General features: G+C 71.3%; 38 protein-coding genes (2 of these 38 cut by a window edge). 13 read left to right on the top strand and 25 right to left on the bottom strand.

Going from position 1 to position 57,671, the window contains the following annotated elements; all coding sequences use genetic code 11:
• Together HNR00_RS06540 and HNR00_RS06535 are read left to right on the top strand one after the other, a co-directional pair.
• Positions 1–726 carry the end of a TROVE domain-containing protein gene (locus tag HNR00_RS06540; RefSeq protein WP_183566741.1) on the top strand. Its footprint begins 870 nt before the window's first position, so only the last 726 of its 1,596 coding nucleotides appear in the window; the start codon falls outside the window, past its left edge; the stop codon is at positions 724–726.
• Positions 727–791: 65 nt separating this feature from the next.
• Positions 792–2,177, top strand: a complete 1,386-nt coding sequence (locus HNR00_RS06535; protein ID WP_183566740.1) for an RtcB family protein — start codon at positions 792–794, stop codon at positions 2,175–2,177.
• A 58-nt stretch (positions 2,178–2,235) separates the two neighbouring features.
• Here HNR00_RS06535 and HNR00_RS06530 read toward each other — a convergent pair whose 3' ends face one another.
• The 9 genes from HNR00_RS06530 to HNR00_RS06490 all read right to left on the bottom strand — a co-directional run bounded on the left by HNR00_RS06530 (position 2,236) and on the right by HNR00_RS06490 (position 10,064).
• The gene (locus HNR00_RS06530) at positions 2,236–2,697 is read right to left on the bottom strand and encodes a peptidylprolyl isomerase (protein WP_183566739.1); all 462 of its coding nucleotides are present in this window, start codon (positions 2,695–2,697) and stop codon (positions 2,236–2,238) included.
• A 3-nt stretch (positions 2,698–2,700) separates the two neighbouring features.
• Entirely contained in the window at positions 2,701–3,054 is a 354-nt protein-coding gene (locus HNR00_RS06525; RefSeq protein WP_512698591.1) for a UCP034077 family protein, read from the bottom strand.
• 151 nt (positions 3,055–3,205) lie between these two features.
• Positions 3,206–3,742 (bottom strand): peptidylprolyl isomerase, encoded by a 537-nt coding sequence (locus tag HNR00_RS06520; RefSeq protein ID WP_183566738.1) that lies wholly within the window; start codon positions 3,740–3,742, stop codon positions 3,206–3,208.
• Positions 3,743–3,763: 21 nt separating this feature from the next.
• Positions 3,764–4,267 (bottom strand): pantetheine-phosphate adenylyltransferase, encoded by a 504-nt coding sequence (coaD, locus tag HNR00_RS06515; RefSeq protein ID WP_183566737.1) that lies wholly within the window; start codon positions 4,265–4,267, stop codon positions 3,764–3,766.
• A 210-nt stretch (positions 4,268–4,477) separates the two neighbouring features.
• Positions 4,478–4,783, bottom strand: a complete 306-nt coding sequence (locus HNR00_RS06510; protein WP_376770359.1) for a GIY-YIG nuclease family protein — start codon at positions 4,781–4,783, stop codon at positions 4,478–4,480.
• Between the two features lie 123 nt (positions 4,784–4,906).
• Positions 4,907–7,630: a DNA gyrase subunit A gene (gyrA, locus tag HNR00_RS06505; protein ID WP_183566736.1), complete on the bottom strand. Its 2,724-nt coding sequence runs from the start codon at positions 7,628–7,630 to the stop codon at positions 4,907–4,909.
• A 334-nt stretch (positions 7,631–7,964) separates the two neighbouring features.
• Complete coding sequence (gene mobA, locus HNR00_RS06500) at positions 7,965–8,570, bottom strand: molybdenum cofactor guanylyltransferase MobA (protein WP_183566735.1); 606 nt, start codon at positions 8,568–8,570, stop codon at positions 7,965–7,967.
• Between the two features lie 17 nt (positions 8,571–8,587).
• Positions 8,588–9,706 carry an Mrp/NBP35 family ATP-binding protein gene (locus HNR00_RS06495; protein WP_183566734.1) on the bottom strand — a complete coding sequence of 373 codons (1,119 nt, stop codon included), beginning with the start codon at positions 9,704–9,706 and terminating at the stop codon, positions 8,588–8,590.
• Between the two features lie 82 nt (positions 9,707–9,788).
• Complete coding sequence (locus tag HNR00_RS06490) at positions 9,789–10,064, bottom strand: hypothetical protein (protein ID WP_183566732.1); 276 nt, start codon at positions 10,062–10,064, stop codon at positions 9,789–9,791.
• Positions 10,065–10,185: 121 nt separating this feature from the next.
• On the opposite strand from HNR00_RS06490, the gene HNR00_RS06485 reads away from it, so the two are divergent.
• Positions 10,186–10,689, top strand: a complete 504-nt coding sequence (locus HNR00_RS06485; protein WP_183566729.1) for a pyridoxamine 5'-phosphate oxidase family protein — start codon at positions 10,186–10,188, stop codon at positions 10,687–10,689.
• 310 nt (positions 10,690–10,999) lie between these two features.
• Positions 11,000–12,298 carry a nicotinate phosphoribosyltransferase gene (locus HNR00_RS06480; RefSeq protein WP_183566726.1) on the top strand — a complete coding sequence of 433 codons (1,299 nt, stop codon included), beginning with the start codon at positions 11,000–11,002 and terminating at the stop codon, positions 12,296–12,298.
• Between the two features lie 12 nt (positions 12,299–12,310).
• On the opposite strand, the gene HNR00_RS06475 is transcribed toward HNR00_RS06480, so the two are convergent.
• A complete protein-coding gene (locus tag HNR00_RS06475; RefSeq protein ID WP_183566723.1) occupies positions 12,311–12,718 on the bottom strand; it encodes a response regulator in 408 nt (135 codons plus the stop codon).
• Between the two features lie 568 nt (positions 12,719–13,286).
• Here HNR00_RS06475 and HNR00_RS06470 point away from each other — a divergent pair.
• From HNR00_RS06470 to HNR00_RS06460, 3 genes are all read left to right on the top strand, one after another.
• Positions 13,287–14,015 carry an ImuA family protein gene (locus HNR00_RS06470; RefSeq protein ID WP_183567350.1) on the top strand — a complete coding sequence of 243 codons (729 nt, stop codon included), beginning with the start codon at positions 13,287–13,289 and terminating at the stop codon, positions 14,013–14,015.
• On the top strand, positions 13,927–15,438 hold the full coding sequence (locus tag HNR00_RS06465) for a DUF6504 family protein (RefSeq protein WP_183566718.1): 1,512 nt from the start codon (positions 13,927–13,929) through the stop codon (positions 15,436–15,438). The genes HNR00_RS06470 and HNR00_RS06465 overlap by 89 nt, the downstream gene beginning before the upstream one ends.
• A 181-nt stretch (positions 15,439–15,619) precedes the next feature.
• Positions 15,620–18,781, top strand: a complete 3,162-nt coding sequence (locus HNR00_RS06460; RefSeq protein WP_183566715.1) for an error-prone DNA polymerase — start codon at positions 15,620–15,622, stop codon at positions 18,779–18,781.
• 108 nt (positions 18,782–18,889) lie between these two features.
• On the opposite strand, the gene HNR00_RS06455 is transcribed toward HNR00_RS06460, so the two are convergent.
• The 3 genes from HNR00_RS06455 to pedF form a co-directional block, all read right to left on the bottom strand.
• A complete protein-coding gene (locus HNR00_RS06455) occupies positions 18,890–20,677 on the bottom strand; it encodes a PQQ-dependent methanol/ethanol family dehydrogenase (RefSeq protein ID WP_183566712.1) in 1,788 nt (595 codons plus the stop codon).
• 370 nt (positions 20,678–21,047) lie between these two features.
• Positions 21,048–21,905: a substrate-binding periplasmic protein gene (locus HNR00_RS06450; RefSeq protein WP_183566709.1), complete on the bottom strand. Its 858-nt coding sequence runs from the start codon at positions 21,903–21,905 to the stop codon at positions 21,048–21,050.
• Between the two features lie 2 nt (positions 21,906–21,907).
• Entirely contained in the window at positions 21,908–22,282 is a 375-nt protein-coding gene (pedF, locus tag HNR00_RS06445) for a cytochrome c-550 PedF (RefSeq protein ID WP_312886008.1), read from the bottom strand.
• Positions 22,283–22,662: 380 nt separating this feature from the next.
• Between pedF and pedA1 the strand changes: the two genes are divergently transcribed.
• The 4 genes from pedA1 to HNR00_RS06425 all read left to right on the top strand — a co-directional run bounded on the left by pedA1 (position 22,663) and on the right by HNR00_RS06425 (position 28,170).
• Positions 22,663–23,910, top strand: a complete 1,248-nt coding sequence (gene pedA1, locus HNR00_RS06440) for a lanthanide ABC transporter ABC transporter substrate-binding protein PedA1 (RefSeq protein ID WP_183566704.1) — start codon at positions 22,663–22,665, stop codon at positions 23,908–23,910.
• Positions 23,907–24,920: a YVTN family beta-propeller repeat protein gene (locus tag HNR00_RS06435; protein WP_183566701.1), complete on the top strand. Its 1,014-nt coding sequence runs from the start codon at positions 23,907–23,909 to the stop codon at positions 24,918–24,920. Before pedA1 ends, HNR00_RS06435 begins: the two co-directional genes overlap by 4 nt.
• Positions 24,921–25,114: 194 nt before the next feature.
• Complete coding sequence (locus HNR00_RS06430; RefSeq protein ID WP_183566698.1) at positions 25,115–27,190, top strand: 4Fe-4S binding protein; 2,076 nt, start codon at positions 25,115–25,117, stop codon at positions 27,188–27,190.
• Positions 27,187–28,170: an FAD:protein FMN transferase gene (locus HNR00_RS06425; RefSeq protein WP_183566695.1), complete on the top strand. Its 984-nt coding sequence runs from the start codon at positions 27,187–27,189 to the stop codon at positions 28,168–28,170. The genes HNR00_RS06430 and HNR00_RS06425 overlap by 4 nt, the downstream gene beginning before the upstream one ends.
• 6 nt (positions 28,171–28,176) lie before the next feature.
• Here HNR00_RS06425 and HNR00_RS06420 read toward each other — a convergent pair whose 3' ends face one another.
• On the bottom strand, positions 28,177–30,285 hold the full coding sequence (locus HNR00_RS06420; RefSeq protein WP_183566692.1) for a GAF domain-containing hybrid sensor histidine kinase/response regulator: 2,109 nt from the start codon (positions 30,283–30,285) through the stop codon (positions 28,177–28,179).
• A 271-nt stretch (positions 30,286–30,556) separates the two neighbouring features.
• Here HNR00_RS06420 and HNR00_RS06415 point away from each other — a divergent pair, with 271 nt between their 5' ends.
• Complete coding sequence (locus tag HNR00_RS06415) at positions 30,557–30,820, top strand: hypothetical protein (RefSeq protein WP_183566688.1); 264 nt, start codon at positions 30,557–30,559, stop codon at positions 30,818–30,820.
• A gap of 205 nt (positions 30,821–31,025) precedes the next feature.
• Here the strand turns inward: HNR00_RS06415 and HNR00_RS06410 are convergent, their stop codons facing one another.
• The 10 genes from HNR00_RS06410 to HNR00_RS06365 form a co-directional block, all read right to left on the bottom strand.
• Positions 31,026–31,997 (bottom strand): tripartite tricarboxylate transporter substrate-binding protein, encoded by a 972-nt coding sequence (locus HNR00_RS06410; protein WP_183566685.1) that lies wholly within the window; start codon positions 31,995–31,997, stop codon positions 31,026–31,028.
• A 126-nt stretch (positions 31,998–32,123) separates the two neighbouring features.
• A complete protein-coding gene (locus HNR00_RS06405; protein WP_183566682.1) occupies positions 32,124–33,629 on the bottom strand; it encodes a tripartite tricarboxylate transporter permease in 1,506 nt (501 codons plus the stop codon).
• Positions 33,630–33,647: 18 nt separating this feature from the next.
• A complete protein-coding gene (locus HNR00_RS06400) occupies positions 33,648–34,313 on the bottom strand; it encodes a tripartite tricarboxylate transporter TctB family protein (protein WP_183566679.1) in 666 nt (221 codons plus the stop codon).
• Positions 34,314–34,466: 153 nt separating this feature from the next.
• Positions 34,467–35,456 (bottom strand): Bug family tripartite tricarboxylate transporter substrate binding protein, encoded by a 990-nt coding sequence (locus HNR00_RS06395; protein ID WP_183566676.1) that lies wholly within the window; start codon positions 35,454–35,456, stop codon positions 34,467–34,469.
• A gap of 166 nt (positions 35,457–35,622) precedes the next feature.
• Positions 35,623–36,669 carry a GNAT family N-acetyltransferase gene (locus HNR00_RS25925; RefSeq protein ID WP_210306336.1) on the bottom strand — a complete coding sequence of 349 codons (1,047 nt, stop codon included), beginning with the start codon at positions 36,667–36,669 and terminating at the stop codon, positions 35,623–35,625.
• The gene (locus HNR00_RS06385) at positions 36,663–38,981 is read right to left on the bottom strand and encodes a TonB-dependent siderophore receptor (RefSeq protein WP_183566673.1); all 2,319 of its coding nucleotides are present in this window, start codon (positions 38,979–38,981) and stop codon (positions 36,663–36,665) included. Before HNR00_RS06385 ends, HNR00_RS25925 begins: the two co-directional genes overlap by 7 nt.
• 268 nt (positions 38,982–39,249) lie before the next feature.
• The gene (locus HNR00_RS06380) at positions 39,250–40,545 is read right to left on the bottom strand and encodes a lysine N(6)-hydroxylase/L-ornithine N(5)-oxygenase family protein (protein WP_183566670.1); all 1,296 of its coding nucleotides are present in this window, start codon (positions 40,543–40,545) and stop codon (positions 39,250–39,252) included.
• 74 nt (positions 40,546–40,619) lie between these two features.
• Positions 40,620–45,269, bottom strand: a complete 4,650-nt coding sequence (locus tag HNR00_RS06375) for a non-ribosomal peptide synthetase (protein ID WP_183566667.1) — start codon at positions 45,267–45,269, stop codon at positions 40,620–40,622.
• The gene (locus HNR00_RS06370) at positions 45,269–53,428 is read right to left on the bottom strand and encodes a non-ribosomal peptide synthetase (protein ID WP_183566664.1); all 8,160 of its coding nucleotides are present in this window, start codon (positions 53,426–53,428) and stop codon (positions 45,269–45,271) included. The genes HNR00_RS06375 and HNR00_RS06370 overlap by 1 nt, the downstream gene beginning before the upstream one ends.
• A 2-nt stretch (positions 53,429–53,430) precedes the next feature.
• The gene (locus HNR00_RS06365) at positions 53,431–55,302 is read right to left on the bottom strand and encodes a non-ribosomal peptide synthetase (protein WP_183566661.1); all 1,872 of its coding nucleotides are present in this window, start codon (positions 55,300–55,302) and stop codon (positions 53,431–53,433) included.
• Between the two features lie 211 nt (positions 55,303–55,513).
• On the opposite strand from HNR00_RS06365, the gene HNR00_RS06360 reads away from it, so the two are divergent.
• Positions 55,514–57,163: a cyclic peptide export ABC transporter gene (locus tag HNR00_RS06360; RefSeq protein WP_183566658.1), complete on the top strand. Its 1,650-nt coding sequence runs from the start codon at positions 55,514–55,516 to the stop codon at positions 57,161–57,163.
• An 83-nt stretch (positions 57,164–57,246) separates the two neighbouring features.
• On the opposite strand, the gene HNR00_RS06355 is transcribed toward HNR00_RS06360, so the two are convergent.
• Positions 57,247–57,671, bottom strand: partial view of a sigma-70 family RNA polymerase sigma factor gene (locus HNR00_RS06355; protein WP_183566655.1) — the 3' portion only. 94 nt of this gene lie beyond the right edge of the window; the window shows 425 of its 519 coding nt (coding positions 95–519); the start codon falls outside the window, past its right edge — the gene reads right to left on this strand; it ends in the stop codon at positions 57,247–57,249.

Genomic DNA, 57,671 nt, shown 5'->3' with positions numbered 1-57,671 from the left:
GTGCTGTCCGTGCTGTCGGACCGGGAGCGCCTGTTGAAGGCGCGCCTGCACCCGATGGCGCTGCTGATCGCGCTCCGGACCTACGCGTCGGGGCACGGCCAGCGCGGCCGGCTCTCCTGGGAGCCGGTCGGGGCCATCGTCGAGGCGCTGAACGCCGCGTTCTACACCGCCTTCGCAGGCGTGGAGCCGACGGGCCAGCGCCTCGTGCTCGCGCTCGACGTGTCGGGCTCCATGGCGTGCGGCTCGGTCGCGGGGTCCGCGCTGACGCCGCGGGAGGCGGCCGCCGCGATGGCGCTCGTCACCGCGGCGACCGAGGAGCGGTGGCAGGTGGTCGGCTTCACCGGCGGCCGGCGCGTGGCCGACGGGCTGACCGCCCTGCCCCTCGGGCCGTCGATGCGGCTCGATCAGGCGGTGGCGGCGACCTCCGACCTGCCCTTCGGCGGGACGGACTGCTCGCTGCCGATGCGCTGGGCCCTGGAGCGGGGCATGCAGGCCGACGCGTTCGTGATCTACACGGACTCGGAGACCTGGGCCGGCCCGGTCCACCCGGTCGAGGCGCTGCGGGAATACCGGCAGAAGACCGGGATCGCGGCGAAGCTCGTGGTCGTGGGGCTCGTCTCCAACGGCTTCAGCATCGCCGACCCGGAGGATGCCGGCATGCTCGACGTGGTCGGCTTCGACACGGCGGCCCCCGCGCTGATCGCGGATTTTTTGTGCGGCGGATGAGCTGAGGGGCGGACGGCGCAAGCCGCCCGCCCCTTCCCTGAGAACGAGAAAAACGGAGCGGCACCATGACCGCGATCAACGGACGTGACCTCATCGCCTGGGGCTTCCAGCCCGGCGAGTGGTTCAAGCGGGCGGTCGCAACCGCCAACGCGATGCGCGCGGAGGGCGCGGACGACGCGGCGATCCTTGCGCACCTGCGCGCCATCGAGCCTTCGGCGAACCCGGTTCTCCTTCGCACCAACGCCCTCGACTTCGGCGTCTTCCTCGACGCGGAGACCGAGGCCGAGCGGGCGAACGCGGCCGCCGTCATCCGCCACATGGACGCGCTCATGCGGGTGCCGACCATCGTGAAGGGCGCGGTGATGCCGGATGCCTGCCCGTCGGGCTTTGCCGAGGGCACAATCCCCGTCGGCGGCGCGGTCGCCTGCGATGACGCGATCCATCCGGGCTTCCACTCGGCCGACATCTGCTGCTCGGTGGCGATCACGGTGTTTCGCCGGGCCGACGACCCGAAGCGCGTGCTCGACGCCATGCAGGCGGTGACGCATTTCGGGCCCGGCGGGCGCAACGGCGTGGTCAGGCCGCCGGACGCGGTGATGGCGGGGGTCGCGGGCAACCGCTTCCTCGCGGAGTTCGCGGGGCTGGCGGTCGGCCACTTCGCCAGCCAGGGTGACGGCAACCACTTCGCGTATGTGGGGCACCTCGCCTCGACGGGGCAGGTGGCGCTCGTCACCCATCACGGCTCGCGCGGGCTCGGCGCCCAGCTCTACAAGAAGGGCATGGCGGTAGCGAAGCGGCACACGTCGATCGTCGCCCCGCGGATCCCGGCGCACAACGTCTGGATCAAGGCGGAGTCCGACGACGGGCGAGCCTACTGGGAGGCGCTTCAGGTGGTCAGGGACTGGACCAAGGCCAGCCACTTCGCGCTCCACGACCTCGTGGCGCGTCAAATGGGCAACGCGGTCGCGGACCGGTTCTGGAACGAGCACAACTTCGTGTTCCGCCGCGACGACGGGCTCTACTACCACGGCAAGGGGGCGACCCCGTCGTGGCAGGGGTTCTCGGCCGACGACGACGGGCGCACCTTGATCCCGCTCAACATGGCCGAGCCGATCCTGATCGCCCGCCACCGCGACCATGCGGCCTCGCTCGGCTTCGCCCCGCACGGGGCAGGCCGCAACATGAGCCGCAAGGCGTATCTGCGGGAGAACGCGCCTGCGATGCCCGAAGGGATCGACGTGCGCTTCTTCTGCGGGCGGCCCGACCTGTCGGAGTTGCCGGGCGCCTACAAGGACGCGAGGTCGGTGCGCGCGCAGATCGCCAAGTACGATCTCGCGGAAGTCGTCGACACGGTGGAGCCCTACGGCTGCATCATGGCCGGCGACTGGGAGGCGGATGCGCCGTGGCGCAAGAAGGCGGAGGCCAAGCGTGCGGCGCAGGCCTCGGGCTGAAACAGAGGCGGCGCCAGGTGGTGAGACCCGGCGCCGCAAAATCCCAAAAGAAAAAGAATCAGGCCGCCGCGACGGTGGCCTTCACGATCCGGTCGGGCTCGCGCACGGGCTCGCCGCGCTTGATCGTGTCGACCACCTCCATGCCCTCGATCACCTTGCCCCACACCGTGTACTGGCGATCGAGGAAGCGCGCGTCCGAGAAGCAGATGAAGAACTGCGAGTTCGCCGAGTGCGGGAAGTTCGTGCGCGCCATCGAGCAGGTGCCGCGCACGTGCGGCTCGGCGTTGAACTCGGCGTTCAGGTCCGGCAGCTCCGAGCCGCCCGAGCCGGTGCCGGTCGGGTCGCCGGTCTGGGCCATGAAGCCGTCGATGACGCGGTGGAACGGCACGCCGTCGTAGAAGCCCTGGCCCGCCAGCGTCTTGATGCGCTCGACATGGTTCGGGGCGAGATCGGGGCGCAGCGCGATGACGACGCGGCCCTTGGTCGTCTCCAGGACGATGGTCTCGTTGGTGTCTGCCATGGGTTAGATTCCCTGTCCTCTGGGTCCGTCGTAGATGAAGCGCAGCGCCAGGGGGCGCCCCGCGATGGCACCGCCGAGGGCCGGCGTGAGCCGGACCGGCGTGCAGCGGGCGATCGCGTCGAGCGTCGCCCGGATCAGGATGTCCCGGGCCTTGTCGTCGCCCGGGGTCTGCGAGAAGGTGATCCGCGGCGTGCCGATCACCGAGCCGTCCCGGCGGAGCGCGAGGCGCGCCGTGATCTCGGTGCGCTCGAACTTCGCCAGCCCCTCGGGCGCCTCCCAGCAGGCGGCGAGCGCCGGAAACAGCGCCTTCAGGGTATCGACCGGCCCCGGCCCGGTCTCGCCGGCGAGCAGGGGCACCCGCAGCGTACCCCTCAGGGTTTGCGGCAGCGTGCGCCAGGGTTCAACCGGCCCGAACGCATCGGCGCCGCCCGGCCAGAGCAGGGCGAGCGCCAGCAGCGCCGCGCGGCGGCTATGGCCTCGGGCCGCTATCGCCCACCTCCGGTTGCCGTCATTTGGCCAGCGTCATCTTCACGATCTTGTCCGGGTCCTGCACCGAGCCGTTGTTGCCCTTGGAGCCCTTCTTGATCTTGTCGACCACGTCCATGCCGGAGGTGACGACGCCGACGACGGTGTAGTTGTTGTTCAGGTTCTCTGCGTCGGCGATACAGATGAAGAACTGCGAGTTGGCCGAGTTCGGATCACTCGAGCGGGCCATGCCGACGGTGCCGCGCTTGAACGGGGCCGAGGAGAACTCCGCCGGGATGTTGGGCAGGCTGGAGCCGCCGGTGCCGTTGCCCTTCGGGTCGCCGGTCTGGACCATGAAGCCGTCGATGACGCGGTGGAACTTCAGGCCGTCGTAGAAGCCCTGGCCGATCAGCGTCTTGAGCTGCTTGACGTGCTTCGGGGCGATCTCTGGGCGGAGCTCGATCGTGACCTTCCCGTCCTTGGTCTCCAGGTTGACGGTGTTCTCGCCGGCGAGTGCAGGTGCGGCGAAGGCGAGGGTCGCGCTGAGAGCGAGGCCGAGGACGGCGTGGCGGCGGTTCATGCGGGGCTGGGCTCCGTTGGTTCAGGCTTTGGAAAAGCGCGCCGAGAGCCGCGCGGCGACCGCCGGCGGCACGAAGGGGGTGACGTCGCCGCCCATCGCGGCGATCTGGCGCACCAGGGTGGCGGTGATCGGCCGCACGCCCGTGGAGGCCGGCAGGAACACGGTCTGGACCTCGGGCGCCATGGCGCCGTTCATGCCGGCGAGCTGCATCTCATAGTCGAGATCGGTGCCGTCGCGCAGGCCCCGGATGAACAGCTTGGCGCCGCAGCGGCGGGCCGCCGAGACGGCGAGATCGTCGAAGGTGACGACCTCCAGTTCGGCGCTCTCGGCGGAGGCGAGCGGCCCGCAGGTCTCGCGCAGGAGGCTCGCGCGCTCCTCGGCCGAGAACAGCGGCGCCTTGCCCGGATGCACGCCGATGGCGAGCACGAGGCGCGGCACCAGCCGGCAGGCTTGGCGCACCACATCGAGGTGGCCGTTGGTGACCGGATCGAACGATCCGGCGTAGAGCGCGGTGCGGGTCGTCACGGGAAGGGGCGTAGAGCATTTCGGGGGCGAACGGAACCCGACGCCTCCTCACGCTCCGTCATACCGGGGTCGCGCAGCGGAGCCCGGAATCCGCCCGTGATGCTCGGCTATGACAAGCGTCGCGGCCAGTCGTGGATTCCGGGTTCGCCTTCGGCGCCCCGGAATGACGGGTGTTGAGGGTTTGAGGATCGAACAAGCCGGCTCGATGGTTCAGGCATTCAGCCGATCGTAAAGGTCGTCCCAATCCGGATTCATCCCCTCGATCAGGGCGACCTTCCAAACCCGATGCCACTTCTTGATCGCTTTCTCGCGAGCGATGGCTTCGTCGATGCGGCTGTAGACCTCGTACCAGACAAGCCGGTCGACACCGTATTGGGCCGTAAAACCCGGCGCCGCCTTCGTCTTATGCTCCCAGATGCGGCGAGAGAGATTGCTTGTCACGCCAAGATAGAGGGTGCCGTCCCGTCTGCTTGCCAGAAGGTAGACGGCACAGATCAAGTCACCCTTCACCGTCATTCCAGGGCGCCGAAGGCGAACCCGGAATCCATGACTGGCCTCAACGCTATGCCTCGGCCACGCCTCACGGGTGGATCCCGGGTTCCGCTGCGCGGCCCCGGGATGACGGCGGACGAGTGTGGCTCAGCCCTCCTCGCCCCCCTCCTCCTCGCCCTCGATATGCTCGACCGACACCACCTTCTCGGCCTTGTCGGTGTTGAACACCGTCACGCCCTGCGAGGCGCGGCCGACGATGCGGATGTCGTCCACCGGCACGCGGATGAGCTGGCCGGCATTCGTCACCAGCATGATCTGGTCGGAGGCTTCCACGGGGAAGGAGGCGACGAGGTTGCCGTTGCGGGCGTTGACCCGCATCGCCGTGATGCCCTTTCCGCCCCGGCCCGAGGTCCGGTACTCGAAGGACGACGAGCGTTTGCCGTAGCCGCGCTCCGACAGCGTCAGCACGAATTGCTCGGCGGCGCTCATCTCGGTGTAGCGCTCCCCCGAGATCGCGGCCTCGGCCGTGGTCTCTTCGGCGTCGGCCGCCTCCTCGGCCTCGCCCTCGCCGCCGATGATGGCGCGGCGCATCTTCAGATAGCCGGCTCGCTCTTCCGGGCTCGCCTCGAAGGCGTTGAGGATCGCCATCGAGATGACCGTGTCGTCCTTGGCGAGGTTGATGCCGCGCACGCCGGTCGAGTCGCGGCCCTTGAACACGCGCACGTCCTCGACGGGGAAGCGGATGCACTGACCCAGAGCGGTCGTCAGCAGCACGTTCTGCTCCGGGCGGCAGATCTCGACATGGACGATGTGGTCGCCCGGATCGAGCTTCATCGCGATCTTGCCGTTGCGGTTCACCACCGTGAAGTCGGAGAGCTTGTTGCGCCGCACGTTGCCGGAGGCGGTGGCGAACATCACGTCGAGGCTGTCCCAGGACGTTTCGTCCTCCGGCAGCGGCATGATGGTCGAGATGCGCTCGCCCTCGTTCTGCAGGTGCAGGATGTTGACGAGCGCCTTGCCCCGCGCATTCGGCGCGGCGATGGGCAGGCGCCAGACCTTCTCCTTGTAGGCCTGACCCTGGTCGGAGAAGAACAGGACCGGCGTGTGGGTGGAAGCCACAAACAGGCGGGTGACGAAATCCTCGTCGCGGGTCGCCATGCCGGAGCGGCCCTTGCCGCCGCGCTTCTGCGCCCGGTAGGTCGAGAGCGGCACGCGCTTGACGTAGCCGGCGTGGGACACGGTGACCACCATGTCCTCGCGGGCGATCAGGTCCTCGTCCTCGACGCTCGAATCGTAATCGACGATCTCGGTCCGGCGCGGCGTGGCGAACAGCGCGCGCACCTCGGCCAGCTCGGTCTTGACGATCGTCTGGATGCGGGCGCGGGAGCGCAGGATGTCGAGATAGTCGGCGATCTCGTCGGCGAGTTTCTTCAACTCGTCGCCGACCTCGTCGCGGCCGAGAGCGGTCAGGCGCTGCAGGCGCAGGTCGAGGATGGCGCGGGCCTGGGTCTCCGAGAGCCGGTAGGTGCCGTCCTCGGCGACGCGGTAGCGCGGATCATCCACCAGCGCGATCAGCGGCGCGATGTCGTGGGCCGGCCAGTCGCGGGCCATCAGGGCCTCGCGGGCGGTGTTCGGGTCCGGCGAGGTGCGGATCAGGCGGATCACCTCGTCGATGTTGGCGACCGCGATGGCGAGGCCGCACAGCACGTGGGCGCGCTCTCTAGCCTTGTTGAGCAGGAACTTCGTGCGCCGGGAGACGACCTCCTCGCGGAAGTCGTTGAAGGCCAGCAACAGGTCCTTCAGGTTCATCAGTTCGGGCCGCCCGCCGTTCAGCGCCACCATGTTGCAGCCGAACGAGGACTGGAGCGGCGTGTAGCGGTAGAGCTGGTTCAGCACCACGTCGGCGATGGCGTCGCGCTTGATCTCGACGACGATGCGCATACCGTCGCGGTCGGATTCGTCGCGCAGGTCCGAGATGCCCTCGACGCGCTTCTCCTTTACGAGTTCGGCGATCTTCTCGACCAGCGTGGCCTTGTTCACCTGATACGGGATCTCGGTGAAGATCAGCGCCTCGCGCTCCTTGCGCAGTTCCTCGACGTGAGACTTCGCCCGCATGATGATCGAGCCGCGGCCGGTGGCGTAGGCCTGCCGCGTGCCGGCGCGCCCGAGGATCAGGCCGCCGGTCGGGAAGTCGGGGCCGGGGACGATCTCGTTCAATGCCTCGATGGTCAGGCTCGGATCGTCGATGAGCGCAATGCAGGCATCGATCAGCTCGCCGAGATTGTGCGGCGGGATGTTGGTGGCCATGCCCACCGCGATGCCGCCCGCACCGTTGACCAGCAGGTTCGGGAAGCGGGCCGGCAGGACGGTCGGCTCCTCGTGCTCCCCGTCGTAGTTCGCCTGGAAATCGACGGTGTTCTTGTCGATGTCCGAGAGGAGGGCGCTGGCGGGCTTGGCGAGACGCGATTCGGTGTAGCGCATGGCCGCGGCCGGATCGCCGTCGACCGAGCCGAAATTGCCCTGCCCGTCGATGAGCATCAGGCGCATCGAGAAGTCCTGGGCCATGCGGACCAAGGCGTCGTAGATCGATTGGTCGCCGTGCGGGTGGTACTTACCGATCACGTCGCCGACGATGCGGGCCGACTTGACGTAGCGGCGCTCGGGCAGGTGCCCGCTCTCGTGCGCCGCGAACAGGATGCGTCGGTGCACGGGCTTGAGGCCGTCGCGCGCATCCGGCAGCGCCCGGCTCACGATCACGCTCATGGCGTAATCGAGATAGGACCGGCGCATCTCGTCGGTGATGGAGACGGGCTTGATGTCGGTGGCCGGCGGCGGCGCGCCCGTGCCGGTCGGATCGTTGTCGTCTGCCAACGTCGCTCTCTCGATTCTTTGTCTTTTCCCATGCCCCCGGAACAGGACCGGCGGGCAGGAAAGACCGCTAGGATGCGAGGCCCAGCCCCAAGCCTATCCCACCCTCTCCCTCATCCTGAGGTGCCGGAGCGCAGCGGAGGCCTCGAAGGAGGGCTCCAGACATCTCGGCGATCCCTGGAGCCCTCCTTCGAGGCCGCTCACGCGGCACCTCAGGATGAGGGGGGAGTGGGGGATAGAACACACGACCAAAGGCCGTCGTTTCAGTTACTTAAATATGAAGTGCGCGGCTTTCGCACAACAGCGGAGCGCCCGCGATCCCCGCTTTGCGGATGGCTCAGGGCGCCGGCGCCAGCGCGGCTTCCGCCGCAGCCAGATCCTCCGGCGCGTTGAGGTTCAGGAACGGGTCGACCGGCTCCACCGGCCAGGAGACCACATCCGCTCCGTGCCGCTCGATGAAGCCGCCGACGCGGCGCTCGCCCGCCGTGAGCCACGCCCGCAGATCGTCGCGAAGCGCGACCTCCCAGAGCGCGGAGGTGAAGTGGCGCCGCTCGCCCGAGGCCGCGAGCGCGATCGGCTTGTCCCCGGCGGCGGTCAGGCGCGCGACGAAATCGGTCGGCAGGAACGGCGCGTCGCCCGGCACGCTGGCGACGTGGGTGACGCCCATCTCTGCGGCGGCGTCGAGCCCGGCGAGGAGGCCGGCGAGCGGGCCGGGATGGTCCGGCACGGTGTCGGGCAGGATCGGGCCGGCGAAGACGCCGCGGAACCGCTCCGGGTCGCCGTTGGCGCTGAGCGCGAGTCGGCCCCCGCATTGCGGCCCGAGCCGCTCGGCGACGCGCTCCAGCAGGGTGCGGCCGCCCAAGACCCTGAGCGGCTTGTCGCCGCCGCCCATGCGCCGCGACAGGCCGCCGGCCAGGATCAGTCCGAGAGGCGGCGAAGACATCACTCGATGACGATGGGTCATTCTATGACGATCTTGGGTGCGGCCCGGCCCGCGGGCGCACCGTGAAGGTTGCCCCAGAGTTTTTCGGCGATCGCCCGGTAGACCTTGGCCTGAGGCCCGTCCGGATCGGTCGCGACCACGGGACGACCGGCGTCCGAGGTCTCGCGGATAGCCATGGTGAGCGGGATCTCGCCGAGGAACGGCACCTCCAGCCGCTGCGCCTCCTGGCGGGCGCCGCCATGGCCGAAGATGTCGGAGGCGTGCCCGCAATTCGGACAGATGAAGGTCGCCATGTTCTCGATCACGCCGAGAATCGGCACCGAGACCTTGCGGAACATCGTCACGCCGCGCCGCGCGTCGATGAGCGCGAGATCCTGCGGCGTCGAGACGATCACGGCGCCGGACAAAGGCGTCGCCTGGGCCATGGTGAGCTGGGCGTCGCCCGTGCCCGGCGGCATGTCGACGATCAGCACGTCGAGATCGCCCCAGGCCACGTCGCGCAGCATCTGGGTGATGGCGGACTGCACCATCGGCCCGCGCCAGATCATCGCCGATTCCGGCTCGATCAGGAAACCGATCGACATCGCCTTCAGGCCGTAGGCCTCCATCGGCTCCAGCACCTTGCCCTCGATCACCCGCGGCTTGCCCGACAGCCCCAGGAGCTTCGGCACCGAGGGGCCGTAGATGTCGGCATCCAAGAGCCCGACCTTGAGGCCCTGCGCCCGCAAGGCGAGGGCGAGGTTGCAGGCGGTGGTGGACTTGCCGACGCCGCCTTTTCCGGAGGCCACCGCCACGATGTGGCGCACGCCCGGCAGCGCATTGCCCTGACGCGGCGGGGCCGGGGCGGCGCCCGATTGACGCGGCGCGCCGGGGCCCGGTGCGTTGGGCCGCTCGGAGGTGAGGCTCGCCAGCACGCTCGACACGCCGGGCAAGGCCAGTACCCGCCCCTCCGCCTCACGGCGGACCGGCTCGAACCGCTCGGCCTCGCTCGGATCGATCGAGATCGAGAACATCACCCGGCCGCCCGCATCGATCACCACCTGCGACAGGCGGCCGGAGCCGGGCAGCGTGGTGCCGCCGCGATCGACCGTGACGGTCGAGAGCGCCTTCAGCACGTCGTCGCGGGTGATGGCCAAGGGAGAAGCTCCATCGAGCGGTTTTTTCGGACCTTTCGTCCATCTAACCGCGCGGGCCGGAAACACCAGCCCGCAGGCCTTTTCAGCGCCGTTGTCCCGGCGGGATGGCGATCAGGTTGCATTCCTCCATCGGCCCGCGCACGACCGTGCCGTCGCCGCGCCGGTAGAAGCCGTGGCGGACATGCCGGCAGCCGAGGGGGCCGCGCAGCCGCTTCACCCGCTCGATATGGACGCCGCGATAGCGCCGGTTGGAAAAATCGTGCCCGCCGATCCGCACGCCGGGGCCGAACCGCACCTCGGCGCAGGCCGGCCCCGCCATCGCCAGAACGAGGGCGAGTGCCGCCGCCGCATGCCTCATCCGCGTCTTCCTCTCCTGAACCAAGACCGGCCTCGCTCGTTGTCGAGGCAATCGCCGGGACCGCGCGACGTGCGTGCCGTCCTGATGCGTATCCTATTGTCCGAGTTGGAGAAGACCCCCCATGCACCAGGGCAACCATCGCGACCACGAGGGCGCGAAGAAGCTCTTCGAGCTGACCAAAGACGTCAAGGTCGCGATGCTTACCACCGCCGACCAGGACGGGACGCTCAACAGCCGCCCGATGTGGAACAACGACATCGACGAGAACGGCGACATCTGGTTCTTCACCAAGCTGCACAGCCCCAAGACCGCCGAGATCGGCCGCGACAATCAGGTGAACCTCGCCTATTCCGACCCGTCGAGCCAGACCTACGTCTCGATCGCCGGCAAGGCCGAGGTAATCCGCGATCAGGCGCTCATCGACGAGAAGTGGAAGGAGAGCCTCAAGACGTGGTTCCCCAACGGCAAGAACGACCCCGAGGTCGGCCTGATCCGCATCCACCCGGAGCAGGGCGAATACTGGGACAGCCCGTCCTCGACGATGGTCCACCTCTACGGCTACGTCAAGGCCTCGCTCACCGGCGAGAGCCCCAAGACCGAGACCAAGAAGGTCAATCTGGCCTGATTCTTTTCGGGGTTTCCCGAAGCGCCTCCGCCCCTCGGCGGGGGCGTTTTCGTGGGTGGAGGCCACGGGCTCATGCGGGTTTCGCCGTTTCCCTGACACCTGCCGCCGCGTCATTCCGGGGCGCCGAAGGCGAACCCGGAATCCATGATCGGGCGCGACGGCGCAGCGTCAGCCGAGCATCGCGCATCACGGGTGGATTCCGGGTTCCGCTATGCGGCCCCGGAATGACGGCGCCGTTAAGCCGCCGTTGATCGCAACGGCGATCCGGCCCAAGCTCGACCGCTCGCACCGAAGGAAGCGCCGAAGGCCCATGCCCGACCTCGCGACACGGGTCTACAACCACAACTTCCGCATCGATCCGATCGTCCGCTCGCTGCTCGATACGGATTTCTACAAGCTCCTGATGGCGCAGATGATCTTCCGCCGTCACCGCGACGTGCGGGCGAGCTTCGCCATCCAGAACCGTTCGGTGCGGGTGCGCGTCGGCGACGAGATCGATCTCGGGGCCTTGCGCGAGCAGCTCGACCACGCCCGCACGCTCCGCCTCAGCCGCGGCGAATCCACTTGGCTGCGCGGCAACACCTTCTACGGCAAGCGCCAGATCCTCTCCTCGGAGTTCATGGCGTGGTTCGAGGAGTTCCGGCTGCCCGACTACGAGCTGGAGACCCGCGACGGACAGGTGGCGCTGACCTTCCACGGCCCCTGGGTCGAGACCACGCTCTGGGAGGTGCCGGCGCTGGCGATCCTCAACGAGCTGCGCTCGCGGGCGGTGCTGCGCGATCTGGGCAAGTTCGAGCTGCAGGTGCTCTACGCCCGCGCCATGACCCGCGTCTGGGAGAAGATCGAGCGGCTGAAGCGCCTGCCCGATCTCTCCATCGCGGATTTCGGCACGCGGCGGCGCCACGGCTTCCTGTGGCAGGATTGGTGCGTGCAGGCGATGAGCGAGGGCCTGGGGCCCAAAAGCTTCCTCGGCACGTCGAACTGCCTGATCGCCCAGCGCCGGGAGGTCGAAGCGGTCGGCACCAACGCCCACGAGCTGCCGATGGTCTACGCGGCGCTGGCGGGCGACGACGACGCGGCGCTGGCCGCCGCGCCCTACGCGGTGCTGGCCGACTGGCAGCAGGATTACGAGGGCAACCTGCTGGTCATCCTGCCCGACACCTACGGCACGACCGGATTCCTGAGACACGCCCCCGACTGGCTCACCGCCTGGACCGGCATCCGCATCGACTCGAAAGACCCGATCGAGGGCGGCGAGGAGGCGCTCGCGTTCTGGCGCGCCCGAGGCTGCGACCCGCGTGAAAAACTCGCGATCTTCTCCGACGGGCTCGATATCGCGGACATCGAGCGCATCCACGCCCATTTCCACGGCCGGATGCGGATCGGCTACGGCTGGGGCACGCGGCTGACCAACGACTTCCGCGGCCTCGTGCCGGACGGGCGGCTCGATCCGATCTCGGTGGTCTGCAAGGTCGTCTCGGCCGAGCGGCGCCCGACCGTGAAGCTCTCCGACAACCCGAGCAAGGCGCAGGGGCCGGCCGAGGAGGTGGCCCGCTACAAGCGGGTGTTCGGGGTCGGCGAGCAGGCGGCGCTGCCGGTCTCGGTCTGAGCCGGCAAGCTTCTACACCTCGCCCGAGCGCTCGCGCAGGCCCGCGGCCTCCTCCAGCCAGTTGAGGATTTCCGGCGCGCGCCAGGGTTTCGGCATGAAGGTCGCGGTGACGCGCAGGTCGCTCGGCTGGTCGCCGGCATCGCCCGAGGTCAGCAGCAGCCGGATGCGCGGCCACGTCACGCCGATGATGCGGGCGAGCTCGAAGCCGCCGATCGTGCCCGGCGTGCGCACGTCGGAAAACACCACGTCGATGCCTTCGCCGCGCTGGCGCAGGATCTCGAGCGCGCGCTCGGCCGTCTCGGCCTCGATCACCTCGAAGCCCTTCTCCTCGAGGAGCTCGGCCGCGAGGTAGCGCTCGTCGGGCTCATCCTCGACGACGAGAATGACGGGCTTGTGGCCCGTGGGTCGTGCGTCACTCATGGCCCTGGCACAATTCTGAGCCCGAGGGGGAGGCACGGGTCGACCCGCACGCATGGAACTCCCCGATCGGGTCTCCGGCACCGCTGCACGATAGATGGGCGGACGCGAACGTCTGTCATTCAACGGCAACAGCGGGCGGATTTGTTGCATGAGCACACGGCCCGCATGCGCTTTTCGCGGCCACCTGCGTCGATTGCCCGCGCCGCACGCAGGGCTTTCGCCGATTCGGAACGCCGGTCGGCAAGGTCAAGGCTGGGCTTGGAATAAAATCCGCATTTTCAACAGGGAGCGTGGAGCTTGAGCGGTTGACCGGAGGCGGCTCAGCCGTGTTCACTCTTTGTTCTATTCACGGTCCTTCAATCCGCCCCGGTCCATGCCCCCTGCCCCCCTCCCTGATCCGCCGGACCCGCAGGCTGCCGCGCCACGGCAGGGTTTGGCGCGTGTCCCCTCCCCGCAAGGGGAAGGAGAGGCGCTCCATCCTGTTCGCACGAAGGGATGCGAAGACGAAGGCCCTGATCCGACGGCTCCGACAGCGGGCCGACCTCCCCCGGCGCGCGCCAAGAACGTCCTGGCCGAGCTGCGCCGCCTCGCCGAGCCTGCCGCCACGGCGCGGACCGGCGGGGCCGTGCTGCCGTTCGGGGCCTCTGGTCTCGATGGCGCCCTGCCGGGAGGCGGGCTGGCGCTCGGCGCGCTGCACCAGATCCACGAGGGCGGCCCGCGCGGGCGCTACGCCGCCTCCGCCGTGCTGTTCGCGGGCGGCATTCTGGCCCGGCTCGACGGACCCGTGCTGTGGTGCCTGCACAGCCGCGACCTGTTCGCCCCGGCGCTCGCCCGCGTCGGGCTCCATCCCGACCGGGTGGTCTATTGCGAGACGTGGCGCGACGCCGAGGTGCTGCCCGCCATGGAAGAAGGCCTGCGCCACCGGGGGCTGGCCGGCGTCGTCGGCGAGCTGACCCGCATGGCGCTGACGCCGTCGCGCCGGCTCCAACTCGCCGCGGAAGGCTCGGGCGTGACCGCGCTGGTGCTGCACCGGGTCTGCGCGGGCGAGGCGGCCGAGCCCGAGCCGTCCGCCGCCCGTACCCGCTGGCGGGTGAGCCCGGCCCCGTCCGACACGGACAACCCCCGTCACCTCGGCCGCCCGCGCTGGCGGCTCGACCTGCAGCGCTGCCGCGGCGGGGCGCCGGGCTCGTGGATCGTGGAGGCCTGCGATGCGCAGGGTCGTCTCGCTGTGCCTGCCCTCCTGGCCGACCGACCGGCTGCGCCGGAGCGCGTCCCCCGCCGCGCCGCCGTCCGGTGAGCCGCTGGCGACCGTGCGCCAGGACGGCCCACGCCGGGTGCTGGCCGGGATCGACGCCGCCGCCCGGCGCGCGGGCTTGAAGCGCGGCATGCCCGCGGCCCAGGCCATGGCGATGGTGCCGGGCCTGCGCCTCGCCGCGGCCGAGCCCGAGGCCGACGCGGCGGCGCTGATGCGGCTCGGGCTCTGGTGCCTGCGCTACGCCCCCCTCGTCGCCCTCGATCCGCCCGACGGCCTGCTGATCGACATCGCGGGCGCCGCCCACTTGCACGGCGGCGAGGCGGCGCTGATGGCCGACCTTTTGGCACGGCTGGAGCGGACCGGCCTGTGCGCCCGCCTCTCGCTCGCCGACACGCCGGGCGGCGCCTGGGCGCTCGCCCGATTCGGGCCGGGCGGGATCGTGCTCCCGGGCGGCCTCGGCGATGCCCTGTCGCCGCTGCCGGTCGCGGCCCTGCGCCTGCCGCCGGAGACCGTCGCGGCGCTTCGCGAGGTCGGCCTCGCGCGAATCGGCGGGCTGATGCGGGCGCCCCGCGCGCCGCTGCGCCGCCGCTTCGGTCCGGAGCCGCTGCTTCGCCTCGACCGGGCGCTCGGCGCCGAGCCGGAGCCGCTGGCCTTCCTCACCGCGCCCGACATGCCGCAGGCCGCCGCGCGCTTCGCCGAGCCGGTCAGTAGCCCGGAGGTGCTGGCGAAAGTCGTGGCCGATCTCTGCGCCCGGCTGGCGCCCGATCTGGAGCGGACCGGGCTCGGGGCGCGCCGCCTCGATCTCGTCTTCCGCCGGGTCGACCGCCTCGATCAGGCGATCCGTGTCGGCACCGCGCGGGGCAGCCGCGACGCAGGCCATCTCGCCCGCCTCCTGACCGAGCGCCTGCCGCGGATCGATCCCGGCTTCGGCATCGAGGAGATGGTGCTGACCGCCTCCCGCACCGAGCCCCTGGCCGAGCGCCAGCTCTCGGGCGCGGTCCTCGGGCAGGGCCCGGAGATCGCCGACCTCGCCGCGCTCATCGACACGCTGCGCCTGCGCCTCGGGGCGGAGCGGGTCTACCGGCTGGCGCCGGTCGAGAGCGACCTGCCCGAGCGCGCGGTGCGCCGCGTCGCCCCGCTCAGTGCCCCCTCGGGCGCGCTCTGGCCCGCCGATCTGCCGCGCCCGGCCCGCCTCCTCGACGCCCCCGAGCCGGTCGCCGCGATGGCCGAGATTCCCGACGCGCCGCCCCTGTTCTTCGTCTGGCGCGGCGCCCGCCACCGCGTCGCCCGCGCCGACGGGCCGGAGCGCATCCTGGGCGAATGGTGGGTCGCGCCGGGCGAGACCGACATGACCCGCGACTATTACCGAGTCGAGACCGAGGCCGGTGAGCGCTTCTGGCTGTTTCGCGACGGCCCGATGGAGGCCGAGGGCCGCTGGTGGCTGCACGGGCTCGGCGAGGCGTGAGGGTTTTTGCTCGCGCTTTCCCCTCTCCCTTGCGGGGAGGGGTAGGGGTGGGGGTGGTTCAGGAGGAACCGCAGCGGTGCCTTCTGCCCGACCCCCACCTCCTACCTCCTCCCCGCAAGGGGGAGGAGAAGCCCGGCGGCGGCCGAGGCGATGACATCTTACGCCCCCAGCGGGGCGCCCGGTGAGCCTCCCCGAACTCCACGTCACCACCCACTTCTCCTTCCTGCGCGGCGCGTCGAGCCCGGAAGAGCTGTTCGCGGCAGCCGCCCTGCTCGGCATCCCGGCGCTCGGCGTGACCGATCACGGCTCGCTCGCCGGGATGGTCCGGGCGCATCAGGCGGCCAGGACGACGGGCGTGCGCCTCGTCGTCGGCTGCCGGCTCGATCTCGAGGATGCGCCGCCGCTCCTCGTCTATCCGACCGACCGGGCGGCCTATGGCCGGCTGTGCCGGCTGCTGAGCCTCGGCAAGGCGCGGGGCGGCAAGGGCCGCTGCGTGCTGGCGTGGCAGGACGTCGAGGCGTGGCAGGAGGGTCTGTTCGCCATCCTGCTGGTGGAGCACACCGATCCGCGCCTCGGCGACGAGTTGGCGCGCCTCAAAACCCTGTTCGGGGCGCGCGCCTCCTGCGCCCTGACCCGCCGCTTCCGGCCCGACGACGCGGCGCGGCTCGATGCCCTCGCCGGGGCCGCCCGGCGGGCGCGGGTGCCGGTCGTCGCCACCGGCGACATCCTCTACCACGTGGTCGGGCGGCGCCGGTTGCAGGACGTGGCGACCTGCATCCGCCGCGGCGTCACGATCGAGCGGGCGGGATTCCTGAAGGAGCGCCACGCCGACCGCTTCCTGAAGGCGCCCGAGGAGACCGCGCGCCTGTTCGCCCGCTTCCCGGAAGCGCTCGCGCGCGCGCAAGACATCGCGCAGGCCTGCCGCTTCTCGCTCGACGACCTCGCCTACGAATACCCCTCGGAATCCGGCCCCGACGGCCGGACCGCACGGGAGCGGCTGGACGTCCTGACCTGGGCCGGGGCCGAGCGGCGCTATCCGGAGGGCGTGCCGGAGGCGGTGGCGCGGCAACTCGTCCACGAACTCGGGCTGATCGCCCGGCTCGGCTACGCACCGTACTTCCTGACGGTCCATTCGATCGTCGAATACGCCGAAACCCAAAAAATCCTGTGCCAGGGTCGCGGCTCGGCGGCGAATTCCGCGGTCTGCTACTGCCTGGGCATCACCGCGATCGATCCGATCCAGCAGACCCTGCTGTTCGAGCGCTTCGTCTCCGAGGCCCGGCGCGAGCCGCCCGACATCGACGTCGATTTCGAGCACGAGCGCCGCGAGCAGGTGATCCAGTGGATTTTTGAAACTTACGGCCGCCACCGCGCCGCGCTGACCGCCGTCGTCAGCCGGTTTCGCGCCCGCGGGGCGCTCCGCGAGGTCGGCAAGGTGATGGGCCTGCCGGAGGAGGTGACCGGCGCCCTCAACCGGCTGACCTGGCCCTGGGGCGGCGAGGGGGCGGGCGAGCGGGAACTGAAGGCGCTGGGCCTCGACCCGGCCGACCGGCGCCTGCGGCTCACCCTGGAGATCGCCCGCGAGCTGATCGACACGCCGCGCCACCTGTCGCAGCATCCCGGCGGCTTCGTGCTCACCCTCGACCGCCTCGACGAACTCGTGCCGGTCGAGCCCGCCGCGATGGAGAACCGTCAGGTCATCGAGTGGGACAAGGACGACATCGACGCCCTCAAGTTCATGAAGGTCGACGTGCTGGGGCTCGGCATGCTCGGCTGCCTGCGCCGCGCCTTCGCGCTTCTGGACACGGCCAAGAGCCTCCCGCTCGACCTCGCCGCGATCCCGCAGGACGATCCCGCCACCTTCGCGATGATCCGGAAAGCGGACACGGTCGGCGTGTTCCAGATCGAGAGCCGCGCGCAGATGGCGATGCTGCCGCGGATGAAGCCGAGAAAGTTCTACGACCTCGTGATCGAGGTGGCGCTGGTGCGTCCCGGCCCGATCCAGGGCGACATGGTCCATCCCTATCTGCGCCGCCGGGAGGGGCGCGAGGAGGTGACCTATCCGACGCCCGCCTTGCGAAAGGTGCTCGAAAAGACGCTCGGCGTGCCGCTGTTCCAGGAGCAGGCGATGCAGGTCGCCATGGTCGGTGCGGGCTTCACCGCCGCGGAGGCCGACGAGCTGCGCCGCTCGATGGCGACCTTCAAGATGACGGGGGGCGTCCACCGCTTCGAGAGCCGGCTGATCGAGGGGATGGTCGCCAACGGCTACGCGCGCGACTTCGCCGAGCGCACCTTCCGCCAGCTCGAAGGCTTCGGCTCCTACGGCTTCCCGGAGAGCCACGCCGCCTCCTTCGCGCTGCTTGCCTACGCCTCGTCCTACCTGAAGTGTCACCACCCGGACGTTTTTTGCGCCGCCCTCCTGAACGCGCAGCCGATGGGCTTCTACGCCCCCGCCCAGATCGTGCGCGACGCCCGCGAGCACGGCGTCCCGATCCACCCCGTCGACGTGAATCTTTCGGAATGGGACTGCACCCTGGAGCCGACGGAGTCCGGGCGCCTGCTCGCGGTGCGGCTCGGCCTGCGCCTCGTCGGCGGCCTGCCTGAGCGCGACGGCGCCCGTCTGGTCGCCGCGCGAAAATCTCAAAAAGAATTCGCGACGCTGGCCGCGCTGTCGCGGCGCACCGGCCTGCCCACCGCCTCGCTGGCCTGCCTCGTGCGGGCGGATGCCTTCCGCTCGCTCGGCCTGAACCGGCGCGAGGCCGCCTGGGCGGTGCGCGCCCTGGTGCCGGCACCGCTGCCGCTCTTCGCCGCCGCGGCGCAGGAGGGCTCGGCCGAGCCCGCCATCGCCGAGCCGCCCGTGGCGCTGCCACCGCTGAGCGCGGGCGGCGAGGTCGTGGCCGATTACCGCGCCAAGGGCCTCAGCCTGCGGGCCCATCCGCTGAGCTTCCTGCGGGCCGAACTGACGGCGCTCGGCGACCGGCCCTGCGACCGGCTGGGCCAAGCCCGCGACGGGGCGCGGCTCACCGTCTGCGGCCTCGTGCTGATGCGCCAGCGGCCGGGCTCGGCCAAGGGCACCCTGTTCCTGACCCTGGAGGACGAGACCGGTATCGCCAACCTGATCGTGCGCCCGGACCTGTTCGAGCGCAGCCGCCGCACGGTGCTGGCCGCCCGGCTGATGGCCTGCCGCGGCCGGGTTCAAAAGGTCGGCGCAGTCGTCCACCTCATCGCCGCGGAGCTGTTCGACCGCTCCGCTCTCATCGCCCGGATCGGCGAGGAGGGCGCGCCGTCGGAGCCGGAGCCCGGCCGGGGACCGCTGCGCGTGCATGCCCGCAACTTCCGCTGAGACCCGCGACATCGAACGACGAAAGCCCCCGGAGCGGCGGACCGCTCCGGGGGCTTTCTTCACCCGTTCCACGAGAGCCGGCCCCGAGGGGACCGGCCCGACCTGATGTCAGCGCGCCGCCATCTTCTTGGGCAGCTTGAACGCCCAGAAGCTGCCGCCCTGGTTGATGCCGGCGGTGGACTTGGCCACCTCGCCGCCCCAGAGCGGGACCGCGCCGCCCCAGCCGGCCGCGACGCCGATCCATTGCTCGCCGTCCTGCTCCCAGGTGATCGGCGAGGAGACCACGCCGGTGCCGACCTGGAACTTCCACACCTCTTCGCCGGACTTGGCGTCGAAGGCCTTCAGGAAGCCCTCCGGCGTGCCGGTGAAGACGAGGTTGCCGCCGGTGGTGAGCACGCCGCCCCAGAGCGGGGCCTTGTTCTTGTAGTTCCACACCACCTTGCCGGTGGCCGGGTCGATGGCTTTGAGCGAACCGATATGGTCCTCGAAGATCGGCTTGATGGTGAAGCCGGCACCGAGATAGGCGGCGCCCTTCTTGTAGTTCACCGGCTCGTTCCAGATGTCCATGCCCCACTCGTTGGAGGGGACGTAGAACAGCTTGGTGTCGGGGCTGTAGGCGACCGGCATCCAGTTCTTGCCGCCGAGGAAGCTCGGCACCGCGAACACGGACTTGCCCTTTTTGCCGTCCTCGGACTTCGACGGGTCGCCGGGGCGGAACGCGTCGTCGTAGATCGGACGGCCGTCCTTACCGATGCCCTTGGCCCAGTTGATCTTTTCCACGAACGGCGAGGCCGAGATGAACTTGCCGTTGGTGCGATCCAGAACGTAGAAGAAGCCGTTGCGGTCGGCCGTGGCGCCGGCCTTGACGGTCTTGCCGTCCTTCTGGAGATCGAACGGCACGAACTCGTTCACGCCGTCGAAGTCCCAGCCGTCATGCGGCGTGGTCTGGAAGCCCCACACGATCTCGCCGTTGTCGGGGTTGAGCGCGATGCGCGAGGCCGACCACTTGTTGTCGCCGGGGCGCAGGGCCGAGTTCCACGGGCCCGGATTACCGGTGCCGAAGTACAGGAGGTTGGTCTCGGCGTCGTAGGTGCCCCCGAGCCAGGTGGCGCCGCCGCCGTACTTCCACAGGTCGCCCGGCCAGGTCTCGTTGACCTTGCCGGTCATCGTCGAGGGCTTGCCGTTCAGCTCGCCCATATGGCCTTCGATGACGGGGCGCTTCCAGATGACCTCGCCGGTCTCGGCGTCGCGCGCCTCGACCCGGCCGACGATGCCGAACTCGCCGCCCGACACGCCGGTGATGATCTTGCCGTTCACGATCAGCGGGGCGGCGGTGTAGCTGTAGCCGGCCTTGAAGTCGTCGATGTCCTTGCGCCACACCACCTTGCCGGTCTTGGCGTCGAGCGCGACCAGCTTGGCGTCGAGCGTGCCGAAATAGACCTTGTCCTTGTAGAGCGCCGCACCCCGGTTCACCACGTCGCAGCAGGGCAGGATGCCTTCGGGCAGGCGGGCGTTGTATTCCCACAGCTTCTCGCCGGTGCGGGAATCGACCGCGTACATCCGCGAATACGAGCCGGTGACGTAGATCACGCCGTCCTTGACCAGCGCCTGACTCTCCTGGCCGCGCTGCTTCTCGCCGCCGAACGAGAAGGAATAGGCCGGGACGAGGCCCTGGATCGTCTCCTTGTTGATGGCCTTCAGCGGCGAGTAGCGCTGCGCCTGGAGGCCGAGGCCGTAGGTGACGACGTCGTCGGGGGTCTTGGCGTCGTTGAGGATCGCCTCGTTGCTGACGCCGCCGGACGTCTTGCTGGCCTCGGGCGCCGCGAGCGCCTGGGACGCGCCCGCAAGCAGCGCCGCCGCCCCCACGGCCGCGAGGAACCGGTCACGCACCTTCATCGCACTTCCTCCTGATCTGAACGGGCGGCCGGCGGACCTTGTCTCGGTCGCTCGAACGGTCTCCCATGATCGGCAAGTTATCCACGCGCGGGCGGCGTGGTTATTGGCCATAAGTCGAAGATAAGGATTTTTGCGGCGCAGAAAATCGATAGAGGGCAGAATCTCAGCTGAATTCTGCAGTCGATCGTACAGAGGCGGACATCAAAAACCTCGGACCACGCATAAGGCGCGACCCAAGGCCTTTCGATGATTCAAAGCCTCACGACCGAGGCAATCTCATAAGCTTCCGAACGGGTCGCCGCGGAAGCCGAGTTCCCCCCTCTCCCCACGTGCGGGGAGAGGGGATGCGCGGTCAGCGTGGCAGCCGCTCTCAGAAGCCCTTCGGCGGCAAAAACGTCACCCCGTAGCGTTCGCAGATCGCCTTCAGCCGCCCGTCCTCCGTCATCGCCCCGAGCGCTTCGCCGACGGCGTAGCCGAGGTCGCGCGAATCGGAGCGCACCGCCCCGCCCAGTTCCCAGCTCGTCTTCACCAGCCCGCCGAGCGCGATCTCGACCACGGGGAAGCGGTCCGGACCGGCCTTGGCCGCGAACAACGCCGCCTCGATCGCCGGGCGCGTGCCGGCCAGGATCGCGGTCTCGCCGGAAAGAAACGCCTTGGCGGCCTCGTCGAAGTTGCGGAAGTGCTTGAGATTGTTCCGGTAGCGCCCGTTCTCGGCCATGAGGATCTGCAGGTCGGAGGCGCTGGCGCCCTCGACCGCGACCTGATTCTCCTCGATGTCGGGGAAGCTCGAAAATCCCTCCATCCTGTCCCGCGCCCAGGCGAAGGCGAGGCGTTGCTCGAAATAGGGGCGCACCAGGAAGATCTGCTCGTTGCGGATGCCCAAGAGCTTGTCGTTCGGCACGTGCAGCATCAGGTCGGCGAGCTTCGAGCCGGCGAGATCGCCCTTCCACAGGTTGAGGCGGAAATCGCCGTCGACGTTCTCGCCGGCATCCACCAGGCGCAGGTCGAGCTTGAGCTTCAGCGAATCGGCCAGCGCCTGGGCCACGTCCACGTCGATGCCGACGGGTTTCTCGTCGCGCAGGTCGGAGAACGGGGCGTTCTCGGCGTAGAGCGCGACCCGCAGGGTGCCGTCGCCCGTCACCTCGTCGAGGGGACGGGACCGGGCGGGACTCGCCGCGAGGGCCGCGAGACCCGCCAGCACGCCGCGTCGGGTGGGGAAGCGCGCCACGGCTACTCTTCGTGCTTGGCTTCGAGGTAGGTGCGGATCGCCCACATGGCTTCCTGCGAGAGGATGCCGTCGAAGGCCGGCATCTTGGTCACGCCGTTGATGACGGCGCCGTGCTTCATCCGCTCGACGAAGTACTCGTCGCCCTCCTTGCCGGTCGGCAGGTAGCGCAGGTCCGGGGCGAGGCCGCCGGAGATCATCTGCAGGCCGTGGCAGCGGGCGCAGTTCTGGTTGTAGCCGGAATCGCCGATCGCCACCGCCTTCTCGTTGCCGCGATAGGGGTTCTCCACCTTCCATTCCGTACCGAGGGGGTCGAGCCCGTCGGTATTGACCGGCTGGGGCTGCACGTCGCCGTGGGCGAGCGCGCCGCCCGCGAGCACGAGGCCGAGCAGAAGCCCGCCCGCGAGAGCATCGGCCCGAAAGGTGGCTGCCGGCTTTCGGGGGAAAGCCGATGCGGCACAAGAACCTAGACACTCGTCCTGGATCCGAGATCCAGGACGAGTGTCTAGACGAATTCGTGTGGTCATGTCCGTCTCGCTCCCTGCCTGCCCCGAGGGGTGGCGCGTCGTGCGGGAGGCGGGTCAGCCAAAAGCCCGCGCTCCTCGATTGTGAGCCACGGTATCAAGCCGGCCGGGAGCGACCCATTGTGCTTTGGTACGACGCGCTTGAGCGTCGATCTGCGACCTTGGTCCAATATCGGCGCCGCGAACCTCGCGCCTATGCTTGCCCCAAAATCCAGGGTGGAACCGTTCGGGGCACGATGCCGACACGCGCCGATCTCGCCGACGGCGGCCAACGGGCTTGGGGCAGGCGTGCTCTGCGGCCCCTCCTGACGGCGTTCGCCCTCCTCATTGCCGCCCCGGCGCTCGCGAGCCCGCCCAAGAGCCCCCCCCTTGCGATCCACTATGTCGAGCGCCGGGTGGAGCGCCCGACCCCGCTCAACAACGAGCCGCCGATCCCCGACGACGAGGGGCTTCGCGGGGCGGAGCTGGGGCTTCGCGACGGCAACGCCACCGGCCGCTTCGTCGGCCTGTCCTTCGCCCTCAAGACGACGGTGGTGGAACCCGGCGCCGACCTGCCCGCGGCGCTCGCCGCGCTGACGCGGGAGAACGGCGGCCCCTTGCGCTTCCTCGTGGTCAACGCCCCGGCCGACGACCTGCTCGCCATCGCCGACGCCCCCGAGGCGCGCGAGGCGGTGATGCTCAATATCGGCGCCCCGGACGTGCGCCTGCGCGACCGCGACTGCCGCGCCCGGCTCCTGCACGTGCTGCCCTCGCGCGACATGCTCACCGACGCGCTGGCGCAGCTCCTCCTGTTCAAGCGCTGGAACCGCCTGCTGCTGGTCTCCGGCCCCGGCGCGGACGACGCCCTCTACGCGGACGCTCTCCGCAAGAGCGCGAAAAAATTCGGCGCCCGGATCGTCGCCGAGGCAAGCTTCGACGCTCGCGGCGCCGACCTGCGCGACTCGGCGCTGAAGGAATTTCCGGTCATCACCCGCGGCCCCGAGCACGACGTGGTGGCTGTGGCCGACGAGCGGGCCGAGTTCGGGGCCAACCTCGTCTACAACACCGCCTCGCCCCGCCCCGTCGTCGGCACGCAGGGGCTGACGCCGACCGCCTGGGGCCGCCCGGTCGAGGCCTGGGCCGCCGTGCAGTTGCAGGAGCGCTTCGCCAAGCTCGCGGGCCGCCCGATGGGCGCCATCGACTGGGCCGGCTGGATGGCGGTCCACGCCGTGACGGAGGCCGCCACCCAACTCAAGTCGAGCGACCCGACCGCGATCCGCGACCTTCTCTTGTCCAAAAAATTCGAGGTCGGCGGCTTCAAGGGGCGCGCGCTCAGCTTCCGCCCCTGGAACGGGCAATTGCGCCAGCCGGTCTTCGTGCTCTGGCCCGGGGCCGTCGTCGCCGCCGCCCCGGTCGAGGGCTTTCTGCACCGGCGCACCGAACTCGACACGCTGGGGCTCGACGAGCCCGAGAGCGCCTGCCGCGCCTTCGGAGGCACCCCATGATTCTTTCGCGATTTCTTGTCGGTGCGGCCCTGCTGATGCCGCTCGGCGCGCAGGCGCACGAGGTCTACGTCTCGAACGAGCGCGACAACACCGTCTCGGTGATCGATTCCGCGACCTGGGAGGTGACCCGCACCTTTCCCGTCGGCCGGCGCCCGCGCGGGCTGACCTTCTCGCGGGACGGCAAGCGCCTGTTCGTCTGCGCCAGCGATTCCGACGCCGTGCAGGTGATCGACCCCGACACCGGAAAGCCGCTGCACGACCTGCCCTCGGGCGAGGACCCGGAACAGTTCGCGCTGGCGCCCGACGGCCGGACGCTCTTCATCGCCAACGAGAACAACGCGACGACGACCGTGGTCGATGCCGACACCCGCAAGGTGCTGGCGCAGATCGATGTCGGCATCGAGCCCGAGGGCATGGCGGTGAGCCCGGACGGCCAGCTCGCGGTGACGACCTCCGAGACCACCAACATGGTCCACTGGATCGACACGAAGTCGCTCCAGGCGACCGACGCGACGCCGGTCGGCCAGCGCCCGCGCCACGCCGAGTTCACCCGCGACGGCCAACGGCTCTGGGTCTCCTCCGAGATCGGCGGCACGGTGGCGGTGATCGACGTCGCGAGCCGTCAGGTGGTCGAGACCATCGGCTTCGAGATCAAGGGGATTTCCGGCGACCGCATCCAGCCGGTCGGCATCGCGCTGTCGGAGGATGGCCGCAACGCCTTCGTGGCGCTCGGGCCGTCCGACCGGGTCGCCGTGGTCGATACCGAGAGCTTCAAGGTGAAGGCCTACATCCTCGTCGGCCGCCGGGTCTGGCACGTCGCGGCCCTGCCGGGCGGCGAGCGGCTGGTGACGACCAACGGCGTGTCGGGCGACGTGACGGTGATCGATGCGGGTGCGATGAAGGCGCTGCGCAGCATCAAGGTCGGGCGCTACCCGTGGGGCGCCGCGGTGCGGCCGGCGGCGGGCGAGGCCAAGGGGAAGGACGGGCGTTCGGCAGGGGCCGCCGAGTGAGTCACGCCGCGGGCCGCTTCACCGTACCCTCCCCCCTCCGCGGGGGAGGGTGCCCGCGGAGCGGGCGGGAGAGGGGAGCGAAGGCTCCGCTTGGCCGCCCTCGACGCGAAATCCTCGGAACCGTCGCTCCCCTCTCCCGACCTCCTTCGGGGGCCACCCTCCCCCGCAGAGGGGGGAGGGATGCGCGCGCGGCTATGCGCTTTTTCTTCGTGAGCATTTTTGCGGCGCTGCTCCTCGCCCACCCCGCCCAAGCCGGCACCCTCGAACGCGCCGGAATGGAGAAAAACTTCCCCCCGCCCCTCGTCGTCGGCGAGCGCGACGATCGCCTTCCCATCTGGCCGATCCTTAAGCAGGAGGCCGGTTCCTACGAGGTCGTCGCCTACGCCTTCGAATCGATCGACTTCGCCCGCATCCCCGGCTTCGGCGGCACGGCCCCCAACCTCCTGATCGCGCTCGCCCCCGACGGCACCTTTCGAGACGCCAAGGTGATCGCCCATCACGAGCCGGTCTTCCTCGAAGGGCTGGGCTCCGAGCCGCTCTTCGCCTTCGTCGAGCAGTATGTCGGCCTCTCGGCTCGCCAGCCGATCCGGGTCGGGCGGCCGAACGCGCGGGGCAGCGGCGCCGCGCCCGCCACCACCGTCGACGGCATCTCGATGGCCACCGCCTCGACCCGCGTCATCAACGAGACGATGCTCGCCGCCTCGCTCGCGGTCGCGCGGGAAAAGCTCGGCTTCGGCGCGGTCAATGCCGGCCTGCGGGTCGAGGCCAAGCCGGATGTCGAACCGCTGAGCCTCGCCGAACTGGAGCGGCGCGGCTGGATCAAGCGCTGGCGGATCGCGCCTGCGGAGGTCGATGCGGCCTTTGCCGGCACCGGCCTCGCCGATCCCGATCCGGGCCCGCCGGACGAGCCGTTCGCCGCGTTGACGCTGGCCTATCTCAACGTGCCGAGCATCGGCCGCGCGATCCTCGGCGAGGCCGCCCAAGCCCGCTTGATGCGCGAGATCGGCCCCGGCGGCCATGCCGTGCTGGTGATCAGTTCGGGCCGTTGGAGCCCGATCCCGGAAGACTTCCTGCTCGGCTCGGTGCCGGAGCGGCTGACGATCCAGCAGGGCGGCCTCACCGTGAACGCCCGCGACGCCGCCTGGGAGCGGCGCGACCTCGCCCCCGATCTCGCCGCCGGCCCCTGGACCCTCCTGAAGATCGGCGACGCCGCGGGCTTCGACCCCTCCGCCCCCTGGTCGCTCTCCGTGAAGGTGACGCGCGAGCGCGGCCAGATCTTTCCGGAAAAGGTCGCCCGCGAGATCGCCACCGAGTACCGGTTGCCGCCCGAACTGTTCACCCGCGAGGTCCCGGACGATGGACCGAGTTGGACCGATTCCTGGCGCGCACGCGGCGTCGAACTCGGGATCATCGCGGCGGCCCTTGGCCTCCTCGTGCCGGTGCTCGCCCGGCAGGACGCGCTGGTGGCGCAGCCCCGCCCCTTCGGGCTCTTCCGCCTCGGCTTCCTCGCCTTCACCCTCGGCTTCGTCGGCTGGTACGCCCAGGCGCAGCTCTCGATCGTCACCCTCGTCGGTGCTGCGCGCGCGCTGTTCCAGACGGGCGACTTCGGCTTTCTGCTCTACGATCCGCCCTCGCTCCTGATCTGGGGCTTCGTGCTGGCGACGCTCGTGGTCTGGGGCCGGGGCACGTTCTGCGGCTGGCTCTGCCCGTTCGGCGCGCTGCAGGAATTTTTCGCTTTTTTCGCCAAGCCCCTGCGCATCCGGCAAATCACCGTGCCGCCCCGCCTCGACCGGGCGCTGCGGCAGGTGAAGTACGCGGTTCTCGCCGCGATCCTGCTCGCTGCCGCCCTCGGCTCGCCGCTCGCCGACGGCTTTTCGGAAATCGAGCCGTTCAAGACGGCGATCACGCTGTACTTCGTCCGGTCCTGGCCGTTCGTGCTCTACGCGGTCGGCCTGCTCGCCCTCAACCTCTTCGTCTACAAGGGGTTCTGCCGTTATCTCTGCCCCCTCGGCGCGGGCCTCGCATTGGCCGGGCGGCTGCGCCTGCTCGACTGGATTCCGCGCCGGGCCGAGTGCGGCTCGCCGTGCCAGCTCTGCAAGGTGCGCTGCCGCTACGGCGCCATCGAGCCGTCGGGCCAAATCGATTATCCCGAATGCTTCCAGTGCATGGAGTGCGTGACGATCATCGGCGATCCGCATCAATGCGTACCGCAGGTGCTAGCGGCCAAGCGCGGCAAGCACCTCGTCCCGCAGCCGGTGGCCGCCGAATGAGTTTTTCCCTTCGTCCCGCGTTCGAGCGGCGCCGCGTACTGCTCGGCGGCCTCGGCGCGCTGGCGGCGCTCGCCGCCGGGCCGGCGGCGTTCCGGGCGCTGGCCGTCGACCGTGGGCGGCGGGCCGCGACGCGGGCCGGGCTCTCCTTCGGCACCACGGTCTCGCTCACGCTGGTGGCGGATCGCGACGAGGCCTTCGAGCCCGCCTTCCGCGACGCCTTCGCGGCGATCCGCGCGGTCGAGGCGGCGGGCAGCCTCTACCGGCCCGACAGCGCCCTCTCCCGCCTGAACCGCGACGGCCGGCTCGACGCCCCCGATCCGCTGCTGCTGACGATGCTGCGCTTTGCCCTGGCGCTCGCCGAGCGAAGCCATGGTGCCTTCGATCCGACGGTGCAGCCGCTCTGGACGCTGTGGTCGGAACTCACCGCGAAGGGCGAGCGGCCGGGCTCGGCGGCCCGCGCCGAGGCCGTGGCGCGGATCGGCTGGCGGCACGTGGCCGTGGACGAGGCCGGCATCCGCCTCACCCGGCCGGGCATGGGCGTGACCCTCAACGGCCTGATCCAGGGCTTCGCCGCCGACCGAGTGATGGCGGTGCTGAAGCGCCACGGCATCGCCGACGCCTTCGTCGACACCGGCGAGTTCGCCGCCGCGGGGGCGCATGCCGACGGCACCCCCTGGCGGCTCGGCCTCGCCGCCCGCGGCGCGGCCGAGCCCGCCGCGGTGATCGCCCCCTTCGCGGGCTTTGCCGCGACCTCCGGCGACGACGCGACCGTGTTCTCGCCCGACCGGCGCGACCATCACATCTTCGATCCCGCGACCGGCCTGTCGCCCACCGCGCTCTCGGGCGTGACCGTGACGGCCTCGAGCGGGCTCCTCGCCGACGGTCTCTCCACCGCGGCCTTCGTGATGGGGGAGCGGGCGGGCGCCGCGCTCGTGCAGGGTTACACCGGCTGTTCCGCGCACTTCACGGCCAAGGCCTGACCGGCCTCAGGCGTGCTGCACCGGCGACGCGCCGTCGTGGCTCGCCCAGCGCTCGACGGTCGCCAGAAGCGCCTCGCGCTTGAACGGCTTGCCGATATGGGCCTGCATTCCGGCGGCCAGGTAGTCGCGCATCTGCTGCGGCAGGACGTTGGCCGTCATGGCGACGATCGGCACCGCCGCCGCCGCTCCGCCCAGGTCGCGGATGCGGCGGGTGGCGGTCATGCCGTCCATGCCGGGCATCTGGATGTCCATCAGCACGAGGTCGTAGCGGCCTCTCGCCACCGCCTCGATCGCCTCGGCGCCGCTGGAGGCGACATCGACCGTGTGCCCGCCCAGCGCCAGGACCGCGCGGCCGAGTTCCTGATTGACGAACACGTCCTCGACCAGAAGCACCCGGCAGGGCCGGTGCCGGGGCGGCCCCGCCGGCGCGGCCTCGAATGCGGCCGGTGCCGCGACGGCGGGCAGCGCGATCTCGACCCGGAAGGTCGACCCCACTCCCGGCTCGCTGGTCAGGCCGATCGTGCCGCCCATCAGCTCGACCAGCCGCTTCGAGATGGCGAGCCCGAGCCCCGTTCCGCTGAACTCGCGCCGGATTGTGCCGTCGATCTGGCTGAAGCGCTCGAACAGCAGGTGCTGCTTGGCGGCCGGGATGCCGATGCCGGTGTCGCGCACCTCGAAGCACAATCTTCCTCGCTCGGAGGCCGTGATGGCGAGGGCGATGCCGCCGCGGCGCGTGAACTTCACCGCGTTGTTGAGGAGGTTGAGCAGCACCTGCCGCAGCCGGTTGCGGTCGCCGACCACGCAGGCCGGCAGACCCGGCCCGATCGCGACGGCGAGGTTCAGACCCTTCTGCTCGGCGCCAGTGCGGACGATCGCGGCGGTCTCCTCGGCCAGCGGGGCGAGGGCGAACGGCGCGGGCGCGAGCGCGATCCGGCCCGCTTCGACCTGCGAGAAATCGAGGATGTCGTCCACGATGGTCAGGAGCGCCGAGCCGGCGGAGCGGACGCGCTCGGCGTGCAGGCGCGCGGCAGGACCGAGAGCGGGATCGTCGAGCAGAAGGTCGGTGTAGCCGAGCATGCCGTTGAGCGGCGTGCGGATCTCGTGGCTCATCGAGGCCAGGAACTCGGACTTCGCCCGGTTCGCCGCCTCGGCCTGGATCCGCGCCGCCTCCAGCTCGGCCGTCCGCTCGGCGACGCGCTCGGCGAGCGTCGCGTTGAGGTCGCGCAATTCCCGCTCGGCGGATTCGCGGGCGGTGTCGTCGCGCAGCGTCAGCACGGCGCCGACCTGCTGCCCCTCGCCGCTGCGCAGCGGCTGGGCGGTGCCGATCGCCAGAACCCGGGACCCGTCGGGACGGTGGATGCGCCAGCGCGCATCCGCCACCCGCTCGCCGGCCACGGCGCGGGCGAGGGGCAGTTCGAGCGGCGGATGGGGCCGGCCGTCCTCGGTGAAGAGGTGGTAGGTCTCGCTGTAGCGCTCCGGCTCGACATCGAGCCGGGCCACGCCGTGGATCGCCGCCGCCGCCTCGTTCACGAAGGTGATGCCGCCCTCCGCGTCGGTGACGATGACGCCCTCGGCGAGCTGACCGAGGATCGCGGCGTGCCGGTCGGCCGTCGCCCGCTCCCGTTCGGCTTGGACCTCGTAGAGGCGCAGATGGGCGACGACGACGCTCGACAGGTCCCGCAGCCGCTCACGATCGGCTTGCGCGAAGCGGCGCGGCTGCCGGTCCATCAGGCACAGGGTCCCGATCCGCACGCCGGGGCGCAGGATCAGCGGCGCGCCGGCATAGAAGCGGATGCCCGGCTCGCCCGTGACCAGGGGATTGTCGGCAAAGCGCGGATCGGTCCGCGTATCCTCGACGACGAGCACCTCGTCCGAGAGGATGGTCTGTGCGCAGAAGACCAGCCTGCGGGGCGCGCCCGCCGCCGAGAGGCCGCACTTCGCCTTGAACCAGAGATCGTCCGCGTCGAGCAGGGCCACCGTCGCGATCGGCACCGCGAACAGGGCGGCGGCGGTGCGGCAGACCGCGTCGTAATGCGCTTCCGGCTCGGTCCCGAGGATGCGCAGCGCGTGCAGGGCTTCGAGCCGCTCCAACTCGTTCGGAGGAAGAGGAACCATGCCGGACATCAGGCCCTGGAGGCACACCCGGCCTGTAGGCCGCGTGCGTCGATCCGATCGTCGACGCCGAAGCGTTGCACCGACCGGTTGCGTTACCTTTAATCCTTTGAAGCGCGAATCGATTAGCGCGCTTTCGTGAAAATGGTTTTCGATTTGCCTCCGGTGCCCTCGGCACGACGCTGCGGCAAGTCGCGGCAGCGCATTCCGGTTGATCCCGACCGGGTCCGGCCCGAGACTCGGCGCGTTTCGGAACGAGGCTGGGGATCGAGCGATGAGCGCCCTCGACGGACTGCTCCTTCTGGCCTTCCTGGCCCCGCCGACGCCGATCCGGCCGGAGCCGCCGCGGCGCGTGCCGGGCTGGGTTCCGGCCTTCATCATGGGGGCCACCGTCTTCCTGATGATGGCGCCGATGATCGCGATCTGGAGCTTCCACCGGCCGGAGAAGCCGTTCCGGGACGCCTGCGAGGCCTCGGGCGGCCGCGTGGTGCCCGCCTCTCTGGCCGGCGACGGCCCCCCGCGCTGTCGGCGGTTCTGAGGCCGCGAGCGGGTCCCCCGTATCCGTCCCCCTCCTTGCCGGAGCGCCGCAGGCGAATCCGGAGGGGCGCGCCGGAGGCGTGAAAGCCGCGACGGCGCATCGTCCGCCGGGGCACCCCGCATCACGGGTGGATCCCGGGTTCCGCTGCGCGGCCCCGGGATCATCGTGGCGGATGGATCCGGGTCCTCGGCTTTGCGGCCGAGGCCTACTGGTTGGCCTCGACGGCGTTGCGCAGCACCGGGGTCCAGCGGGCGACCTCGCTCTCGACGAGCTTCTGCAGGGCCGCCGGGCCCGCCTCGCCGGTCTTCGGCACCGTGCCGCCGAGTTCCTGGATGCGCTTCGTCGCGTTCGGGTCCTTCAGGGCCGCATCGAGGGCGGCGACGAGCTTCTTGCGCACGTCCTCGGGCAGGCCCTTGGGGGCGAACACCGCGTTCCAGGCGCTGACCTCGTAGCCCGGCAGGCCGGCTTCCTTGGTGGTCGGCACGTCGGGCAGGCTCGGGTTCCGCTCCGGCGTGGCGATGGCGTAGGCCTTGATCGTGCCGCCGGCGATCTGGGTCGCGACGTTGACGATCTGGTCGGTCATGAAGTCGACCTGACCGGCCATCAGGTCGTTCAGCGCCGGGCCGGTGCCGCGATAGACCACGAGCGTGGGCTTGGCGCCGATCTGCGAGTCGAACAGCACCCCGGTCGAGTGCGAGACCGAGCCGACGCCGGCATGGGCCTGATTGATCGAGGTGCCGCCCGCCTTCACCGCCTCGACGAAGCTCTTCAGGTCGGGCGCCGGGAAGGCCTTCTTGGCGACGATGACGATGGGCGTGCCGGCGGCGAGCCCGATCGGGTCGAAGCTCGTGGCCGGATCGTATTTCAGGCCCTTGAACAGGGCGGGCGCGGCGCCGTGCGTGCCCATGTGGCCCATCATGATGGTGTAGCCGTCGGGCGCCGCCTGCGACGCGCGGGTGATGCCCGTGGTGCCGCCGGCGCCGGTGACGTTCTCGATCACCACCTGCTGGCCGAGCGCCTTCGACATCGGCTCGGCGACGATGCGGGCGACGATGTCGGTCGGGCCGCCCGCGGCGAACGGGACCACCATGGTGATCGGCCGCTGCGGGTAGGAATCGGCGCGGGCGGTGGCAGCGGACAGAGCTGCCAGAAGCCCGATCGCGAGAGCCTTCTTCACGGTGTTCCCCCTGCTTGATCTTGGTGGACCCGCAGCATTCGCCACGGGTCCGATGGTTGTTCGATGCTCGGGCGCCGGAAGACGCCCTGTGGAAACGAAGCCCGTCGGAGCTTTAATCCCGATGATTCAGGCCTCGGTGAAGACTTCGTCCCGGCTCTTTCGCAACGACGGCAACAGGGCCGCGGCGAGGATCGCGAAGGCGATGATGAACAGCACCGCGCTGACCGGCCGCTCCAGGAACACCATCGGGTCGCCGCGCGAGAGCGTGAGCGAACGGCGCAGGTATTCCTCCATCAGCTTGCCGAGCACGAAGCCGAGCAGCAGCGGGGCCGGCTCGAAGCCGAACTTGATCAGCAGGTAGCCCATCAGCCCGAAGAAGCCGATCAGCATCACGTCGGTCGGGAGCGAGTTGATGGAGTAGATGCCGACCGAGCAGAACATCAGGATCGCCGGGAACATCAGCCGGTAGGGCACCTTGAGCAGGCGCACCCACAGGCCGACCAGCGGCAGGTTGATGATCAGCAGCATCAGGTTGCCGATCCACATCGAGGCGATCATGCCCCAGAACAGGTCCGGGCTCTTGGTCATTACGCCGGGGCCGGGGATGATGCCGTGGATCGTCATGGCGCCGACCATCAGGGCCATCACGGCGTTCGGCGGGATGCCCAGCGTCAGCAACGGGATGAAGGCGGTCTGCGCGCCGGCGTTGTTGGCGCTTTCCGGCCCCGCCACGCCCTCGATGGCGCCGCGGCCGAAACGGCTCGGGTCCTTGGCGAGCTTCTTCTCGATCGTGTAGGCGGCGAACGGCCCGAGCACGGCGCCGTTGCCCGGCAGGATGCCGAGCGTCGCGCCGATGGCGGTGCCGCGCAGGGTCGCGGGCGCCGCCTGCTTGAGTTCGGCCAGACCGGGGAGCAGCCGGCCGATGCGCTCGCGCACCACGTCGCGGGCCTCGGTCTGGTCGAGGTTGCGCAGGATCTCGGCGATGCCGAACAGGCCCATCGCCAGCACCGAGAAGTCGACGCCGTCGGTGAGGAACGAGAAGCCGAAGGTCATCCGCTCCTGGCCGGTCTCCAGATCGGTGCCGACGGCGGCGAACAGCACGCCGACGAGGATCATCGCCACCGCCTTCAGCACCGAGCCGTGGGCGAGCACGACGGCGAAGGCCAGCCCCATCACCATCAGGGCGAAGTACTCGGCCGGGCCGAAGATCAGGGCGAGCTTGGTCAGCGGCGCGCCGAGCGCCGCGATCAGCAGGGTCGCGACCGTGCCGGCGAAGAACGAGGCGATGGCCGCGGTGCCGAGCGCGATGCCGGCCCGGCCCTGGCGGGCCATCTGGTGGCCGTCGAGGGTGGTGACGACCGAGGTCGCCTCGCCGGGGATGTTGACGAGGATCGCGGTCGTCGAGCCGCCGTACTGCGCGCCGTAATAGATGCCGGCGAGCATGATGAGCGCGCCCACCGGATCGAGCCCGAAGGTGATCGGCAGGAGCATCGCGATGGTGGCGATCGGCCCGACGCCGGGCAGCACGCCGATCAGCGTGCCGACGAGACAGCCCAGGAAGCACAGGGCCACGTTCTGGAGGCTGAGCGCGACGGCGAAGCCGAGGCCCAGATTGGAGAGAAGGTCCGTCACGGAAATCCGCTCCGAGGGTCAGGTCGTCAGGGAGTGGCGCGCGACCTCGATGGGTTCGCGCCGGCCCGAGCGGCGTTGGACGAGGAGGAGCACGAGCCCGGCGAGGACGAGGACGCCCACCGCGATCCGCAGCAGCGTGCGGGACGGGAGGACGCCGGTCATCGCCTGGATGAAGGCGGTCGGGAAGATCGGGATCGGCAGGTTCAGCATGTCGCCGAACAGCAGCATGCAGCCCGCGGTCAGGAACAGCGCGAGCGTCAGGAGTTCGAGGAAGCGCGCCTCGGTGCCGGCATAGCCCGCGATCACGATGGCGAGCGGGCCGGCGACGATGAGGCCGAGGCCTGGCGTGACGATGCCGCCGATGGCGAAGGGCCGGATCGTCACCGCGAAGGCCAGGATCGCCAGCGAGATGACGAGGGGCCCGCGCAGGGTGAAGGACTGGAGCGGCGCACCGTCATGGGTGAAGCCGGCGATCGCCAGCGCCAGCCCGCAGACGGCGACGCCGATCGACAGCCAGAACGGCATCAGGCCGGGGCCGATGGCCCGCAGCGAGCCGTAATCGAGGTCGCTCGACGCCCAGACGCCGAATAGGCCGAGCCCGATGAGGCCGAGGCCGGCGACCAGACTCTGCGGGGCCCGTACTGCGCCGCGGCGCGACGACGTGCCGTCGTGGGGCGCGTCCATCCCTGTCTCCTCCCGTGTCCCGTGCCGCCGTCTCGGGCGGCTTTTTCTGTGTTGTGGTTGTTTTGGGTTCTGGCACGGCGCGCCGGGCGCGTCGTGCCTGAAAATCGAGCCGGCGCGGCACCTTCCACAGACCGGCCGAACTGGGCTTCCGGATCAGTCGGCCTGGATGCCGGCGTCCTTGACCACCGGAGTCCACTTGGCGATCTCGGACTTGACGTGCTCGGCCAAGGCCTCGGGCGTCGAGGGGGTGATCTTGGCGCTGAACCCCTTCATCCGCTCGGCGAGCCCCGGATCGGCCAGGGCCTTGGTCGCGGCGGCGTTGAGGGCGTCGATGATGGGCTTTGGGGTCTTGGGCGGCGCGAACAGCGCGTTCCAAGTGTAGGTCTCGTAGTTCGGCAGGCCCGATTCCGCGATGGTCGGCACGTCGGGGAAGGACGAGGCGCGCTCCTTCGTCGTCACCGCGAGCGCCCGCAGGCTGCCGGCCTTGATGAATTCGGAGGCCGAGGGGAGGTTGTCGAACTGGATCGGCACCTGGCCCGCCACCACGTCGTTGAGCGCCGGGCCCGAGCCGCGATAGGGGATGTGGGTCATCTTCACCCCGGCCATGCTCTTGAACAGCTCGCCCGAGAGGTGGAGCGGCGTGCCGATGCCCGAGGAGGCGTAGTTGTACTTGGTCGGGTCGGCCTTCAGCAGGGCGATCAGCTCCTGCACGTTCTTGGCCGGCAGGCTCGGGTTGACCACGAGCACGTTCGGCACGACCACGAGCAGGGCCACGGGGCTGAAATCGGTGACCGGGTCGTAGGGCTTGCGCTTGAGGATCAGCGGGTTGAGGGCGTGGGTCGCGACCGTGCCCATCAGGATGGTGTAGCCGTCGGGCTCGGCCTTCGCGACGCGCGCCGCGCCGACATTGCCGCCCGCGCCGACGACGTTCTCGACCACGACCTGCTGGCCGAGGATGTCCGACATCTTCTGCGCCACGAGGCGCCCGACCACGTCGGTCGAGCCGCCGGCCGCGAAGGGGACCACGAGGGTGACGGGCCGCGTCGGATAGGCCGGCGCTTGCGCGCGCGCGCCGAACGGCATCGCCGCGGCGACCAATCCGCCGACGACGAGCGCACGACGCGACAGGGATGACAGACCCATCCAAACTCCTCCCGGATCATTGTCTTGGCGCGCCGACTCGGGGTCGGCACGCTCGCGCATGAAGGAGGAGAAGCAGGTCGGCGCGCAAGCCGTGCGGGGCGCCGATTCGAAACAGACTTGTGAAGTCGCAACTCGAACCGTCTCCGAAACCTCGGAAACGGCCCCGTCAGGCCGGCCCGGAATGGGGCGGACCGAAGAAGGTCTCGCGCTCCATGAAGATGAGTTCGGAGCGCTTGTGCGGCAGGTCGAATTCCTTGAGCCGCACGAAGCCCTGCTTCTGCATGTACTCGATCCAGCGCACGTGATCGATGCGCGGGTCGCCGATCAGCCGCTGCGTGCGGGAATCGTCGAGGAACATGTAATGGGCCACGGCGCGGAACCACGCCTCGACCTTGCCCGGCCCCTGATGGCGCGAATCGCCCACGAGCAGATGCAGGCCGCGGTCGTAGTCCTGCGCGTCGTAGAACGGCGAGACCCGGTCTTCCTTGGCCCAGTACATCTCGAAATAGGCGAACGGGGCGTCGTCGAAGCAGCCGAAGAAGCTCGTCATGTGCGGATCGGCCTCGACGGTCCTCAGGTAGGTCCGGTGCCGGTCGAGGTCGCCGCGCTCGTTCCAGAACTCGGCGACGCTGTCGAGGTTCATCCAGCGATTGAAGGTCTCGAGGTCGCCCTCGATATCGATGGCGCGGATCGAGAAATCCGCCTTGAAGCGCGGCATGTGGCGCCGATAGACCTCGCCGACCGGCTTCGGCGGGCGCTTCGGGTGGCGCTTGTCGCCGCTCATCACGTAGGCGAGCGGCGTCTGCCCGCTAGCGCGGCCCTTCAGCCACAGCCCCGGATGCTGCCAGAACGCGTTGCGGCCCACGGTGAGCCGCAAGCCCCCCTCCCCCGGCTCGGCGGCCTGGACCACGCCGGCCCGGATCGCCTCGCAGGCCCAGTCGTCGGAGGCCGGCAGGGTGATCTGCGCGGTCTCGACCTTCGGGCGCCGGGCGAAGACGTGAGCCAGCAGCGGCAACAGGGTTTCGGGCGGCAGTTCCGCGTCGAACCCATCGGCTGCGTAAAAGACGTGCCGCTCGGGCCGGGCGAGGGCCAGCGCGCCGGCCCCCTCCACGAGCACGCGGGCCCGCTCGTCCTCGACCTCGGCCCAGGCGCGCCGCCCGTCCGCGAGGACGAGGGCGAAGGGCGCGGATTCCTGATCCGAAGAACTCACCACGTGTAACGCGCTCCGAGGATGACCTTGCGCTCCTGGCCATAGAAGCAGGAGGTCGGATCGCTACAGGCGGTGATGTACTTCCGGTCGGCGAGGTTACGGACGTTGAGCGAGAAGCGCCAGTTCTCGTAGGCGTAGGAGATGGCGGCATCGACGAGGAAGTTTTCCTTCACCCGGATCGGTGTGTCGAAGACCACACCTCCTGCACCTGTAACCGGGTCGCCCGGGATGCCGGTCGTCTGATCGAAGCCGCCGAAGGAGGAGCCGTTGTAGCGCAATCCCGCCGCGAGGCGCAGCCCGCGCAGATCGCCGGTCAGGAAGGTGTAGTCGCCCCAGATCGAACCGATACGGTCCGGGACCGCGGTCGGACGCGTTGAGAGACCCGTGAGCGACGGGTCGTTGATGATACGGACATCCTGCAGTGTGTAGCTGCCGATCATCCGGAAGCCGTTGCCGAGATCGACCAGCGCCTCCAATTCGAAGCCCTTCGAGCGCTGATCCTCGGCGAAGGACGTGAAGTTGAAGGTCGAGACGACGTTCGTCTGCGTGATATCGAAGGCGGCCGCCGAGAGCAGGATCGGCAGATCCGGCGACTGATAGCGAATGCCCACCTCCTTCTGCCGACCCAGGCTCGGCTCGAACGGCGCGCCCTGAATGAGGGCCCCGCCAACGCCCTGCGACGAGGCTGCGCCCGGGTTGACCGAGAAGGACTCGGAGTAGCTGATGTATGGGGCGAGGCCGTTGTCGAGGAGGTAGACGAGGCCGATCCGCGGCGACAGGGCGCTGTCCGTGGTGAAGGCGACGTTGGTGCCGTAAGAGACCCTGTCCGAATAATCGCTCGTCGCCGAGTCGTAGCGCGCGCCTGCCGTCAGCACGAGTTTGTCGAAGATTTTGATCTGATCTTGGATGTAGACGCCGACCTGGGAGATGTTCTGCTTCTCATTTCTGATCAGCAGCGGCAGCCCCGGCGCGATCGGCTGACCGATGCCGGTGACCAGATCGAGCACGCCCCCGGAGCGGAAATCCTGCCGGTCGAAACTGTACTGGTTCAGATAATCGACGCCGGCCAGAACCGTGTGCTTGGTCGGCCCAACCAGGAAGTCGAACTGAAGCTGGTTATCGACCGTGAATGTGGCAGCACCGTTCTTACCGCCGATGGCGTTGCGGAGAAGGTTGCGCTTGGCGTTGAAATTGTTCTCCGCAGTGTCGAAGATATCGAACCGCGGAATACCGGCGCCGTAGACGGTGTTGATGCTCGTTGTGACGCTGGCGTAGCGCATGTTCTGGCGGAAGGCGAGATTGTCGCTGAAGCGATGCTCGAACTCGTAGCCGATGGCGTATTGCGTGCGGATTTGCTTGTCGAAGTCGCGGTTGCCGGTCCAGAAATTGCGCTGGATGCGCCCGAACGGGTTCGGCAGCACGGTGCCGCGGGCGGGGTAGAAGTCGCTGTCGATGTGGGTGTCGTCCTGCAGCACCGAGCCGAACAGGATCAGCGAGGTCTGGTTGTCGGGCTTCCAGGCGAGCGACGGCGCGAGTGCGATGCGCTGACCGGTGAAGGGATTGCCGCCGTTGAGCTGGCTGTTCTGGCCGACGCCGACCATGCGGTAGCTCAGCGTGCCGTCGTTGTTGAGCGCCCCGCCGAAATCGACACCGATGCGCGGCTGCTCGAAATTGCCGACCAGCATGTCGACCATGGCGAAGGGCACGGGAGTCGGGCGCTTCGAGACGTAGTTGATGGTGCCGCCGGGGCCGCCTTGTCCGTAGAGGACCGAGGAGGGGCCGCGCAGGATCTCGATGCGCTCGACGGTGTAGGGATCAACGCGGTAGCCGCCGTAGGGCCGGGTCAGCGGCAGGCGCAGGTTGTCCTGGAAGAAGTTCGCCGGCAGGCCGCGAATCAGGATGTAGTTGTCCGAGCGCGAGTTGCTGCCGTAGGTGTCGGCATTGACGCCCGGCGTGTACTGGAAGACCTCGCTCGCGCTGGTCGCCTGCTGGACCTCGATGCGGTCGCGCCCGATGACGGTGAGCGATTGCGGCGTCTCGACGATCGGCGTGGCGGTCTTGCTGCCCGCGGTGCTGGTGCGGGCGACGAAGCCATCGACGGGCCCCTTGCCGCCGGCTTCCGGATCGCCGGAGACCGAGACCACGTTGGCGCGTCCGGGCGCACGGATGCCGGCTCCCGGACGGACCGGGCCCCGACCTTCGGCCGACACCGAGATCTCGTCGAGCCGGGTCGATTCCTGGGCCAGGGCACCGAGCGGCGCCGCGAGGCCCACCGCGCCGAGCAAGGCCGCCGAACCGGCAGACAGCACCGACATCCGGCACCTATCCGAGATACGCATCAACACCCCCGAAGCAGAGATCGCCCTGTGGTCAAGCTTGCTATTCGGTAATTCAGCCACATGCAATACATGGCGATTAGTCTGGAATTGTTTTTAGAACCATTCTATTTTAAAAAATCACAGCGCTGAACTTCCTATTTTCCCCGGATGGTCGGTCGAATTGTGGCGCGAACGCCACAACAGAACTGGAATCGTGGCGATGGATGGAACCACAGCCACGTCGTCGACAGGCCGAGCCCCGGTTTCAGCCCGCCGAGGCGAGCGTGCGGCCGGACCCGGCGGCGGTCAGGTCGCCCACGACCTCCGCGGCCCGCAGCGGCAGGATCGAGAGCAGCGTGTCGGACAGACCGTGGCTGCTCTCGTTGCAACCCTGGAGGTAGATGCGCGAGGTGTAGGTTGCCGGCGTCTTGAGCCGGTAGAATCGGTCGACCTCGAAGCCCCCGAGATCGGCCGCGAGGCCCGCGAGCAGCCGGTGGTGGCTGTCGTGGCGGTAGCCGGTGGCCAGGATCGCCACGTCGAAGCCCTCGCTCACGACCTCGCCGGTCACCGCGTTGCGCAGGTCGAACAGGAGGCCGTCGCGCTCCCGCGCGGCCTCGATGGTGCGGCCAGCCAGCACCCGGTGCGGCTCGACGCCCGACACGCGCTGGCGGTAGAGCATCGCGTAGATGCGCTCGATCAGGTCGTGATTGACCACGGCGTAGTTGGTGTTGCGCATGGAGGCGATGAGGTCGCGGCGCGCCTCGGCCTCCATCGCGTGCACGGCATCGACGAAGGCAGCGTCGAACACCTCGTTGACGAAGGGGCTGTCGTCGGCGGGGCGCAACGCGTGGTCGCGCAGGATCAGCGTCGCCTCGGCCTCGGGGAAGCGCTGGGTGACGTCGAAAAACACCTCCGCCGCGCTCTGCCCGCCGCCGATCACCGCGACCCGGACGGGACCGCGCCCGGCGATGCGCGCGTCGCGGCGCGAGAGGTAGGACGAGGTGTGGATGATCCGGTCCTCGGGGAGGCCCTCGAACAGGGCCGGGATGCGCGGGCGCCCGCCCACCGCGACGACGAGGTCGCGGGTCAGGCGCTCGCTGCGGACGCCCTCGGCGTTGCGCGAGAGCACCCGCAGGCGCGAGACGGTGCCGTTGCGCAGGACCGGCTCGACCGCCTCGACGGTCTCGGAATAGCTGACGCGGTCCTCGAAGGCGGCCGCCGCCCAGCGGAAGTAGTCGGTGAACTCCTCCCGCGTCGGTGCGTCCTGCTTGAGGTTGATGAAGCTCTCGAGCCGGCCCTTGTGGTGCAGGTAGTTCACGAAGGTGAACGGGCTCGTCGGGTCGCGCAACGTCGCCAGATCCTTGAGGAAGGAGATCTGGACGGTCGCCCCCTCGATCTGCATGTCGCGGTGCCAGTGGAAGCCGTCCTGGCGCTCGAGGAAGCCCCAGTCGAGCCGCTTGGCGCCGGGCATCTCGGCGAGCGCCACGGCGAGCGCGAGATTGGCCGGCCCGAAGCCGATGCCGATCAGGTCCCTCTCCTTGTGGATGGTGGTGTGGGTCATGCGCATCCCGCTCGTTCCGCTGTTGGGGTCCGGGGCGCCTTTTTTTCCGCGCGGCCCGTGTGTGTCTCGAAAGGTCAGGCCGCCGCGCCCGGAAGCGCCGGAGGGGACCAGAGCCGCGCGACCGGCCGGTCCGGATCGCGGGCGGCGGCGGCCAGCACGGCGGAGAAATCGTCGGCCAGCGCCTCGACGGTGGCCGCATCGAACAGGTCGGTGAGGTAGCCGATGGAGACGAGCAGGCTGCCGTCGGGCCGCTCCTTGAAGTCGAATTCGAGCTCGAAGCACTCGTTGGTGTCGGCCACCGGCAGGTCGCTCGCCCGCAGGCCCGGCAGGAGGTCGCCGCCCTCGGGTCCGACCCGGAGGTAGCTGAACAGGGTCTGGAACGGCGCCGCCTCGCGGTCCAGGTGACCCCTTCGCCCGAGGGCATCGAGCAGGCGGGCATAGGGCACCGGGCCCGAGGCCTGGGCGGCGAGGCGCTCGTCGCGCACCGCGGCGAGGAGTTTTTCGAAGGGTTGGGTCGGATCGACGTCGAGCACCGTGAGATCGGTGGCGACGAGGCAGCCCATCACCGCCTCCAGTTCCGCCGGGCCCCGGTCGGAGACGAGGATGCCGAGGCTCATGGCGTTCCGGTCGCTGCGCCGCCGGAGCGCCACGCCGAGGGCGGCCATCGCGACCATCGGCAGGGTGGCGTTCAGCGCGCGGGCGTGGGCGGACAGCCGCGCCGTCGTGGCGGCGGGCACGTCGAAGCGGACCCGCGCGCCGTAGGTGCCGAGATCGGGCGAGCGCCTCCGGTCGGTCGGCACCGGATCGGGCCGCCACGGGCCGGACAGGCGCTCCAGCGCCTGCGCGAGCCGGGCGTCGGCGGCGGGCGTCCGGTCCTGCGCCCGGCGCCACGCGGCGTAGTCGGTGGCTTGGCGCACCGGCTCGGGCAGATCGGGCGCGATGCCGGCGGCGAAGGCGCGGTAGCCGGCGCCGAGTTCTTCGAGCAGCAGCGCCATCGAGCGTCCGTCGCCCGCGGCGTGGTGGACCGCGAGCGTCAGGGCGTGCTCCTGCCGGCCGAGCCGCGCGAGGCCGACGCGCACCGGCAGGTCCGCCGCCATGTCGAAGGCGCGAGTCGCCTGCTCCTGCGCGAAGTCGAGCGCGGCGGCCTCGGCCTCCGCGCGGGGCCGGCCGGTGAGGTCGAGGCGCTCGACGCGGACGGCCGCGGCCGGATGCACTACGAGGGTGAGGCCGGCCTCGCCCTCGCGGAAGGTGGTGCGCAGGGCCTCGTGGCGGGCGACCGCGTGGTCGAGGCTCGCCCGGAGCGCGTCGGTGTCGAGCGGGCCGGTCAGGCGGATCGCCCCGAAGATGTTCCAGGCGCCGCTGCGGGGGTGGAGCCGCTGCCAGTGCCAGAGCCCGGCCTGCATGTCGGTCGCCGGAACCGTCCGGCCCGAGGCCACGCGGGGCACGCCGGCCCCGGCCGTGACCGCGGGTGCGGCCTCGATGCGGGCCGCGAGCGCCGCGAGCCCGGGCGCGTCGAACACCGCGCGCAGCGGCAGGTCGCGCCCGAGTTCGGCGCGGATGCGGGCGACGAGCTTCGCCGCCAGCAGCGAGTGCCCGCCCAGTTCGAAGAAGCCGTCGGCCCGGCCGACCCGCTCGACGCCGAGCAGAGCGGACCACAGACGCGCGAGCGCCGCCTCCGTCGCTCCCTGCGGGGATTCGTAATCCTGCGCCCGCCATTCCGGCGCGGGCAAGGCCTGCCGGTCGAGCTTGCCGCTCGCCAGTCGCGGCAGCGCGGGCAGCACCACGATCAGCGACGGGCGCATATGCGCCGGGAGGCGCTCCGCGAGATGCGCCGACAGCGCCTCGGCGAGGTCCGCCTCCGGCCTCTCCCCGCCCCGTTCGGCGACGTAGGCGACGAGATGCGCCTCCTCGCCGCGCCGCGCCGCCGTCACCGCCGCCTCGCGGCAGCGCGGATGGGCCAGCAGATGCGCCTCGACCTCGCCGGGCTCGATGCGGAAGCCCCGGACCTTCACCTGCGCGTCGAGGCGGCCGAGATAGGCCAAGCCGCCGTCCGCACGCCGCACCACCCGGTCGCCGGTGCGGTAGAGCCGCCCGCCGGGCGCCCCGAACGGGTCGGGCACGAACCGCGCGGCGGTCTCGGCCGGCGCGCCGACATAGCCGCGGGCGAGACCGTGGCCGCCGATGTACAGCTCGCCCGGCACGCCGGGGCCGACCTCGTTCAGCGCCTCGTCGAGAACGTGGGCCGTGCGGGCACCCACCGGCGTGCCGATCGGCAGCCAGTCGGCCCCGTCCCACGTGGATGCCGGGGTATCGGGCTCGACGGCCAGCAGCAGCGGGGTGATGACGGTCTCGGTCGGGCCGTAGCCGTTGATGATGCGAGAGGGCGCGAAGGTGTTTCGCACGGCCTGGAACGCCTCGATGCCGAAGGCCTCGCCGCCCGCCGTCCACGAGCGCATCGGCAAGGGGCCGCCGCCGGCCTCGCGATGCGCCTCAGCGAGGCTCGCCAGCAGGGCGGGCGACATGCCGGTGACGGTGACGCCCTCGCGGCGGATCGCGTCGAGGGTGTCCTGCGCGGTCCAGCCGCGGGGCTCGCCGATGACGAGGCGCCCGCCATGGAGGAGCGCGGCGAGCCAGGCCTCCGTCGCGCCGTCGAAGGAGAGCGCGATGAGGTGGAGCACCCGGTCGTCGCGGGTCAGGCCGTAGCGGTCGCCCACCGCCTCCGCATGCATGGCGAGCGGCCCGTGGGCGACGGCGACGCCCTTGGGCTGTCCGGTCGAGCCGGAGGTGAAGATGACGTAAGCGAGCTGATCCGGGTGGATGTCGAGGTCGGGCTCGGTGTCGGGTCCGGCGAAGGCGTCCGGATCGGACAGATGCAGGCTCGGGCATGCGACGGGCCCGTCGCCGGGGACGTCGGTGACGAGAAGACGCGCGGCGGCTTGGGCGATAACGGTGTCGAGCCGCTCCTGCGGAGCTTCGGGATCGACGGGGACGTAAGCCGCGCCGGCCTTGAGGACGGCGAGGATGGCCACGAACGCTTCGGGCGAGCGCGAGAGACGTAGCGCGACGCGGTCCTTGGTGCGGATGCCGCGGCGGAGGAGGGCGTGGGCCAGCGCGTTGGCGCGGGCGTTCAGCGCGGCATAGGTCAGGCGTTGCTCGCCGTGGATGAGAGCGATGCGGTCGCCGTCATTGGCGGCGAAGGCGGCGACGCGGGTGGCGACCGGCACGAAGGGCGGCACCGGCGGCATCCGGTGCTGCGCGGCGAGCCGCGCACGCTCCTCGTCCGTGAGCAGCGGAGCCGCGCCGCAGGGGGCGAGCGGACGGGCCAGAAGGGCGTCGAGCAGGCCGACGAAGCGCGCGGCCCAGCGCTCGCCCGTACCGGGCAGGAAGCGCGCCTCGGCCAGGATCATGACGCCGGAAAGCGCGCCGCCCTCCGCTTCCTCGACGCCGAGGACGAGATCGAACTTCGCCGTCTCCGGCGGGGCGGGCACCGCCTCGGCAACGAGGCCGGGGAAACGGGGCGGCGTCGGCGCGCGCTCGTAGCCGAACATCGCGTCGAAGGGGTTTTGGCCCGCATCGCCGAGCCCCTCGGCGATGCGGTCGAAGGGCAGGGCCTGCTCCGCCAATCCCTCGCGCAAGGTCGCGGCGGCGGACTCGACGAGGTCGGCGAAGGGGCGGTCGGCGGCAGGCCGCAGCCGCAACGCCAGGGTGTTGACGAAGGGTCCGACCACGCCGTGGGTCGCCGCGCCCTGGCGGTTGGCCGCGGGCATACCGAGGCAGAGGTCGTCGCGGCCGGTGCTGCGGCCGAGGAAGACCGCGAATGCCGCGAGCATGACGGCGGCGGGCGTCACGCCTCCTTCCGCCGCCAGTCGGCGGATCGCGTCCTGCAGGCGCGCCGGGAAGGCGAGCGGTATCCGCCGTGCCCGGCCACCCTCTCGCTGGGCGGCGGGGAGACGCTCGGGAAAGGCGAGGCCGTGCTCTGCGTCGGCGAGGCGTGAACGGGCGCGGGCGAGGGCGTCGGCGTCACGGTCGATCTCTTGGCGGATCGCCTGCCACGCCGCCCAGTCGGCGAAGCGCAGCGGCGGCGCCGGGATCGCGGCGTCGCGCCCGTAGCAGTGGGCGGCGTAGTCCGCGCCGATCTCCCGCGTCAGCACGCCGAGCGACCACGCATCGCAGACGGCGTGGTGCAGCGCCAGGATCAGCGCGTGCCGGTCCGGCCCGAGGCGCACCAGCGCGGTCCGCAGCAGCGGGCCGGCGGCGAGGTCAAAGGGGGTCTCGACCGTCGCGCGGATGCGTTCGCGCAGGGCCGCTTCCGACGCGTCGCCCGAGAGGTCGTGCTCGTCGAGCGGGATCGGCGCGGCCGGTTCGGCGATTTGGAGCACGCTGCCGTCCTCCGCCTCGATGAAGCGGGTCCGCAGCGCGTCGTGGCGAGCAACGAGCCCGTCGAGTGCCCCCTTCAGGGCGGCGCGGTCAAGCGGGCCCGTGAGGCGGACCGCCCCGCCGACGGCATAGGCCGCGCTCGACGGATCGAGCCGCCAGAGGAAGTAGAGGCGGATTTGCGCGTCGGAGGCCGGGGCGGGTTTGCCCGGATCGGTTGCCGGCACCGGCAGGTCGTCGAAGCCGATCCCGGCCGCCTCGTAGCGGGCGAGCAGGCTCGGGCGCTCCTCGGGCTTGGCCGCGGCAAGGCGCGCGGCCAGCGTGCGCAGGCGGTCGGTGAGCGCGCTCATCAGGCGTCGAGCTCCGCCAGCAGCGCGTCGGCTCGGGCCAGCTTGTCGTCGTCTCCGCCCGCGGCGCCGGCCGCTTCGACGGCGGCCGCGAAGCCCCGCAGCGTCGGCGCCTCGAACACCGTCTTCAGCGGCACGAGGCGGCCGAGTTCGGTCTCGATCCGGGCGACCATGCGGGTCGCCGTCAGCGAGTGGCCGCCCAGGCGGAAGAAGTGGTCGTCGCGGGCGATCCGCGGCAGGCCGAGGAGGTCGGCCCAGATCGCCGCGAGCGCGGTCTCGGTCTCGCCCTCGGGTTCGGCGCCGCTCGCCGCGACCGCCTCGGGCTGCGGCAGGGCGGCGCGGTCGATCTTGCCGTTGGGCGTCAGCGGCAGTCTGTCGAGGAGCAGGATCGAGCCCGGCAGCATGTGGGCCGGCAGCCGCGCCGCGAGATGGTCGCGCAACGCCTCCGGCGAGAGGCCCGCATCGGCGACGGCGTAGGCCAGCAGCCCCTCCCCGCCGGGGGCGGGCGTCACGGCGGCCTCGCGCACCGCCGGGTGGGCGGAGAGCGCCGCCTCGACCTCCGCGGGCTCGATCCGGTAGCCGCGGATCTTCACCTGATGGTCGAGGCGGTGGAGGTAGTCGAGGCGGCCGTCGGCGCGCCGCCTGACGCGGTCGCCGGTGCGGTACATCCGGGCGCCGGGCTCCCCCGACGGATCGGGCACGAACCGTTCGGCGGAGAGGCCCGGCCGACCGCGATAGCCGTGGGCGAGGCCGGCGCCGCCGATCCAGAGTTCGCCCGCCGCGCCCGTGGGCACCGGCTGAAGCGCGTCGTCGAGGACGTGGAGGGTGGTCGCGGCGAGCGGACGGCCGAGGCTCGGGGCGCCCTCGCCCGGCTCGACGCGGCCGGCGGAGGACCAGATCGTCGTCTCGGTCGGCCCGTAGACGTTCCACAGGGTGCCCACGCGCGATCCGAGCCATGCGGCGAGATCCGGCGCCAGCGCCTCGCCGCCGCAGAGCGCGGTGAGGCCGGGCCGCCCGGCCCAGCCGCTCGCCATGAGCTGGCGCCACGTGGCCGGCGTCGCCTGCAGGACCGTGGCCTCGCTCGCCTCCAGCAGGGCGGCGAGGCGGCGCGGGTCGGCGGCATCCGCCCGCGAGGCGACGTGGAGGCGCGCACCGATCACGAGGGGCAGGAACAGTTCGAGCGCGGCGATGTCGAACGAGAGGGAGGTGACGGCGACGAGCCGGTCCCCGGTGCCGATGCCGAGTTCCGCGTCCATGGCGGACAGGAGGTTGGCGAGCGCCCCGTGGCCGACCATCACGCCCTTCGGCCGTCCGGTCGAGCCGGAGGTGTAGATGAGGTAGGCGAGGTCGTCGGCGCGTGGCGCGAAGTCCGGGACCGGGCCGTCCGCCTCGCCCGCGATGTCGAGCATGGTCCAGGGGCCGGCGGGGGCGCCCGCGCAAAGGTCGGGCTCGGTCAGGAGCGCGGCGAGGCCGGCATCCTGCGCCATGAAGGCGAGGCGCTCGAACGGGTAGTCGGGATCGAGCGGCACGTAGGCCGCCCCCGCCTTCAGCGTGCCGACGAGTCCCGCCACCATGGCGGCCCCGCGCCCGACGAGGACGCCGACCCGGTCGCCGCGCCGCACGCCGGCGGCGGCGAGGCGCGCGGCCACCGCGTCCGAGCGGCGGTCGAGTTCGGCGTAGCTCAGGGGGCCGCCCGGCCCGTCGACCGCGATTTTCTCCGAATTTTCCTGTGCTCGGGCGCGCAGTCGCGCCGCGAGGGACACGAAGGGTGCCGCCGCCGGTCCCGCGGCCGGACGGTCGTCCGGCGCCGCGAGAGCGATGCCGCCGAGCGGCGCCGCGTCCTCCGCCGCCGCGAGCGCGTGGAGCGCCCGCTCGAACGCCGCGGCGATGTCTTGGATCTCGGCGGCCGAGAAGGCGTCCGTGGCGTAGGCGAGCCCGACCGTCGCGGTCTCGCCCGCCTCCACCGTGACGGTCAGCGGGTAATGCGTGTCCTCGCTCACCAGCACGTCGCGGAAGGCGAGCGCGCCCGGTGCCGGGGCGCGCAGCTCCGGATCGACGGGGTAGTTCTCGAAGATCAGGACCGTGTCGAACAGGGCCTCGCCGCCCGTTCCGGCGAGCGCCTGCACCTCGAAGAGCGGGATGTGTCCGTGCTCGCGCAGGGACAGGTTCTGCTCCTGCAGCCCGGCGAGGTAGGCGCCGATGGCCAGATCGGGCCGCGGCGCGCTGACCACCGGCAGGGTGTTGATGAACAGGCCGAGCATGTCCTCGGCACCGGGCAACGCCTCGGGGCGGCCGGCGATGGTGACGCCGAACAGGGCCGGGCGGCTGGTGCGGCGGGCAAGCACCAGCGCCCAGGCCGCCTGAACCAGGGTGTTGAGCGTCACGCGCTTGGCGCGGGCGGCGGCGCGGAGGCTCTCGGTGCGCCCGGAATCGAGCCGCAGCATGTGCCGGCCGCGACCGCGCGGACCGGCGCGGCCGGAGGACAGGCGGAACGGCTCCTCGACGCCCGCCAGCGCGGCGCGCCAATGGGCCTCGTCGGCCGAGCGGTCGCGGGCGGCGAGCCACGCCACCGCATCGCGGAAGCGCGGGGCCGGGCCCTTCGGCGCCTCGCCGCGGTAGCAGGCGGCCACCTCGGCAAGCAGCCGGGCCGAACTCCAGCCGTCGAGCAGGATGTGGTGGCGCACCCAGAGGACGCGCCACGCCGTCTCGCCCGTCCGCACGAGGACGAGGCGCATCGGCGGGGCCGCCGCGAGGTCGAAGCCGCGGGCGCGCTCCTCGTCGCCGAGGCGCGCGAGGCGGGTGTCGAGGTCGGGCAGGCCGCGCCAGTCGTGCTCTTCGAAGGCCGGTTCGGCACCGGCATGCACCACCTGCTCCGGCTCGGCCCCGTCGTCGCGGGCATGGAAGGTCGAGCGCAGGATGTCGTGGCGGGCGAACGCGCCGCGCCAGGCCGCGCGGAAGCGCTCGACGTCGAGATCGTCGAGGGTGAGGCCAAGCAGGTTGACGTAGGCCGTGTCGCCCGGCGCCAGCCGGGCGTGGAAGAACAGGCCCTGCTGCATCGGGCTCAAGGGGTAGCGATCCGCCGCGCGAGCGTCCGCCGGCCCGGCGCCCGCGAGCCGGCGCAACTCGGCCTCGAAGACCGCCGCGATCCGCTCGGCCTCGGCGGCGTCGTAGAGGGCGGGGTCGAACAGCCAGTCGATGTGGAGGCGTCCGTCGCGCAGGCGGGCATCGACCCGCAGCGGGTCGAGCATCGGCGCATCGGGATCGCGCTCGGTGCCGGGGCCCTCCGGCGCCAGGGTGAAGGCACCGCCGGCCATCTCGGCATCGAGGCGGCCGAGATAGTTGAACACCGGCCCGCGCGGGGCGGACACCGCCGCCCGCAGGTCCGGCGCGGCGAGATGGGCGAGAAGCCCGTAGCCGACGCCGCCCTCGGGCACCGCCCGCAGGGCGTTTCGGACCTCCGTGACCTGCTCGGCGCGCTCGCCGCGGACCGGCAGGCGGACGGGGTAGAGGCTCGTGAGCCAGCCGACCGTCCGGTCGAGGTCGGCGGGCGCGAAGGACGGATCGCGGCCGTGGCCCTCCAGCCAGAGGGTGACGGCATCGGTGTCGGTAGCGAGCGTGCGGGCCAGCGCCGCCGTCATCAGCTCGTGCGGGCGGGCGTCGAGGCCGGCCGGCGCCGTCTCCATCACGGCCCGCGTCGCCGCGGAATCGAGACGGGTGGCGCGGCGATGGGCCTCGCCGAGGCGGGTCGGACTCGTCGGAAGAGAGGGACCGGCGGTCGTCGTCCAATGCTCCGCCTCGTCCCGCAGCGTCTCCGAATGGGCGTGGAGCAGCAGGGCGCGGGCGTAGTCCGAGAAATCCGTCTCGGGGGCCGGCAGGGCGATCGCCGCGCCGCGGCGTTGCTGGTCGAGGCCGAGGGCGAGGTCGTCGAGCAGCACGCGCCAGGACACGCCGTCGACGGCGAGATGGTGGATCGCCAGCAGCAGGCGCTGGCTGCCGTCGGGCAGGTGCACCAGCAGCGCCCGCAGCAGCGGGCCCTCGCCGATGTCGATGCCGCGCTGGACGGACTCGCAGGCGGCCGGCAGTTCGGATACGTCGGCGAGGGTGCGGACGGTGAGGAGGTCGGCGGTCTCGGCCGCGGCGACGCCTTGGGTCCAGCGCTCGCCGCGGGGGCGGACGCGCAGGCGCAGGGCCTCGTGCCGGGCGACGAGAGCGGCGAGCACGTCCGCCAGTGTCGGGGTGTCGAGGGTGTCGCGCGGGACCAGCAGCACCGACTGGTTCCAGTGGCCGCGGTTCGGGACGGGACGCGCCAGGAAGGCGGCCTGGATCGGCGTCAGCGGCACTTCCTTGAGCGCCGGGCGCGGGGCGTGGGTCGGGGCGGGGGCCGGCGCCGGGGCGGCGGCGAGCGGCACCGCGACGGCGGCGAGTGCGCGCAACGTCTGGTGCTGGAAGACGAGCTTCGGCGTCAGCTTCAGCCCGCGGCGCTTGGCGCGCGCGATGATCTGGAGGCTGAGGATCGAATCGCCGCCTAGCGCGAAGAAGTTGTCGTCGAGGCCGACATTCGGGCGGCGCAGCACCTCGGCCCAGATTTCGGCGAGGATGCGCTCGGCCTCGCTGCCACCCGCGGGCGCGGCCGGCTGCACCGGAGCGGCCTGTCCTGCCGGCACCGACGGCACCGCCACCTGGGCGAGCGCCCGCACGGTCTGATGCTCGAACACGTTCTTCGGCGTCAGCCGCAGGCCCTGGCGCTTGGCCCGCGCGATGATCTGGAGGCTGAGGATCGAATCGCCGCCGAGCGCGAAGAAGTTGTCGTCGAGGCCGACGCTCGGGCGGCGCAGCACCTCGGCCCAGATGCCGGAGAGAATCCGCTCTGCCGCGCTCGGCGCGTCTTCGGCCGGCTGCGGCGGAGCGAGCGGCACGGCGACGGCTGCAAGCGCCCGCACGGTCTGGTGCTCGAACACCTGCTTCGGCGTGAGCCGGAAGCCGCGTCGTTTGGCGCGCGCGATGATCTGCAGGCTGAGGATGGAATCGCCGCCGAGGGCGAAGAAATTGTCGTCGGGGGCGACGGACGGACGGCGCAGCACCTCCGCCCAGATCTCCGACAGGACGCGTTCGGCCGCGTGGCCGGTGTCCGCGCGCTGCGGCTCCGGTGAACGAACCTCGGTCAGGCTCCCGGGTGCGGGCAGCGCCCGGCGGTCGAGCTTGCCGTTGGGGGTGAGCGGGACGCGGTCGAGCCGCAGCACGTGGCTCGGCACCATCGCTTCCGGCAGGGTGCGGGCCAGGGCCTCGCGCGCGCCGGACGCAGCGTCCGGCGTGCCGGTGACGTAGGCGAGGAGGCGCGGGCGCCCGGCCTCGGTGCGGTCGAGGACGACGTGGGCGGTCGCGATGCCGGGGAGCGCGCGCAACGCCGCGGCGACCTCGCCGAGTTCGACGCGGTGGCCCCGGATCTTCACCTGATCATCGCCGCGGCCGAGGAAGCGGAGGGTGCCGTCGCCGCCGAGCCGGACCCGGTCGCCGGTGCGGTAGAGCCTTTCGCCCGGCCGCGACGGATGCGGCACGAAGCGCTCGGCGGTGGCGCCCGGACGCCCGAGATAGCCACGGGCGACCTGCGCTCCGCCGATATAGAGTTCGCCGATGGCGCCGGGCAGCACCGGCGCGAGGTTCGCATCGAGCACCATCGCCTCGACCCCGGCGAAGGGGAGCCCGAGCGGGACGGTGCCGTCCTCGACCGCATCCATGACTTCGTGGGCAAGGACGCCGACCGTGGTCTCGGTCGGCCCGTAATGGTTGATGATCCGGCAGCCGGGCCGCAGCCCGCGCACCCGCGCGGCGAGCGAGGCCGGCAGCGTCTCGCCGCCGAGGATCAGCGCCGTGTCCGGCACGATGTCCGGCGCCCGCGGTGTCGCGAGCAGGCCGTCGAGATGGCTCGGCACCAGTTTGAGCACGCCGATGCGGTGCCCCTGCACCGCGTCGGCGAGGCGGTCGGCATCGAAGGCGGCGTCCGCCTCGATCAGGTGGAGGGTGCGGCCCGAGACGAGGGCGCCGAACAGCATGGTGTGGCCGAGATCGGCCGCGGGGGTCGTGACGAGGCCGAAGCTCGCGTCCTCCGCCAGGTCGAGCCGTGCGAGCATGGCCTGCGTGTAGGCGGCGATCGCCCGGTGGGGCACGAGCACGCCCTTCGGCGCGCCGGTCGAGCCCGAGGTGTAGATCAGGTAGGCGCCCTGGTCCGGCAGCGGCGGGGCGAGCGCTGCCGCATCCGGCGGCAACGGACGGGCCGCGAGGTCGGCGATGGCGTGAGGCGCGGGGCCGAGGCTCGCCGCAGCGGCCTTGCTGTCGGAATCGTGCAACGCGCGGCGGGCGCCCGCATCGGCGGCGAGCCGGCGCAGGCGCTCGGGCGGCAGCGTCGGGTCGAGGGGCGCGTAGACGCCGCCGGCCCGCATCACGCCGAGCGCCGCGATCACGAGGTCGAGGCTGCGCCCGGCCAGCACCGGCACCACCTCTTCCCGCGCCAGCCCGTCGGCGATCAGGGCGTGGGCGAGCCGCGTCGCGGCGGCGTCGAGGGCGGCGAAGCTCAGCGTCGCGTCGCCCGCCCGCAGGGCGACCGCATCGGGCCGCGCGGCGACCTGCGCCGCGAAGGCGGCGAGCACGTCCGGATACGGTTGGTCGGCGGCCTCGCCTTCAAGAGCCGAAACCTCCGCCGGCACCCACTCGCCGAGCGGGCGCTCGGGCCGGGCGGCGGCGTGGCGCATCAGGTCGGCATAGGCGCGGGCGAAGCGCTCGGCGAACTCTGGGTCGAACAGGTCGGTCGCGGTGGTCAGCATCGCTTCGATGCCGTCCGCGCGGTCGGTGACGTCGAGGCTGAGATCGAAGTGGGTGGCGTTCTCGACGAGATCGACCGGCGTGGCGCTCAAGCCTGCGGCGCGGATCGTGCGCGGGGTGTCGAGCTGCTGGGTGAACTTCACCTGGAACAGCGGATTGTAGCTCAGCGTCCGCTCCGGCTGCAGCGCTTCCACCAGCGCTTCGAACGGCACGTCGGAATGGGATTGCGCCGCGAGCGTCGTCGCCTTCACGGCGGCGATCAGGTCGCGCATCCGCGTCGCGGGCTCGACCTTCGCCCGGATCACCTGGGTGGTCACGAAGAAGCCCGGCAGCCGCTCGGTCTCGGGCCGCACCCGGTTGGCGCTGGAGACGCCGACGCGGATGTCATCCTCGCCCGTCAGCCGCGCGAGCAGGGCGTGCAGGCCCGCGAGCAGCACCATGAACAGGCTCGCCCCTTCCGCCCGGGCGAGCGCCCGAACCTGCCGGCTGGTCTCGGCATCGAGGGTGAAGGTCTTTCGCGCCCCGCGGAAGCTTTGGGCCGGGGGACGCGGCCGGTCGGTCGGCAGGGCGATCGGCGGATGTGAGGCGCCGAGCGCCGCCTTCCACCAATCGAGCTGGCGGGCGAGTTCGCCGCCCTCCAGCCGCACCCGCTGCCACGCGGCCCAGTCGGCGTAGCGCACCGGCGGGGCGGGCAAGGCCGGCTCGCGACCCTCGCGGAAGGCGCCGTAGGCAGCGAACAGCTCGCCGACCAGAATGTCCATCGACCAGCCGTCGGAGACGATGTGGTGCATGGCGAGCCACAGCAGGTGCCGCTCGGGCGCGATCCGCACGAGGCCGAACCGGACCGGGGGCGCCGCCGTGAGGTCGAAGGGCGCGCAGGCACCGGCCTCGGCGCGCGCGCGGGCCGCGGCCTCGCGCTCGTCCGCGGGCCGGTCGGCGACGTCGGCGCGGGCGAGCGCGACCGGCGCCGCCGGATGGATCAGGGGCTGCGCCTCGCCGTCCTCGGTCGGCGCGAACGCGGTGCGCAAGGATTCGTGGCGGGTCACGAGCCAGTCGAGGCTGCTTTGGAGCGCCGCCTCGTCCAGCGGGCCGTCGAGGCCGAGCGCGCTGCCGAGGTTGTAGGCGTGGCTCTCCGGCTCGAGCTGCCAGAGGAACCACAGGCGACGCTGGCCGAGCGCGAGCCGGTCCGGCGCGTCGTCGGCGAACGGCATGATCGGCAGGCGCTCGAAGGCGATTCCGCGGGCGTCGAGCGCGTCGAGGAAGGCGGCGCGCTTCTCCGGCGGCAGGGCGGCGAAGCGGCGGGCGAGCCCGTCCCAGCTCGGGTTGCGGTCGGCGGCGGCCGTCATGGTCAGACCTCTTCCCATTCGGCTAGCAGGGCATCGACGTCGTCGAGGGCGCGCGCCTCGTCGCCCCCGTCGATCTGCGCGGCGAGCGCGGCGAGCGTCGGCGCGGCGTAGAAGGCCGGCAGGCCGACATGCGCGCCCATTTCCTCGCGGATCTTCTGGACGAGCTTGGCGGCGAGCAGCGAGTGGCCGCCCAGTTCGAAGAAGCCGTCGGCCCGGCCGACCCGCTCGACGCCGAGCAGAGCGGACCACAGACGCGCCAGCGCCTCTTCGGTGGCACCTTCCGGCGCCGCGTCGTCCCGCCCCCGCCATTCCGGCGCGGGCAAGGCCTGCCGGTCGAGCTTGCCGCTCGCCAGTCGCGGCAGCGCGGGCAGCGCCACGATCAGCGACGGGCGCATGTGCGCGGGCAGGCGCTCGGCGAGATGCGCCGACAGCGCGGTGGCGAGATCCGAATCCGGCTCCTCCCCGCCCCGCCCGGCGACGTAGGCGACGAGATGCGCCTCCTCGCCCCGCTTGACCGCGCTCACCGCCGCCTCGCGGCAGCGCGGGTGGGCCAGCAGGTGCGCCTCGACCTCGCCGGGCTCGATGCGGAAGCCGCGCACCTTCACCTGCGCGTCGAGGCGGCCGAGATAGGCCAAGCCGCCGTCGGCACGCCGCACCACCCGGTCGCCGGTGCGGTAGAGCCGCCCGCCGGGCACCCCGAACGGGTCCGGCACGAACCGCGCGGCGGTCTCGGCCGGCGCGCCGACATAGCCGCGGGCGAGACCGTGGCCGCCGATGTACAGCTCGCCCGGCACGCCGGGGCCGACCTCGTTCAGCGCCTCGTCGAGGACATGGGCCGTGCGGGCGCCGACGGGGGTGCCGATCGGCAGCCAGTCGGCTCCGTCCCAGGCGGATGCCGGGGTATCGGGCTCGATGGCGAGCAGCAGCGGGGTGATGACGGTCTCGGTCGGGCCGTAGCCGTTGATGATGCGGGCCGGCGCGAAGGTGTTTCGCACCGCCTGGAACGCCTCGATGCCGAAGGCCTCGCCGCCCGCCGTCCACGAGCGCATCGGCAGGGGCCCGCCGCCGGCCTCGCGATGCGCTTCGGCGAGGCTCGCCAGCAGGGCGGGCGACATGCCGGTGACGGTGACGCCCTCGCGCCTGATGACGTCGAGCGTGTCGCCGGCGGTCCACGTCCCGGGCTCGCCGATGACGAGGCGTCCGCCATGGGTCAGGGCGGCGAGCCACGCCTCCGTCGCGCCGTCGAAGGAGAGCGCGATGAGGTGGAGAATACGGTCGTCGCCGGTGAGGCCGTAGCGGGCCCCCACCGTCTCTCCATGCATGGCGAGCGGCCCGTGGGCGACGGCGACGCCCTTGGGCTGTCCGGTCGAGCCCGAGGTGAAGATGACGTAGGCGAGTTGATCCGGGTGGATCGCGAGGTCGGGCTCGGTGTCGGGTCCGGCGAAGGCTTCCGGGTCGTCGAGGCGTAAGGTGGGGCAGGCGACGGGCCCGTCGCCGGGGGCGTCGGTGACGAGGAGGCGGGCGTCCGCCTGCCGGATGACGGTGTCGAGCCGCTCCTGCGGGGCTTCGGGATCGACGGGGACGTAGGCCGCGCCGGCCTTGAGGACGGCGAGGATGGCGACGATGGCGTCGGGCGAGCGGTTCACGCGCAGGGCGACGCGGTCCTCGGTGCGGATGCCGCGGCGGAGGAGGGCGTGGGCCAGCGCGTTGGCGCGGGCGTTCAGCGCCGCATAGGTCAGGCGTTGCTCGCCGTGAATGAGAGCGATGCGGTCGCCCTCGGCGGCGGCGTGCGCGGCGATGCGCGCGCCGACCGGAACGAACGGCGACGCCGGCTCGTCGGTCCGCTCGCGGATCGTCCTGACTGCCATGCCCATGCGTGCGACCGTTCCCGGAACGACCGGTGACCCGGCCTCTCGACGGCAGGACGGACGGGGGCCCGCGAAATTTAGAGGTTTCGCCCGAAACGGAGCGATGTCGCGCGGTCGGTGCCGTTTCGGGCGGCAGGCGCCGTTCTTCCGGGCCGAGACGACTAAATCCTTCCGGGCCCGACGCGTCCTTACAGACGACTCAGCCGCCGGAGGGGCGATGCAACCCGAGACCTCGGCCGCCATCCCGCAGGGGCGCGCGCTCCTGCGCATCCTGGCGCAGTGCCCGCGGCGGCACCTCGCCCTGGCGCTGGGGGCGAGCCTCGCGGCGGCGGCGGCCGGGATCGGCATGGTGGCGACGGCGAACGAGATGCTGGCCGGGCGCCACGATCCGCACTGGCTCGGCCTGGGCTTCGCGGCGGCGGCCCTGCTCGGATTGTGCGGGCGGGTCGGCGGCGGGCTGCTGTTCGCGCGGCTCGGCGAGGGCGTGCTGCTCGACATCCGTCGGACGCTGGCGGCGCGGGTCGCGGCGGCGGAGTTCGCCCGCGTCGAGCGGCTGGGCGCCGCGCGGGTGCAGTCGGTGATGACCGACGACGCCGCGCGGGTGGCCGACTTCCTCGTCGCCGTCCCCAACATCGTCATGAACGCCACGATCGTGGCGGGCTGCCTCGCCTATCTCGCCTGGACCTCGCTCACCGCCTTCGGGCTGGCGCTCGCGACGATCCTGGGGGGATCGCTGGTGTTCCATCTCGGCCATGCGCGGGCGCTGAAGGAGCTCGATCGGGCAGGCTCCGCCCAGGACGAGCTGTTCTCGCACTTCGACGGATTGTTCAGCGGCGCCAAGGAGTTGAAGCTCAACCAAGAGCGCCGGGAGGCCTTTCTGCGGCTGTCGCTGGAGCGCAGCATCGAGGAGGTGCGGGCGCATCGCCTGCGGGGCCTGCGCGTCTACGTGGCGGCGGCCGGGACCGCCCTCTTTCTGGTGCACGCCCTGATCGGGGTGCTGACCTTCGGCGGGGTCGCCGTCACCGGCTCGATCGTCGTGTTCCTCTACCTGATGATGCCGCTCGACGCCCTTCTCAACAACCTGCCGAACGCCCAGCAGGCGCGGGTCTCGATGGGGCGGATCGACCGGCTGATGGCGGCGGTGGCCGAGCCCGAGCCGGTGCTGGCGCGCAGCCCCGCGGCGGGGTTCCGCGAGTTGCGGCTGGAGGGGGTTCGCCACCGCTACTACCGCGAATCCGAGGACGGGATGTTCGAACTCGGGCCGATCGACCTGACGTTCCGGCCCGGCGAGGTGACGATCCTGATCGGCGGCAATGGCAGCGGGAAGACGACGCTGGCCAAGGTGCTGACCGGCCTCTACCGGCCGGACGGCGGCTCGATCCTGCTCGACGGCGTCGGCGTGACCGAACTCGATCGTGCCCGATTGCGTCGGCTCTTTTCTGCCGTGTTCTCCGACTTCCACCTGTTCCCGACGCTGGACGGCCTCAGTGGCGCGGGGGCCGCCCTCGACGCGCAGGCGAACGAACTGATCGCCAAGCTCGAACTCGGCCACAAGGTCTCGGTATCGGGAGGCGTCCTCTCGACCCGGTCGCTGTCGCAGGGCCAGCGCAAGCGCCTCGCCCTGGTGGTCGCCTATCTGGAGGACCGGCCGTTCTACCTGTTCGACGAATGGGCCGCCGACCAGGACCCGGCCTTCCGCGAGGTGTTTTACCGGAAGCTGCTGCCGGAACTGCGGGCCCGCGGGAAGGCGGTGCTCGCGATCTCCCACGACGACCGCTACTTCGACGTGGCCGACCGCTGCGTGAAGCTGGAGAACGGCCGGCTGGTGGAGGCCGGGATCGTTCCGGCCGCGAAGGCGAGCGCGTGAGGACGGTGCCGCGACGGCGGGGCGGCGCTCATCCGCCGGACGCCTCGGCCCCGATCACCGATCGGGATCGAGGCGACCCGGAATCACGGCGCGGCCGCCGCCCGGCACAGGGCAGTGGCGTCGCGGATCATGAAGTTGACGAGCGTCGGCGACACCCCGGCGCGGGCTGCGATGTCCTTCTGCGGCACGCCGTCGACCCGGTGGGCCAGGAAGGCCTCGCGGGTGCGGGCGGGCGCCTCGTCGAGGGCCCGGATCGCGAGGGTGAGCGATTGGCGCGCCTCCAGGCGCCGCAGCGGGCAGTCGCAGGGGGCGGGCACCGCGTCGCCCGCCTCCGGGGGGGCGTTGCGGCGGCATTCGCGGCCGGACTGGCGCACCGCATCGATGGCGGCGTTGCGCACCATGCGGCGCAGGAAGCCGGCGGCGTCGGCGACATCGGCCGCCACGCCGTTCTGGCAGACCTTCAGGGCGACGTCCTGCACCACGTCCTCGGCCCGCGCCCCGCAGCGGA

Origin of the sequence: Methylorubrum rhodinum (assembly GCF_014199935.1) — a bacterium.
GTDB lineage: Bacteria > Pseudomonadota > Alphaproteobacteria > Rhizobiales > Beijerinckiaceae > Methylobacterium > Methylobacterium rhodinum.
This window is presented reverse-complemented; position numbering and strand designations above follow the sequence as displayed.

Bases quoted from the DNA above. Each gene is read 5' to 3' on its own strand.
- HNR00_RS06535 (WP_183566740.1), top strand. From the start codon at position 792: ATGACCGCGATCAACGGACGTGACCTCATCGCCTGGGGCTTCCAGCCC.
- HNR00_RS06530 (WP_183566739.1), bottom strand. From the start codon at position 2,697: ATGGCAGACACCAACGAGACCATCGTCCTGGAGACGACCAAGGGCCGC.
- HNR00_RS06520 (WP_183566738.1), bottom strand. From the start codon at position 3,742: ATGAACCGCCGCCACGCCGTCCTCGGCCTCGCTCTCAGCGCGACCCTC.
- HNR00_RS06510 (WP_376770359.1), bottom strand. From the start codon at position 4,783: ATGACGGTGAAGGGTGACTTGATCTGTGCCGTCTACCTTCTGGCAAGC.
- mobA (WP_183566735.1), bottom strand. From the start codon at position 8,570: ATGTCTTCGCCGCCTCTCGGACTGATCCTGGCCGGCGGCCTGTCGCGG.
- HNR00_RS06490 (WP_183566732.1), bottom strand. From the start codon at position 10,064: ATGAGGCATGCGGCGGCGGCACTCGCCCTCGTTCTGGCGATGGCGGGG.
- HNR00_RS06485 (WP_183566729.1), top strand. From the start codon at position 10,186: ATGCACCAGGGCAACCATCGCGACCACGAGGGCGCGAAGAAGCTCTTC.
- HNR00_RS06480 (WP_183566726.1), top strand. From the start codon at position 11,000: ATGCCCGACCTCGCGACACGGGTCTACAACCACAACTTCCGCATCGAT.
- HNR00_RS06475 (WP_183566723.1), bottom strand. From the start codon at position 12,718: ATGAGTGACGCACGACCCACGGGCCACAAGCCCGTCATTCTCGTCGTC.
- HNR00_RS06465 (WP_183566718.1), top strand. From the start codon at position 13,927: ATGCGCAGGGTCGTCTCGCTGTGCCTGCCCTCCTGGCCGACCGACCGG.
- HNR00_RS06455 (WP_183566712.1), bottom strand. From the start codon at position 20,677: ATGAAGGTGCGTGACCGGTTCCTCGCGGCCGTGGGGGCGGCGGCGCTG.
- pedA1 (WP_183566704.1), top strand. From the start codon at position 22,663: ATGCCGACACGCGCCGATCTCGCCGACGGCGGCCAACGGGCTTGGGGC.
- HNR00_RS06435 (WP_183566701.1), top strand. From the start codon at position 23,907: ATGATTCTTTCGCGATTTCTTGTCGGTGCGGCCCTGCTGATGCCGCTC.
- HNR00_RS06430 (WP_183566698.1), top strand. From the start codon at position 25,115: ATGCGCTTTTTCTTCGTGAGCATTTTTGCGGCGCTGCTCCTCGCCCAC.
- HNR00_RS06425 (WP_183566695.1), top strand. From the start codon at position 27,187: ATGAGTTTTTCCCTTCGTCCCGCGTTCGAGCGGCGCCGCGTACTGCTC.
- HNR00_RS06420 (WP_183566692.1), bottom strand. From the start codon at position 30,285: ATGGTTCCTCTTCCTCCGAACGAGTTGGAGCGGCTCGAAGCCCTGCAC.
- HNR00_RS06415 (WP_183566688.1), top strand. From the start codon at position 30,557: ATGAGCGCCCTCGACGGACTGCTCCTTCTGGCCTTCCTGGCCCCGCCG.
- HNR00_RS06400 (WP_183566679.1), bottom strand. From the start codon at position 34,313: ATGGACGCGCCCCACGACGGCACGTCGTCGCGCCGCGGCGCAGTACGG.
- HNR00_RS06395 (WP_183566676.1), bottom strand. From the start codon at position 35,456: ATGGGTCTGTCATCCCTGTCGCGTCGTGCGCTCGTCGTCGGCGGATTG.
- HNR00_RS06385 (WP_183566673.1), bottom strand. From the start codon at position 38,981: ATGTCGGTGCTGTCTGCCGGTTCGGCGGCCTTGCTCGGCGCGGTGGGC.
- HNR00_RS06380 (WP_183566670.1), bottom strand. From the start codon at position 40,545: ATGACCCACACCACCATCCACAAGGAGAGGGACCTGATCGGCATCGGC.
- HNR00_RS06375 (WP_183566667.1), bottom strand. From the start codon at position 45,269: ATGAGCGCGCTCACCGACCGCCTGCGCACGCTGGCCGCGCGCCTTGCC.
- HNR00_RS06370 (WP_183566664.1), bottom strand. From the start codon at position 53,428: ATGACGGCCGCCGCCGACCGCAACCCGAGCTGGGACGGGCTCGCCCGC.
- HNR00_RS06365 (WP_183566661.1), bottom strand. From the start codon at position 55,302: ATGGGCATGGCAGTCAGGACGATCCGCGAGCGGACCGACGAGCCGGCG.
- HNR00_RS06360 (WP_183566658.1), top strand. From the start codon at position 55,514: ATGCAACCCGAGACCTCGGCCGCCATCCCGCAGGGGCGCGCGCTCCTG.